The 52,852-nt window shown below is 45.2% G+C and carries 39 protein-coding genes; 8 read left to right on the top strand and 31 right to left on the bottom strand.

Annotated elements, in window-relative coordinates:
- Positions 1-176: 176 nt before the first annotated feature.
- The 8 genes from V7Q33_RS14640 to V7Q33_RS14605 form a co-directional block, all read right to left on the bottom strand.
- Entirely contained in the window at positions 177-623 is a 447-nt protein-coding gene (locus tag V7Q33_RS14640) for a DUF2147 domain-containing protein (protein WP_331977343.1), read from the bottom strand.
- 58 nt (positions 624-681) lie between these two features.
- Entirely contained in the window at positions 682-1,320 is a 639-nt protein-coding gene (locus tag V7Q33_RS14635; protein WP_333820304.1) for an outer membrane beta-barrel protein, read from the bottom strand.
- A 13-nt stretch (positions 1,321-1,333) separates the two neighbouring features.
- Positions 1,334-1,546, bottom strand: coding sequence for a hypothetical protein (locus V7Q33_RS14630; RefSeq protein WP_331977347.1), 213 nt, complete (start codon positions 1,544-1,546; stop codon positions 1,334-1,336).
- A gap of 39 nt (positions 1,547-1,585) precedes the next feature.
- A complete protein-coding gene (locus V7Q33_RS14625; protein ID WP_333820303.1) occupies positions 1,586-2,935 on the bottom strand; it encodes a TolC family protein in 1,350 nt (449 codons plus the stop codon).
- Positions 2,936-2,941: 6 nt separating this feature from the next.
- Positions 2,942-6,043: an efflux RND transporter permease subunit gene (locus tag V7Q33_RS14620; protein WP_331977351.1), complete on the bottom strand. Its 3,102-nt coding sequence runs from the start codon at positions 6,041-6,043 to the stop codon at positions 2,942-2,944.
- Between the two features lie 7 nt (positions 6,044-6,050).
- The gene (locus tag V7Q33_RS14615) at positions 6,051-7,079 is read right to left on the bottom strand and encodes an efflux RND transporter periplasmic adaptor subunit (protein ID WP_333820302.1); all 1,029 of its coding nucleotides are present in this window, start codon (positions 7,077-7,079) and stop codon (positions 6,051-6,053) included.
- A 55-nt stretch (positions 7,080-7,134) separates the two neighbouring features.
- On the bottom strand, positions 7,135-7,557 hold the full coding sequence (locus tag V7Q33_RS14610; RefSeq protein ID WP_333820301.1) for a hypothetical protein: 423 nt from the start codon (positions 7,555-7,557) through the stop codon (positions 7,135-7,137).
- A 212-nt stretch (positions 7,558-7,769) separates the two neighbouring features.
- Positions 7,770-8,330 (bottom strand): Crp/Fnr family transcriptional regulator, encoded by a 561-nt coding sequence (locus V7Q33_RS14605; RefSeq protein WP_333820300.1) that lies wholly within the window; start codon positions 8,328-8,330, stop codon positions 7,770-7,772.
- Between the two features lie 331 nt (positions 8,331-8,661).
- Between V7Q33_RS14605 and V7Q33_RS14600 the strand changes: the two genes are divergently transcribed.
- On the top strand, positions 8,662-9,180 hold the full coding sequence (locus tag V7Q33_RS14600; RefSeq protein ID WP_331977358.1) for an HAD family hydrolase: 519 nt from the start codon (positions 8,662-8,664) through the stop codon (positions 9,178-9,180).
- 51 nt (positions 9,181-9,231) lie between these two features.
- Here the strand turns inward: V7Q33_RS14600 and V7Q33_RS14595 are convergent, their stop codons facing one another.
- Complete coding sequence (locus tag V7Q33_RS14595) at positions 9,232-10,767, bottom strand: PAS domain-containing protein (RefSeq protein WP_333820299.1); 1,536 nt, start codon at positions 10,765-10,767, stop codon at positions 9,232-9,234.
- Between the two features lie 124 nt (positions 10,768-10,891).
- Between V7Q33_RS14595 and hemN the strand changes: the two genes are divergently transcribed.
- Entirely contained in the window at positions 10,892-12,268 is a 1,377-nt protein-coding gene (gene hemN / locus V7Q33_RS14590; protein WP_333820298.1) for an oxygen-independent coproporphyrinogen III oxidase, read from the top strand.
- An 83-nt stretch (positions 12,269-12,351) separates the two neighbouring features.
- Here hemN and V7Q33_RS14585 read toward each other — a convergent pair whose 3' ends face one another.
- The 10 genes from V7Q33_RS14585 to V7Q33_RS14540 all read right to left on the bottom strand — a co-directional run bounded on the left by V7Q33_RS14585 (position 12,352) and on the right by V7Q33_RS14540 (position 34,991).
- On the bottom strand, positions 12,352-14,790 hold the full coding sequence (locus V7Q33_RS14585) for a serine hydrolase (protein WP_333820297.1): 2,439 nt from the start codon (positions 14,788-14,790) through the stop codon (positions 12,352-12,354).
- A gap of 285 nt (positions 14,791-15,075) precedes the next feature.
- Entirely contained in the window at positions 15,076-23,007 is a 7,932-nt protein-coding gene (locus V7Q33_RS14580; protein ID WP_333820296.1) for an Ig-like domain-containing protein, read from the bottom strand.
- A 329-nt stretch (positions 23,008-23,336) separates the two neighbouring features.
- Positions 23,337-25,769, bottom strand: a complete 2,433-nt coding sequence (locus V7Q33_RS14575) for an ABC transporter permease (RefSeq protein ID WP_333820295.1) — start codon at positions 25,767-25,769, stop codon at positions 23,337-23,339.
- 217 nt (positions 25,770-25,986) lie between these two features.
- Positions 25,987-27,678, bottom strand: coding sequence for a sodium:solute symporter (locus tag V7Q33_RS14570; RefSeq protein ID WP_333820294.1), 1,692 nt, complete (start codon positions 27,676-27,678; stop codon positions 25,987-25,989).
- Entirely contained in the window at positions 27,675-27,797 is a 123-nt protein-coding gene (locus V7Q33_RS14565; RefSeq protein ID WP_331977372.1) for a hypothetical protein, read from the bottom strand. Before V7Q33_RS14565 ends, V7Q33_RS14570 begins: the two co-directional genes overlap by 4 nt.
- A gap of 41 nt (positions 27,798-27,838) precedes the next feature.
- Positions 27,839-30,367, bottom strand: coding sequence for a PIG-L family deacetylase (locus V7Q33_RS14560; protein ID WP_333820293.1), 2,529 nt, complete (start codon positions 30,365-30,367; stop codon positions 27,839-27,841).
- Positions 30,368-30,477: 110 nt separating this feature from the next.
- Entirely contained in the window at positions 30,478-30,939 is a 462-nt protein-coding gene (locus V7Q33_RS14555) for a hypothetical protein (RefSeq protein ID WP_333820292.1), read from the bottom strand.
- Positions 30,940-31,056: 117 nt separating this feature from the next.
- A complete protein-coding gene (gene thyA, locus V7Q33_RS14550; protein ID WP_333820291.1) occupies positions 31,057-31,851 on the bottom strand; it encodes a thymidylate synthase in 795 nt (264 codons plus the stop codon).
- Positions 31,852-31,946: 95 nt separating this feature from the next.
- Positions 31,947-33,989, bottom strand: coding sequence for a carboxy terminal-processing peptidase (locus tag V7Q33_RS14545; protein WP_331977380.1), 2,043 nt, complete (start codon positions 33,987-33,989; stop codon positions 31,947-31,949).
- A 108-nt stretch (positions 33,990-34,097) separates the two neighbouring features.
- Positions 34,098-34,991 (bottom strand): hypothetical protein, encoded by an 894-nt coding sequence (locus V7Q33_RS14540; protein ID WP_331977382.1) that lies wholly within the window; start codon positions 34,989-34,991, stop codon positions 34,098-34,100.
- A 412-nt stretch (positions 34,992-35,403) separates the two neighbouring features.
- Between V7Q33_RS14540 and V7Q33_RS14535 the strand changes: the two genes are divergently transcribed.
- Both V7Q33_RS14535 and V7Q33_RS14530 read left to right on the top strand, forming a co-directional pair.
- Positions 35,404-35,652 (top strand): hypothetical protein, encoded by a 249-nt coding sequence (locus V7Q33_RS14535; RefSeq protein ID WP_331977384.1) that lies wholly within the window; start codon positions 35,404-35,406, stop codon positions 35,650-35,652.
- 16 nt (positions 35,653-35,668) lie between these two features.
- Positions 35,669-35,896 (top strand): hypothetical protein, encoded by a 228-nt coding sequence (locus V7Q33_RS14530; RefSeq protein ID WP_331977386.1) that lies wholly within the window; start codon positions 35,669-35,671, stop codon positions 35,894-35,896.
- A gap of 2 nt (positions 35,897-35,898) precedes the next feature.
- Here V7Q33_RS14530 and V7Q33_RS14525 read toward each other — a convergent pair whose 3' ends face one another.
- Positions 35,899-36,372: a nucleoside triphosphate pyrophosphohydrolase family protein gene (locus V7Q33_RS14525; protein ID WP_331977388.1), complete on the bottom strand. Its 474-nt coding sequence runs from the start codon at positions 36,370-36,372 to the stop codon at positions 35,899-35,901.
- Positions 36,373-36,596: 224 nt separating this feature from the next.
- Here V7Q33_RS14525 and V7Q33_RS14520 point away from each other — a divergent pair, with 224 nt between their 5' ends.
- The 4 genes from V7Q33_RS14520 to tyrS all read left to right on the top strand — a co-directional run bounded on the left by V7Q33_RS14520 (position 36,597) and on the right by tyrS (position 40,692).
- Positions 36,597-36,953, top strand: coding sequence for a hypothetical protein (locus tag V7Q33_RS14520; RefSeq protein ID WP_333820290.1), 357 nt, complete (start codon positions 36,597-36,599; stop codon positions 36,951-36,953).
- Positions 36,954-37,096: 143 nt separating this feature from the next.
- Positions 37,097-38,656, top strand: coding sequence for a SulP family inorganic anion transporter (locus V7Q33_RS14515; RefSeq protein WP_333820289.1), 1,560 nt, complete (start codon positions 37,097-37,099; stop codon positions 38,654-38,656).
- 6 nt (positions 38,657-38,662) lie between these two features.
- Positions 38,663-39,295 carry a carbonic anhydrase gene (locus tag V7Q33_RS14510; protein ID WP_331977394.1) on the top strand — a complete coding sequence of 211 codons (633 nt, stop codon included), beginning with the start codon at positions 38,663-38,665 and terminating at the stop codon, positions 39,293-39,295.
- Between the two features lie 113 nt (positions 39,296-39,408).
- The gene (gene tyrS, locus V7Q33_RS14505) at positions 39,409-40,692 is read left to right on the top strand and encodes a tyrosine--tRNA ligase (RefSeq protein ID WP_333820288.1); all 1,284 of its coding nucleotides are present in this window, start codon (positions 39,409-39,411) and stop codon (positions 40,690-40,692) included.
- A 90-nt stretch (positions 40,693-40,782) separates the two neighbouring features.
- Here tyrS and V7Q33_RS14500 read toward each other — a convergent pair whose 3' ends face one another.
- The 11 genes from V7Q33_RS14500 to V7Q33_RS14450 form a co-directional block, all read right to left on the bottom strand.
- Positions 40,783-41,406: a porin family protein gene (locus tag V7Q33_RS14500; RefSeq protein ID WP_331977398.1), complete on the bottom strand. Its 624-nt coding sequence runs from the start codon at positions 41,404-41,406 to the stop codon at positions 40,783-40,785.
- Between the two features lie 211 nt (positions 41,407-41,617).
- Positions 41,618-42,223, bottom strand: a complete 606-nt coding sequence (locus V7Q33_RS14495; RefSeq protein WP_333820287.1) for a porin family protein — start codon at positions 42,221-42,223, stop codon at positions 41,618-41,620.
- 65 nt (positions 42,224-42,288) lie between these two features.
- Positions 42,289-44,289 (bottom strand): urocanate hydratase, encoded by a 2,001-nt coding sequence (locus V7Q33_RS14490; RefSeq protein WP_333820305.1) that lies wholly within the window; start codon positions 44,287-44,289, stop codon positions 42,289-42,291.
- Positions 44,279-45,049: a patatin-like phospholipase family protein gene (locus tag V7Q33_RS14485; protein ID WP_333820286.1), complete on the bottom strand. Its 771-nt coding sequence runs from the start codon at positions 45,047-45,049 to the stop codon at positions 44,279-44,281. Before V7Q33_RS14485 ends, V7Q33_RS14490 begins: the two co-directional genes overlap by 11 nt.
- A 3-nt stretch (positions 45,050-45,052) precedes the next feature.
- Entirely contained in the window at positions 45,053-45,883 is an 831-nt protein-coding gene (locus V7Q33_RS14480; RefSeq protein WP_333820285.1) for an MBL fold metallo-hydrolase, read from the bottom strand.
- A gap of 122 nt (positions 45,884-46,005) precedes the next feature.
- A complete protein-coding gene (locus V7Q33_RS14475) occupies positions 46,006-46,953 on the bottom strand; it encodes an acetyl-CoA carboxylase carboxyltransferase subunit alpha (RefSeq protein ID WP_331977406.1) in 948 nt (315 codons plus the stop codon).
- A gap of 347 nt (positions 46,954-47,300) precedes the next feature.
- On the bottom strand, positions 47,301-47,531 hold the full coding sequence (locus V7Q33_RS14470; RefSeq protein WP_331977408.1) for a hypothetical protein: 231 nt from the start codon (positions 47,529-47,531) through the stop codon (positions 47,301-47,303).
- 41 nt (positions 47,532-47,572) lie between these two features.
- Positions 47,573-47,935, bottom strand: coding sequence for a response regulator (locus V7Q33_RS14465; protein ID WP_331977410.1), 363 nt, complete (start codon positions 47,933-47,935; stop codon positions 47,573-47,575).
- An 85-nt stretch (positions 47,936-48,020) separates the two neighbouring features.
- Positions 48,021-49,436: a sensor histidine kinase gene (locus V7Q33_RS14460; RefSeq protein WP_333820284.1), complete on the bottom strand. Its 1,416-nt coding sequence runs from the start codon at positions 49,434-49,436 to the stop codon at positions 48,021-48,023.
- Between the two features lie 200 nt (positions 49,437-49,636).
- Positions 49,637-50,575, bottom strand: a complete 939-nt coding sequence (locus V7Q33_RS14455) for a PorP/SprF family type IX secretion system membrane protein (RefSeq protein WP_331977414.1) — start codon at positions 50,573-50,575, stop codon at positions 49,637-49,639.
- Between the two features lie 6 nt (positions 50,576-50,581).
- Positions 50,582-52,852 (bottom strand): gliding motility-associated C-terminal domain-containing protein (locus tag V7Q33_RS14450; protein ID WP_333820283.1); only part of this gene is annotated, 2,271 nt, incomplete at its 5' end.

The raw sequence follows: 52,852 nt of genomic DNA, 5'->3' as shown, positions 1-52,852 counted from the left end.
AGTAAATAAGAGTTTGATGCAGCATTTAAAGGAAGATAACCGACACCTCTCGATACGATACAAAGCTTATCTGCATTCGGTAAAAATGCAAGCAGACCCCAGAAAAAATACACCGCGGAATTGTTTCCGTACTGTATTTTCTTCTGCGGGCTGCGCGTAGGGTATTCTGGGTATTATTATTTCACCCTTGTCCAGGTTTCAGTGCTTCCAAACATCCCGATATACCCGGTCATCTCCAGCGTATTTTTGTCTGCCAGTGCAATCTTTGCTTTATAGCTTTTGCCGCTTTCAGGATCATATATACTTCCATCCTTCCACTGTCCATCGCTAAAGCTCAGATCTCTGATGATTTGCAGGCCAAGCACAGGCATACTTCGTTTGGCAGCGTCTTTATTTTCGGTATCCAGCAACGGCTTCCCGGTTTTCTTGTCGTTGGGGTTCAGGAGCCAGATGATTTTTCCCTGGTATTTATCGCTGGTCTTATATATTTCAACCCTGGCGTCCTGGTCTTCCGTAAGCCAGACTCCAACGATTTGATCCGCGCGCGACTGCGCTAAAACTGAAATCATGGTGGTGAATAAAATGACAGCGGTTAAAATCCATTTACGTTTTTGCATTTTCATAATTTTATGATTCAATAGATATAGTTAAGAAAGATTGATTGTTGATTTGTTTGTCAGATCACTGCAATGGCGTTTTGAATCCTATTTGCAGGCTAACACCACTCAGCGATCCATTATATACCTGCGTGGTAACGGGAAAGCTGAGGTATTGCGATTCCATATACAGGATGAACATCCTGCTAATTTTATAGGTTATACCGATGCCGCTCCGAAAAGCAAGTGCCGACTGGGAATCCGTTGTCAATACAACATCTTTTGATGTTTCGCTGTCCTGGAGAAACGGCACATCGGTAATGGCTATACCTAACCCTCCGTATACATAGGGCGAGAATCTTTTTATGTGCCAGCGGTATCCTGATTCGATACCAATCATGGTAGAAGGTATCTTGCCGTTAATATATAGATTAGCACCATCACGGGCGGTATACCGCGTGTGAAAGGCAATATTATACTGATCGAAGAATAAGCGGCCAAAGAGATGTTTTTTATAGTCGATTTGAAACTGGAAGCTGCTGGCAAAACCGGTTTCACCCAGTGCGCTATGGGTTGCCGTAGGAATATAAACGCCAATACCTCCATTAAAGTAATACAACAATTTCCGGGACTTCTCTCCGACCCCGGCCTGTGCCTGAGCCTGTGAAGCGCAGGTGAACAACAGGCCGATCACGCTTAGCATGATGCTTATTCTCATATTCATATTCATGTTCATATTACTTTAATGTTTCGCAGGTATATCCGGACTTCATCAGCAGGTGCGTCAGTTCTTTGGTAATATCACGCAAGGCCTGCACGCGCAGAACTTTGTCTTCATCACCTGTATCCACTGACCAGTTGTTTATACCCACCAGTTGTGTAAGACCATCGGCAATCCGGGTTACATCCTTCTCGCTGATGAGTGTTGTTTTAAAAATAAGAATGATCATAAATTCCAGTAAGTGAACTATATATTCGTGTAATGTGAATCACCGTGCAACCAGGTTCTCGAGTTCGGCAGTAGCCAGTAAACACGACAGCTGTGCGGCATACAGGTCTGACACTGACCGGGCCAGGTTCGCTTTTATCTCGAGTATATCTGTCTTTACATTCATACCGGCCATCTGTTTGCCCTGCTGTATCTTCAGCTCTTCCTGGCGGTACTTCCATGCTTTTTTCGCTACTTCTACCAACGCCCGGGTTTGAACAAGTTTGCGATAAGCCTTGTCGATGCTGGTATACAGTTGCTGTTGCTGATACGCCACGGCATGTTCGGCTTGTTTCAACTGTGCTTCGCGCTGCCGTGTAACCTGGCGATTTGAGAACAGATCGGTCAGATTCCATTTCAGATTGATACCTATATAAGGGCTTGATGTAGGAAGTATAGGATTCCCTTTCTGATAATAATAACCGGCAATCAGCCCTATATCCGGCAGGCTACTTTGCCTGGCAGCTTTAATCGCCAGCTGCGCTTTTTCACGATTCAGGCGTGTGATCTGAAGTTCGGTATTCGCCTCTGCGTTGCTTCTATAAAAATCCAGGGTTGTGGCAGCGTATGTATCGGTACCGGTTGTATCCGGTGCCTGTAATGTATTCAGCGCGTGTTCATCTATATTGGCAACGGAAGCAAGCTCGCGTCTGTAATCCTGCACGGTAATATCAAGCCTGAGTATATTCTGCTCTTCTTCTGCTACTGCTGCCCGCAAGCCAGCCAGGTTGGCTGTAACAATCTTTCCTGCCGCAGAGGCACTTTCTGCATCTGCTAATTTGGCTTGGGCGGCTTCCATTCGGTTGGAAGCTTCTTCAAGCTGCTTTTCGCTGATCAGAATACCATAGTATAACTTTTGAACCGCGAGTGTTAGCTGTTGCCGGAGTTTTACCTGCTCTTTTTCTGATAAGGCTATATCGATCCGGTCAATATCCAGCCCGGTCTTTATTTTCGCCTGCTGAAGAATAGGCTGGTATAGCGATACATCGGCAGTATAATTCTGATGCTGGCCCAATTGCAGATGCGTACTTTGCTGCGGCAGCAACTGATCACCGGCAGCTGTTGGCAGCGTGCCGATGAAACCTGCCGGTACATTTAACTCCCCCAGTGAAAAATTATACTGATAATTACCACCGAGCACTACTGCAGGATAGCGTTTGATTTCATCTTCTTTTAATTTATGTGTTTTCTCCTGCACCTGCCAGTGCTGTATCGCCAGCAGATGACTGCGCGTTACGGTTGAATCAATGAGTTGCTGTAGCGTATATACTTTATTCTGGGCTTTCAGATTGAAAAAACCAAGCATAAGAATAACGGATAGCAGCATGCTATTTTTAAAATCGGGCTTCATAGACAATTATTGAGCGTTGTGAAGAATTTTTTTATCCGTTTCGCGAATCATCGCGATGTATAGAATGGGTACGGTGAGCAGCGCCATAATCATGCTCCACACTACACCGAAGGCCAGCACACTTGCCAGAGGCGCCCACATGCCTGAGCCGGAAATAATCATGGGTAACACACCGATGGCAGCCGCCATGGCAGTTAGAAATATAGGGCGCAATCTTCGCCTGGCCGATTCAATAGCGGCCGTTCGAATGTCCATGCCGTGTTGAAGCAATACATTCGTGTAGTCCACCAGTATAATTGCATTGCGGACAACAATTCCGGAAAGTGCAATGAGGCCTATAAAGGCAGTGAAGCTGAAATTATTACCGGTTACTACCAATCCGAGCACGGCACCAAATAAGCTAAGGGGTATGGTAAGCATCACGATAATCGTCTCTTTCATGTTTCTGAATTGAAACAGGAGAATGAAGAATATCAATACCAGGCTGATCACGAGGGCAGTAACCATTTCCATAAATACTTCATCTTTATTCGCTTCTTCTCCCCCATACTCAATCCGGTAGCCTTCCGGTAATTTCAACTGATCGATGGCTGGCTTGATTGCTTCGAGAAGCTCGGCTGGTAAAACATCGGGTTGGGTTTCGCTTTGTACCGTAAGGGTACGGATGCCATTTCTGTGCATAATCTTACCCGATTGCCATTGCGGTGTAAGCAAAGCGATTTGCCGAAGCGGCAACTCTGCACCCGTAGCCGGCGAGGTGAGGTATATATTTTGCAGATCGGTAGTACTCTTCCGCTTGTTCGCATCAAGTCTGAAAACAATATCTACCGGGGTACTGCCTTCGTATAAGGTTGATATCGGGGCTCCGCTAAAACCGGTATATACCGATTGGGCAACACTGGTGGTGGTAAAGCCTAATCGTCTGGCTTCATCTTTCAATTCAAGATTTATACCGTAATAGTCTTCTGAATAGTCATCGCGCACGAATAAACTTCCGGGAGCCTTTTTCAATATATCCCGTACGGAGTTTCGGATTGTTTTTAACGTGGCTATATCTTCGCCTATAATCCTGACCTCGACCGGGGCGTTCATGGATGATCCCTGCTGCATCAGCTTTACGAAGAATGTACCTCCCGCCACAAGGCCTTTTACTTTGTTCGTTAGCTCTTCGGCCAGCGCTTCTGAGGTTGCCTCCGTGGTTGTATTGACTAATATGAGTGCATAATTACTCGCAGGAAACTCGGGCGTAAAATTGTAATAAAAGCGTGGTGCTGAAGTTCCTGTAAAGGTTGCATACGACAATACGCGCTTATCGCCCTGTATAAGATGCTCTGCTTTTAAAATGGTTTCATTTGTTTTTTCAAGCTTCGTTCCTACAGGCATCCACAATTCAATAATAAACTGGTTGCGTTCTGCCGGCGGAAAGAACAATTCCCGAACACCAAACTTGAACAATATACCAACCAGAAGCAGCGAAGAGAAACTGCCGATGATTGTTATTTTAGGACGCTTTACACACCAGTCGAGCGCGCGATTGTATCCGTCCTGCATATAGGTCAATACAGATTTCTTTACCTTCTGCTCAGCCAAGTGTTCCGGTTGTACACCCGGATCATGCGCATGCAATCCCTTTTTTATGAATGTATAGCAGAGCAGCGGTGTCAGAAACAGTGCTACGAAATACGATGCTACCAGCGCGATGGCTACGGTAACGGGAAGGGTTGCTATAAATTCGCCGGTAGAACCGCTAATGAGAATCATCGGCATGAATGATGCAATGATTGTTATCGTTGCAACTAATACGGGTATAAGCAGATCATGCGCACTTCGCCAGGCTGCAGTCCAGCGGTCAACATTTTCATCCAGCAGCTCTACATAATTATCGGCAATTACAATAGCATCGTCTACCACCATGCCCAGTACCAGTATAAGTGCAGCCAGAGAAACCTGGTGTAACTCAATGCCGAGGGCATTCATAATGGCAAAGGTGAGTGCTACCGTCATGGGTATTGCCATGGCAGCGACCGAAGCTATACGAAAAGGCAACAACAATATGACAACGACAATTACGGAGGCTATCGCCAGAAAAAATTCTTTAATGAAGTGCGATATATTATGATCGACCAGAGTAGGCTGCGAAATCAGTGTGGTGAGTTTTACCGAGGATGGAATCAGGCGTCTGGCTTCTTCTATCTTTTTTTCTACGGCTTTTCCAAAATCGACTATATTATTTCCTTCATGCATTTGAATGCAGAGCATGATGGCCTTATTGCCATTTATCGTGATCATTTCGTCAGGCTCTGCGTAATCTCTTTTCAAGTTCGCTACATCCCCCAGGCGCACCGTGGCACCCGAAGAAGATATGCCGACCACCTGGTTTGACAGATCATTCTCCGTGGAGAAATATCCTTCGGTATAGAGCGATGTTTTATTGCTGGGTGTTTTTACTTCCCCGGTGGCGCTGATATTATTTTGAGATTTCAGCAGCTCTACTACCTGTTTCAAGGTTACTCCGTATTGAGACAATTTCTCTGACGTGGATGACGCTATAATCTGTTCACGCTGATCGCCGATGCGTTTTACTTTTGATGCAGCCGGCAGTGTACGAATAAGATCTTCCACTTTTTGTGCATACGTCTTCAGTTGCTCATAGCTTGCTTCTTTGCTGTCAAGCGCAATCACCATGGCTTCGGTATCACCAAAGTCAGAGTCAACGATCGGGCCTTTTACCCCTGCCGGAAGATCGAGTTCGCGGGCAATTAATAGCTGATGCCTGAGTTTGCTCCAGAATATATCCGGTTGCTTTACATCGGCTGTGAGTTCAACCGTGATAACCGTCATTCCATCTTTGGTGGATGAAATTGTTTTGGTCTTATCTACTTCTTCATACTGAAAAAGATATTGCTCCAGCTTTCGTGTTACCTGGTCTTCCACCTGCGATGCGTTTGCTCCCGGAAAGTATGCCACTACCAATCCCTGACGGATTGTAATTTTAGGATCTTCCCGGCGCGGCATGTTGAGCAGTGAATTTATGCCAATGGCAAATAACATCAACAATACCGCCAGCGTTACCTGTTTATACTTCAGTGCTGCTTCTATAAAATTCATATTCGTTTTACTTTATAATGGTTACAGAAGCTCCATCGGATAATTTTGACTGGCCGGCAACAACGATTACCTCTCCGGCGGATAATCCCGACAAAATTTGAATCTTATTGTCAACCATTCTACCCAGGCTGACTTTGTGCTTAAACGCTTTCTGTTGCGCCTTGTCAATTACGTAGATATAGCTATGTCTGTCGAGATCCTGTATAATTGACTCTGCCGGAACCAGTATATCGGTTTCTTTACTGTTGCCTTTCATCCGTACTTCGGCAATCATGCCGGGGCGTATCAGAAGATCCTTGTTTTCTACTTCTACTTTTACAGCAAACGCCCGTGAAACAGCATCCGCCATTCCCCCGACACTTGTTACTTTACCGGTAAAGGTTTTATCCAATGCCCCTATATATACATCGGCCGGGGTACCGATCGCTACTTCGTGTAATTCTCCTTCCGGAATAAAGGCTGTCACCACAATTTTTTGTATGTCGGCCACTACAAACAGCGGCATGCCGGCAGCTATTACTTCTCCTGTTTCCGTTGCTTTACTCAGCAGCACACCACTCAGGGGTGCATACAGATGTGCGTCTGCCACATTCTTCGCCTGCAACCGGTATTGCAGCTGCGCCTGTTTTAAAGCCAGGCCTGCTTTTGTGTAATCGCTTTCGCTCACGCTTCCGTTTTTGTGCATGATGCTTAACCGGTCAAACTCATCCTTTGCCAGATTTACCTGCACTTCAGACAGTTCTTTACCTATGGTATAATTGGTGAGTTCAAGCCTTGACAGCAACTGTCCTTTTGTTACAGGCTCACCTTCTTTCGAGGATATATACTCCACTTTGCCCGGCACCATAAAGGCGAGTTTCACAGTGGTTTTACCCTCTATATTTCCGCTAAGCGAAATTTCACCGGAGACTGTTTGTGCTGCTAACGTCTGCACTTCTACGGCTATCGCGTTATTGGCATCGGCCTGTGGTTCTTCTTTGTTGCCGGCACAGGCGGCCATGAATAGCAGAACAGAATAGAAATAGTTATACTTCATATAATTATAATTGAATTTTAAGCTTATGGATTTTAAATGCGGGCGGTGTAAGTCGCTATTGACACGTGAAAAACTGTTCTTGTATATCGATGTGCTGAACGCCCAGAAAACTCAGTATATCTTTACACTTTGCGGTAAATTCAGGATTACCGGAAATCATGAAACTCATGAGCGGTATTGTATTGGCATTAATCACGGTTTCTATGGTAGTCTTAACCGCTTCCATGGTGACTGTGGCTGATCCGTCCGCATCCGACAAAAAAGACTCGTAGATGACGCAGAGCCTTGCCGGAAAATGCCATTCGAGTAACGAGAGTTCTCTTCGAAAGGGAAACTGATTACTGCCGGAGCAATAAAGTATAGTAATAACGGTGAGTCGTTCTTCAGCAAGTTTTTCCTTCAATTGAGGAAACGCGGAAGCCATGCCGGGCTCATCTGCAATGAGCACCCAGTGAGTATCTATTGTTGAATGTTTCATCCTCTGTTATTTTTTAACAAAGGAATAGACTTCATGCAACAGCTCTTTTAAGATATATTAAAAAGCGAAGCGGTATAATAAAAAAATATAGATAAGTATGCTATGGTGTGCCCGGGAGCGTATACTACACGAGGCGCGAAACCTACAAAGAACAGAAAGACAATGGGATCTTTTTTTAATATATCTTAAAAATGATACGGAATCTGAAATTTTCACCGTTTTGCCCGAATAACACTCAGCGTCTGTTGCGTTATGCCCAGGTAGGAAGCTATCTGACCAAGCGGGGCACGCAACAATATTCTCGGATACATTTCTACCATAGTATTGTAACGCTGCTCGGCAGTTTGAAACTGCAACGATTCAAGTTTTATAACAAATACATTGAGCACATCGATGGATGCATAAAAAAACATCTGTTGCAGTGCCGGCATCTTCAGCAGCATAGGCGCCAGCTCCTCGTAACGTATCGCCCTGATAACGGAATCTTCCAGCGCTTGCCATCCGTAGGGTTCTGACTTATTATAGAATATACTGTTCAACGGTGCCGTGAAGCTACCCTCGTCAAAGAAAAACTGTGTAATATCCTTACCGTCTTTATAGTAATATGTCCGGATAAGTCCTTTCTCAATAAAACACACTTTTGATGAGAAACTATCAGGTTTAATGATAAGATCTCCTTTGGAATACGACTCGGTTTTAAACGCCTGATCGATCGCTATACACTCCTCCGGAGTAAGTGTAACTTTTGAGGTGATATAGTTTAAAAGCTCCATTGATTTCTTTTCTGCTACAAATTAAGCCGGATGCCCTTTATTTTCTATCATTTAATCAAAAAACTTATAGTGGAGAACATCCCGATTTATGACTAAACCACAGGTCTGTTGAAGGCGCATCGGTAACTATACAACCACCAACGCTTAACACGTGCATATATACAACAGCAATCCGCATGGATCGCCCTTTTAAAGGTATTATATAAGTCAGGCATTGCACCCGAAGTATGCGAAATGAATTCTGCAAATTCAAAGTATTCTTTATCTGGCCTGACAAAGATCGACAGCTTTTAAATATCCGTTGGCAAGATATTTTATCACTGCTCAGGCTATGGGAATTATATTTGATTTGGATGAAACGCTCGTTGATACGACTGCAGCTATACATGCATTGAAAAATGAAGATTGGGAGGCTGCCGAAAAACAGATTCCAAAATTTTCTCTCTATCCAGGCATACTGGAATTACTGGCCTATTTGAAAGTTTCCGCTATAAAGATGGCGGTAGTGTCCACAAGCCCACATCAGTACTGTGAAAAGATATTGACACACTTTCACATATCTTGTGGTTGTATTATTGGTAACGATGATTGCGCCCGCAAACCAAGTCCCGAGCCTATGGTCCAGGCACTTGAACGGTTGGCGCTTGATAAAAATAAAGTTATTGCACTGGGCGATAAAGCCAAAGATATTATATCGGCAAAGCGTTGTGGTATTGCCACAGTGGGTTGTTTGTGGGGAGCGCAGGCAGGAGAAATAGAAAAGCTGGCAGAGGCAAAGCCGGATTTTACAGTCAGCAATCCACTACAGATCATTCCTATACTGCGTGACTTCTTTCACCTGAAATTATAATTAACAGCAATAGTAAGAGCAGGCACACGCTGCAGGCAGAAGCCACCGGACTTATAGCTCCAGCCCCGCGGTTGTTTCCAATATTCCCAATCGCTCCATTTGCTCTTCATATAGCTTTACGGCCAGTGCTTCGTCTTTGATATGATAGCGGGCTCCTATATATTTTACGATGGTGCCGTTTTCCATTACGGGTACAATGGTTGCATCCACCCAATAGGCACTACCGTCTTTTTTCCGGTTCTTGATTATTCCCCGGAACGTTCTTCCCTGCCGGATGGTATGCCACATGAGTTTAAAAATCTCTTTTGGCATATCGGGATGTCTTACAATGCTATGCGGTTTACCCAGTAACTCAGTCGGTTTGTATTGCGATACCTCGCAGAATTTTTCATTTACAAAAGTTATTGTGCCATGGCTATCTGACTCTGATAAGATGGTTGTTATTCCCAATACCTGTTCGCGAATCTGGAGTTCATGTTTTACGCTGATATTTTCTTCCAGCTGCACCGTGATTTGCTCCTGCATGGCTTTAAGCTCTTCCATATTCTGCCGCATCTCTTCTTCCTGCGATTGCAATTGTTCTGTCTGATGTTGTGATTCTGCCAGCAACTGTCTTACGTTCTGATTAACTCGCGTTGTCTGTATCACTGCGGCAAACGCTTCTGCGCATTTCTCCAGAAATTTTACCTGGTATTGTTCAAGTTTGGTAAATGAAGCTACTTCTGCTACACCTACTACCGCTTCTTTATATTTTAAAGGAACAATAGCTATACAGGTTGGATTGGCCGTTCCCAGCCCGGAGGTGATGTGTATATAGTCAGGAGGAACATCGAACAACAACATCGTTTCCTGCTCCAGGAAACATTGGCCCACCAATCCTTGCCCAATGGCGATGGAACGCGACAGATATTTCGTTTTGTTGTATGCATAACATGCTTTCAGATCGAGTACCTCATCGCTGTTTTCCTGCAGCAGGAACAATGATCCCTGGTTGCAATGAAGATACTTTACTACAAAGCCCATAACTTCACGGGCCAGCGCATCGGTATCATTTACCTTTCGCAGCAGATCGCCCAACACAGCAAGCCCCTGGTTTTCCCACGCCCGCTTCTCTTCCGCTATCTTGTTGGCATAAAGTTTATCGCGGAAATGTTCGAGGTGTCGGGCTACCGTGCGATTCTCAAAGGCTTCCGATACAGACACATTATAGCGCTCATATTCCAGGTCTTCAATAAAGTGTTCGAGCAACGTAAACTGATCTTTCTCACGTTGCAGTCGTTCTTCGATGTGCTGCTCCCGCTCACTGATCATTTTACCCATGCTATAAAACAGAACGGATAGGAAGAACGGGGCAGTAAGAATAATGCAGTGCACCGGGTTTTCATAATAGAGATCGTGTATTGTTGCTAAACCGATGCGTTTATCCCGCACAAAAATATCCACAACAATAGCGAGGCCGATAAGGCCTATACCGGCAAAGAGTCCAACATATGCCATAGTATACCGGAACTGGTTGGAGTTGACTGCAAAAAATCCTGACTTGCGCCTGAACGTATTCTGATTGGGATTCATACTACTATATTTCATTCCGAAGTAAGCGGTGTTTAACGACAAACTTAGAAGCAGGCACACCTTTCAGGGCTGATAAAAATCAGTTATACATCTGATCTTGCTCCTGATTTTCCGGAAGGCAAAAAGTGTAATTCGGGGCATGATTAATTCTTTATCTCCGGCCCAACTCCTCAGGAAGTACGATATTCCCACACCACGGTATACCAGTTATCCTACCGTTCCGTATTGGGATACGGCTTCGTTTTCACAGGAACAATGGATACAAGCCGTACGAAAGTCGTTTGATGCCACGAACCACACAGAGGGCATCAGTATATATATACACCTGCCTTTCTGCGAAAGTCTTTGTACTTATTGCGCGTGCAATACACGCATCACCAAAAATCACGCGGTAGAGATTCCCTATATACAGGCGATTTTGAAAGAATGGGAACACTATAAATTGATCATGGGCGGTAAACCTGTGATTCGTGAACTTCACCTGGGCGGTGGAACCCCTACATTCTTCCGCGCTGAAAATTTGCGATGGCTGATCTCTTACCTCCTGGAAGGCACTGCCATACATGATGACTTCGCGTTCAGTTTTGAAGGGCACCCTAACAACACCACCGCAGAACATCTTCAGACTTTATTTGATCTGGGCTTTACGCGTGTGAGTTTTGGTGTGCAGGATCTCGATCCTAAAGTACAGCAAACCATTCATCGCATACAGCCTTTTGAAAATCTGCTGTGTGCTACGGAAAAAGCCCGTGCTATAGGATACGAGTCGGTGAGCTTCGATCTTGTCTATGGACTTCCCTTTCAAACGCCCTTCACGGTTTCTGATACCATTGAAAGGATATTGACGCTGCGTCCCGACCGGATTGCATTTTATAGCTATGCACATGTACCCTGGCTGAAACCGGGACAACGCGGTTACAGTGAAGCCGATCTGCCATCACCGGCATTGAAGAGACATTTGTATGAGATTGGCAGGCACTTACTTCGCAAGGCCGATTATGCAGATATAGGCATGGATCACTTTGCCTTGCGTCATGATGCTCTGTTCAAAGCACAGGTATCGGGGACCCTGCATCGTAATTTTATGGGCTATACTACATCTCATACTGATTTGCTGATTGGTCTGGGTGCATCAGCGATCAGCGATGCACGTGGTGGTTATGCTCAGAATATCAAAACAGTAGAAGAATACCTCGGTGCAATTAAAACTACCGGCACAGCCCTCTGTAAAGGTCACATCCACACAGAAGAAGATCAGCTTATGCGCCAATGTATACAACAGATCAGTTGCCAGGGTCAATTAAGCCATACGCTATGGATGCAGGCTATCACCCCTCCTATCCTGGAAGCGTTACTCTCTATGGAAAACGAAGGTATACTATATTTGTATGAAGAGGGTGGCCTGCGTGTTACTACGGCCGGTCAGCCGTTTATTCGAAATATCTGCCAGGTATTCGATCAACGTATGAGGCAAGAAAAGAAAGATCAGTCGGCTATATTCAGCAAAGCGATCTGACGCAATGCATTCACAAAAAACAAAGAGCCTTGTCAACTGATAAGGCTCTTTTATTTCAAGGCTGTTATTACTATATATTTTACTTACTCCACGCGCAGGGCATCTTTCTTCTGACCGCCTATATCAACAATCATCTTGCTGATCTTGCCGGTGGCCTCGCGCACAAAGGTTACACGTGCATTCATCTCCTTGAGTACAAATTCCTTTTCGGATACCGGGAATATCTGAAGCTTCTGTTGATCGGTTGCCTGTGCATACAGCTTTCCTTCTTCATTGGTAACGGATATAAAAATATTGTCACCATAATTATACCGGCCTACATAATCGTTGAAGATCGCCTGATCCAGCGATATAACCGGCTCTTCGGACAGTTTCTTTGCATCTATGGTGAAGGTACCCTGTGTGAAGTGGCCGTGTATTACTTCGCCTTTATCATTCTTCACAAACCTGATACGGGCTTCCACTACTTTCCAAAAATATTCTCCCGGCGCTGACGGGTATATGGGGAAACGCGGCTGACCGGTGAGCTGGGCATAGAGATTGCCGGCATCGGCTGTGATGGTCATTACTGCGCCACTGCCAAAATCATAGCGGCCGATATATACCGTTACATCCTCCTTTACACCGGGCTGTACTGAATACGATGTTTGCTTATCCATTTTCTGCCACAGGAAACATTCTGCTACGGTATTCGGATTCATCACGGCATCGGCAGGCACTACGTTGGTGAGCATCACTACGGTGAGGTTTTCCTCGGTATAGCGTGCAAGCTGCGAAAGGAAACCGTGCAACCCACCGCTGTGCTGGATTACATGCTCACCACGGTAGTCACCGATTCCCCAGCCGTATCCGTATTCACCCGGAGGAGTTTTTCCATCGTTTAAAACAACCGATGTGAAGGCCGCTTTCAGGCTCTTTTCTTCCAATACCTTGCCATTAAATACTGCTTCGTTCCATTTGTACAAATCTTCCACGGTAGAGTAAAGCGCACCGGCTCCGCCTGCCCAGGCCATGTTCCAGTTCAATGCCGGTGTATACGAGGCGTTGCCATTCTTATCGTAGCCAAGCGCTTCCTTATCCAGCTTTACCCAGGTGGTGTGCACACCTGTGTTGGTCATCTGCAGCGGACCAAAGAATGTTTCTTTCAGGTATTGTGCATAGGTCTTGCCCGATACTTTTTCAATAATATAGCCGAGCAGAAAATACCCGGAGTTATTATAGCGCCATTGTTCTCCCGGATTAAAATCATACGGATCATTTTTGAAGTAGTTGATCAGTTCTTCGGTTGTAACCGGAGACACCACCCTTTTCAGAAAATCATCTTTACCGGTATAGCTGTGTATACCGGAAGTATGCGTAAGCAGGTGATGCAGCGTTACTTCATCGCCACGCGGAAAGTCATGTATATATTTGGATAGTTTATCTGTAACTTTCAATTTACCATCTTCCTGCAGCTTCAGAATAGCACAGGCGGTAAATTGCTTGGTAATCGAACCTATTCTGAATTTGGTATCCGGGGTTACGGGTTTCCTGCCTTTTACGTCGGCATACCCAAAAGCCTTTTTGTAAAGTATATTTCCATCTTTTGCCACCAACACAGCAACGCCCGGTATATCTTTTCCAAGCAGAGGGATATATAGTCCATCCACGAGTTGCTCACCTGCAGGAACCGGAGTATCGGAGGCTCCTTTTTGTAATAGCACATTTGCCACCTCTTCACGGCCATTGATCCGGGCCGCCATCAGCGCTGTAAGCCCTGACGAGTTCTTCCCGTTGATATTCGTTTTTGCTTTTAACAAAATATTGATCTCATCCAGGTCTCCACTACCGGCAGCCTTTATAAGCCGCTCTGTGAGCGCTTTCCCATCGAGGAATCTCGCAGCCAATCCCCAGCCGACTTCTACATCCTGCACTTTGATCAGCAACTGGTTACTGCCTTTTGCCAGATTTACTTCAATGAAATCCTCATCGGGCGTTACGCCACGGGCTGTCCAGTTGTTATGAATCAGTTTACCATTCAGCCATACCTTCACAGCATCATCGCTGCCTACCCCGAGAAAGGCAGTAAATGCAGAATCCGTTTTTATTTCAGCCAGTGCATAGGCATAGGCATAATCTGCCTTGTTGAATATTTTGTCGAAGTCCACTATATCTTCACCGGAAGTATAAGTTTTCCACGCTACCGGTTTGCCTTTATATACAACGGGAGGCATAGGCTTGCCAGCCAGCGGTACAACCTGTGTGACGAGGTCATCGTCAAAAAATTTCTGTTGTGCCGTCCGGTCAGGATGGCTGGTTGTATCGTTGCGCAGCAGGAATGGTCCGGCCAGTAACCATGTTCTGATATACTGCCCGGCCTGTATACCGGCATAGGAAGCGCTGCCATACGCAGCATTCGGATCGGGTTTGGTTTTTACGGGAGGTTGTTTCTTTTTCTGTGCATACGTTGCAGTCATCGCTACACAAAGCAGCATACAGGCAACTGCGTGTACCGGTTGAAATGAAAGGATACGTTTTTTCATTGATGTGGATTTGGGATTAGTCTCGTAAATATAGTTAATAGTTACCGGTTAACCGTTACACGTTAAATCGTTATCAGGAAGAGTATATTAGCGGTTACCCTAAAATGATCTGTGCTATTCTGTGCGTTCCGTTGGTACAAAATGCATTTATTTCCCACAGAACGCACAGAATTACACAGATAACTAATAACTGTAACAATTAACAGGATAATAATACACAAACGAAAAAGCCCGCGGACGAAACCGCGGGCTTTAAACCATTAGACTTAACCACTATCAAATACACTATTCCTTCACAAACTTGCGGATTTCGCGTTTGCCATTGGAAAGCTGAATTTGCACTACATATACTCCGGGAGCCAAGCCTAATTTTGCTGTACTCACTTTATAGTTCCGGAATACACTAGCATCGGCCTGGTGATTGAACAGCGCTATACCTTGTGTACTTTGTATAGTAAGTGCTGCGTTGCCTTCGGCCTTGCCTTTCAATTGTATGGTAAGCTCGTCTTTTACCGGTACAGGGTGTACTGACAAGTTTGGTTCACCGGTTTCTTCGTCACTGTAGCCGGGAGGTGCCAGGCGTGCGCCGGCTGTACCGTTCACTATGCGGAAGGTAACGGTGACGGGTATACCGGCTGCGCCTGTACCATTGAAGTATGCATACGGTGTGGCGGTAACAGTATATATACCCGGTGCAGCAGGCCATGGCGTATCGCTGCCATTGGCTCCGTTACCATGCAACGCATACGGCACATTGTTATCGGTGCGGTATACATTTCCATTGAGGGTAAAGACAACGCTCTTCACGGCAGGGCCGAATGTGTTCGCCCGGATGTTGATCGAATTATAGTATTGCTGACTGATATCCACGACAGCACTGTCTGTAAGATCTCTCAGCTTTATGCCATTGCTTCGCACTACATCGAGGTCGGTTACGGCTGTCGAGTTTATCAGCGTAATAATAGCCTGCTGGCTGCGACCTTGTGTGCCGGTACCATTGAGGCGTGTATAGGCATTTGCACGCAGTGTATGATTGCCGCTCGCCATCTGGTAGAGGAAGTATGGATTGAAGTTGTATGGAGGTGTATTCAGAAGATTGGCTGCTTTACCATCCTGTATGAAGCGTACACTGCCTACTGCTGCCGGATTGGTATTTGCACGGATTGTAATGTTATACGGATCCTGTAACGCGCCTATATCTATCCGGACAGAATCAGTAAAGGTAGACAGCACTTGTCCTGTTTTTATATTTACCAGGCTAAAGCTCGCTACACCATACGGCAGAACAGAAAGATGGAAATAAGCTGTATCGGTTGCTCCTGTTGAATCGATAGCCACAACCGGCAAATCATACTCACCGGCATTGCCGAGCAGCGGGCTGATGCGATAGGTAGCGGTGCCGTTGGCGGAGCTTACCGGTGTAATGAACGACAAGTCCTCGTACAGTTCAACCGTAACCGGATCGCCATCTCCATCCGTTGCTGTGAAGGTTACATCCAAATTGCCAAGCTCAACCACTACGGCAGTATCGATAGGTGCCAGTACGGGCGGATGATTGGTAATTACCTTCAGCGCTACAGGTACAGATACCACGGCATGTGCCGGATCGTTGCTTGCTATATGAAGTGTATCGGCATACCATCCGGCTTCGAGATCGGCAGCATTAAACGTTACCGTGATGGTGGCTGATTCTCCCGGTTGTACATATCCTGACTTAGGATTGTAGGAAAGCCATGGTGCCTGTGCAGGACCATCAAATATAGCGAAGTTGTCCATGTCGAATGTAGAGCCTGCCGCTTCCATCAGCGAGAACAATACTACCTGTTCTATATCGCCGGCAAAGCCCTGTCCGGTAAAGATTGGTGTGCCGTCTATATAGATCGTGAAGACCGAGGTAGCACGTTCCACATCAATGCGCAATTCAAAGTAGCCGGAAGGCAATGTACCGGGTATAGGTGTATAGGCTACATTGCCTGCTGAATCCTGTGTCAATGCACTTAACGTTCCATCCTGCGCTATCTGGAAGCGTGTATTTACCAACTGCGCCGTAGGCGACTGTGGAATTACCTGCCAGGTAACACCGCTGCCTCCTATATTTAGCCTGAGGCTGGTGGAAGACACAGGGTCACTTCCAATAGCAACTACCGGTGAGAACGCAAGTGATTGCCCGAGTCCATCTGCTAATCCACGCAAGTGTTGCGATCCCTCAAATGGATTTACAGATTCAATGGTCCAGTTACTCCACTGGCCTTCCCATCCTTCCTGTCCGTCAATATCACCCGGTGCAAATTCTTCGAAGTCTGTTGCATACAGTGAAGTGGATGCATGTTTAACAGCACCGGCAGCCACCAGCGCTTGTGCACTTCTTATATTAACAGATTCTGCAGATGCAGTTGTACGGGTATGAAGCAATGCTTTATATTCTTTAGCAACATTTAATACAGGCGCTGCTTCAGGCACAGGTGTGTTTCCGAAAGCATACTTCAATACACTCTGACCATGGTTTGATATGGTGAGTGTCTGCGTTGCTGTTCCTCCTGCCGGAAGCTCCTGGTATAATGAATCCGGTTCTACACTGATAACGGCAGGCTCACGCACTGACAATGACGCTACAACGCCTACTACCGGATCGATCACAGCATTGCTGTTCACCAATATACCGGCTACATAATATCCGGCTTCAAGATCAGAGGCATCGAATGTAGCTTCTATCAGTGCACTTCCCTGCACCGGTATAGTTCCGGTGGATGGATTCACAGTAAGCCATGCACGTGCATCACCAAGTATTACAACATCATCGATCTGTGCATACCAGTCATAGTCATCGGTATTCGGATCATAGTAGTGCCAACGCAGTCTGAACGAAGAAGCGCTGTTGAGGTAAGCCCCTAACGGTACGGTAACAAATTCACCGGAGGGTTCTCGCAGCGTGCCATGATCTTCGTTCCAGCTTAATACCGTAATCCATGAACCGCCATCAACTTGTATATCGAGGTCGAGGAAATCCAGGTTTGCATAGTTCTGGTAATTGGCATTATACTGCACCGCTATATTTTTATAGCCTGCGGTACTGATGCTGGGTGTGATCAGCTCTGTATCAAAGTCTGCAGCGCCAAAGGCATCGCTGCTCGCGGTAGCAGCTTCCCCTGTGCCGGCATAGTTTGATTCACCATAGTCGGCAGCAAATGCCCAGGCAACACCGTTACCCGCATTGTCTACAACACTCCAGCCGGATGGCGGGAAGCTGGCCTCTTCAAAGTTTTCTTCCAGCAATGGCACACCGGTGAGCACCTGTATAGAAGCCTGCTTTACAACGGTACGGCTGGCGGTATTGTCTTTTTCTACCTTGGTAACAATACGTTTATCACTGGCGGAATTGGCAAATTTACTTACCGGCTTCGCAGGAAGTTTGGTAACATCGGTAGCGGCTCCAATTACCTGCAAGTTATACGTGAGCGGTTGCCCGCCTGTATTCTCAATGGTAAACGTTCTTACCGTATCCTCTTTGTAATCAACAGTAGCCTGCAATACAGTAGGGCTTACATATATATTCGGATCGCCTATTACAGCCAGTGTTGCCGGCACGTTGAGCTTAGTTCCGTCTATATCGAAAAGTATATTCGCGCCATAGGTTCCAAATTCAAGATCCGATGCGTTAAAGGTCACGGCGATCTCTACAGAAGATCCAGCCGGTAAATTTCCAAAAGACGGAGCTACAGAAATAAATTGCGGCGTATCGCCTTTTATACCATCGATGATCTGTATATCATCCAGGTCTAATGTAGGGCCGGCCTGTTCCATTCCGGAAAGTATTACTACTTCTTCAATGTTACCGGTAAAACCCTGGCCGGTATATACTTTTGCATCGTTGATGAATACATCGAAGTATGATGAATCGCGGTCAACCTGTATCGTAAGATCGAAATAACCGGAAGGCGTTGTGCCGAACGCATCAAACACCGCTCCTCCGGAGCCATTGCTGATCAACGCACTCACAACACCGTCTGCTCCAAATTGTATACGTGTATTTACAAGACCCGCTGTGGGTGACTCCGGTACAATCTGCCAGGTAACACCGGTGCCCTGAATGTTCAGCTTCATGGTAGTGGTAGATTTCGCTTCTGTACCGAATGGAACGGTTGGCGTTACTGCGCCTGAAGTTCCGAATCCATCGGCAAGGCCACGGAAATGTTGTGCACCACTGAATGGATTGACTGTTGTGATGGTCCAGTTACCAAACTGTCCGAACCAACCATCCTGTCCTGTTACATCGCCCAACGCGAATCCTTCAAAGTCGGTAGCATATTCTGTAATGGCAGAAGCTTGCGCAATCCGTCCGTTGGCAGCCGCACGATAGTTCAATGCTTTTATACTGCTGAATGAATCTTCACTGCGTCCACTCGCGTTTTGCTTTTTCTTCGCGGCAGAATCTGTTGCTGCCACGCGTGCAGGTGAAGCAGACTTCACGATGCGCGTGCTGGTAACAATACCACTGGTAACACTCACCGTATAATTATGATCTTCAGGACCATTGTTCGATAATACGAGTGTACGGGTAGCCGTTTGATCTTTCTCTAACGCTTCGTAGAGAGAATCCGGTGCCACGGTAAATTCAGGTCCCAATACCGTAAGCGTTGCGGGAACCGCTACTACCGGGTGATTGGGAACATTATTCGATATATCGATTGATGCATAATATATACCGGCATCCAATCCGGAGGCATCGAATGTTACCGCGAGATCAAGTTGCGCTCCGGGTGCTACTGTACCTTGTTTGGGATCAACCGTAACAAAGGAACTGCCGGAAAGATAATGCACGGCATTCTCATATATAGCCGGCAAATCGCCTGACCATTGGAGCGGCCCGCCATTGCCCAGGCTTGGCAGCATGTTAAGCGCTACTACGTTGGCATTGGCAGCCAACAGCAGCTCATCATTGTTCCAGGCCACTACGGCTGTAGCTCCTGGCGCAAGGCCTACATTTTGAACGAAGCCATTGTAATCAAGCGAGGCCACACCTTCCAGAAGCGGGTGACCAGGTGACAATATACTACCGAGTGATACCGATATATTTTCATCGCTGGTAGAAGGTGTGAACGGACCATACTGCTCATTGATAAAACGTCCTTCGAGTTTCCAGGCATCGTATGAATAGGCAAACTGGTTCACGATTACTTTACCGCCGGCATCTACATAATCAGCCAGCAGATCACCAATTACAGCAGGCTCTACTCCTGCCGATGCGAGCCATTGTGTGTTATTGGTGGTGAACACTACATCGTATCCTTCCAGGTCCGCCAGTGTTATCGAAGGTAAATTTGCTTTTGGGTATACATCGGCTTCTATATCATCGTAAGCATCCAGAATTGTTTCGATGTCACTAACATCATTGTCAGGTGTAACGATCAGCACGTTGGCTACAGTAGCCAGCTGGCCTGGTGTTTTCAGTTTTACCTGGTTGGGGAACGTTGTAAATATAGAAGTATTCTTCTCGCCCGCTTTGCCTACAGTTGTACCAGACGATGGTACGGTGACAGTCTTCGCCGTGGTAACGGAGGTTGCACTATCAGGTGTAGATACAGCCACTGAAAACTCGAGTGTACTGCCACCCGTATTTTTTATACTGAGTGTTTGTGTTGTGGTTCTATCGGTATTGAGTGTAGCACTCAGCGATGTTGGGGTTACTTCTATATTCGGTGCCACCACGCCTTCACCACGCAGGTATACAAACAGGGATACGTGGGCCGAATCGTTGGAAACAATCGTTAAGGTTCCGAATGATGCGCCCAGCGATGTAGCGGTATACGTTACCTGTACTGTTGTATCCTGAAACGCGTTCAGTGTAATTGCTCCGGCAAAGCTGGTTGTAAAATCCGTATTATCGGAAGTAATGGATGAAATGGTGAGTGGTTCAGAGCCTTCATTGCGAAGGGTTATACTCTTTATTTTCGAACCGGTTTCAAACACCTGACCAAAGTCGAGTGAGTCGGGTGAAACCGAAGCTATAGGAGCACCATTGTTGATTACCTCCAACACGGCCGGCACCAGCAATGTATCCGTAGCAGGATCGTTGCTCATGATTACAAGGCTTTGATGATATGATCCTGCTAATAAATCACTGGCGTCAAACGTTACGGCTATATCTTGTGAACCACCTGCAGGAACCGTGCCGGTAACGGGTGATACGGACAGGAATGAACCGGGCCCATCGGTAACAATGGTATAATTTAGATCACCTTGTCCGCTATTGGAGATGGTTAATATCTGCGTTGCTGTATCGGCTGTTTGCAAGCTGGCATTCAACGCTGCTGGCGATACACTAATGACAGGCGGGAAATTGGTAGTCTGCTCTACTACATTGGATATAGCAGCGTAATTGCCGAAGAAGTCAGCCGATTTGATGGCAAAGTAATACGTTGTTCCTCCCGTTAAACCCTGAACGGTATATACTTCAGCACCACCGGCTGGTTTAGGAACCGGAGGATTTGCAGCAGCCGTTGCCGATGCAAAGTTCTCCTCTGTAATGGGTGCTGTTGAGTACCGGATATCGTATGCTGATGCCGATCCATTTCCCGGATCAGCCGGCGATGTCCAGTTCAGTGTAACCGAAGTGATGGTTACATTAGAAACATGAAGATCGGTAATAGCAGCGGGCGCATCGCCATCATCTTCTTGCAAGGCTGCGAATGCATTCAGGCGACCCGTTCCAAGTAATCCTGCAAAGTCAGGATCAGCCGCATCGATATCATCTACCAGTTGTGTTAGTCTGCCGCGTAACATTTCCGGAGTAAAGCCCGGGCCACCGAATTTCGATACAATCAACGCCGCTACACCCGATACATGCGGACATGCCATGGATGTACCTTGAAAGAATGCATACTGACCACCACTGATGGTACTCAATACACCTTTTGGATCATTGTTAACGAATGTTTCACCACCGGGCGCGGCTATATCTACCCAATTGCCATAGTTAGAGTACCATGCTTTCTTATCCTGATTATTAACGCCTGCAACGGCCAGGGTAGGCGCATAATAACCGGGATAATATTGTGCATCGCTATTGCTGTTACCGGCAGCGAAAATTACAATGCCACCGCGCATCGGTCCAACCTGGTTACCATCGGCATCTTTACCGGCTTCTGCTATAAAGTAATCAATAGCATCCAATACAGCCTGCTCAAATACACCGGCACTGGTATAGCCCCAACTGTTCTGTGAGATAACAGCACCATTGTCGGCTCCATATATATAGGTCTCGGCAAAACCACCATTGGCATTTGCACCGAAAGCAGCACATGACATAATCCGTACACCATCGCCTGAGCCGGAACCACCGGCTATACCTGCAACGCCTATACCATTGTTTGTTACAGCAGCAATCGTACCGCTGGTGTGTGTACCATGATCATCCGGTGCTATCGTACCCGTGTTATCACCAAAGCCGTAGCCGTTTATATCATCTACATAGCCGTTGTTATCATCATCCACGTTGTTACCGGGTACCTCATCCACGTTTACCCACATGTTCGCCGCCAGATCGGGGTGATTTACCTGTGCTCCTCCATCCGTTACGGCTACAATTACATTCGAGCTTCCGGTAGTTAAGCCCCACGCCTGAAACAGGCTGATATCGGAGCCAGGTGTACCACCGGCCTGACCGGTATTATTATAGTGCCACTGGCTGTTCAACATCGGATCGTTGGAAGGTCCGGGCAATACAGGTTGAGATGCCTTGAGCTTCTCTATATCTACCCGCACCGGACCAAAGTCTTTCCGCTCCGAACCAATGATCGCTTTCTTATATACCGGCTCAGCACCGACAATATGTTCGATTGATCGGAAAGTAGCGATCGCCGATAACACGGACGAGGCTTTATCCATTTCAATCTCATACCACAGGTGTAAACCGTATCTCCGGTGCTTTGCTTCAAATTTACCTCCATCGCGAAAGAGACGCTTTATGCCGCTCACCTTGTGCTTTACGGCAGCAAGGTCAATGGAAGATATACCCGTAAGTAAAACATTGTCTGCACGCTTTGACATGCGCGCGCTTTCAAATTGCTGCGCCAGTGCTTCGGATACCTTTATCCGAAATACACCGGGTTCAAGTTCAGCACGTTGCTGAGCCAACACCTGGTTAGACAGAGCTGCCAACCACATAGCGATCATGCATACACAAGCCGACCGCTGAAGAAACAAGTACACATGCTTCATCAGTATAGGTTATTTAGAGTTTTACACAAAAGACAAAGCGGTACCACCAGGTATTCAGAATCCCTGCAAACAATTCATCTCACATAAACGATAATAAACCCGGTGGGTCGTGACTCGATTTATTCTAACCGACTAAAGATTTTTGGTGGATTATAGCAACGATCGAATCACCTATTGAAAGTAGAAAAGTACTTCTATATACCCAACACAACGATATTATTTTTTTAAGTTTTTTTAAAGACGGTTTAATAAGTATATAGATCGATATACGTTACAACGCTCCCGTGTAGCGCGCTCTACACCTATACCGATCTATATCTCATAAAAAATTATTCCATGCGCAGCGAGTGTACCGGGTTTGCCAACGATGCTTTCAAGGCTTGGTAGCTGATGGTTGTCATAACAATAATAAGCACAAGTATAAAGCTGATGATGTATGTGATCACATCTATACCGGTATGATAGGTAAAGTTAGTAAGCCATTGATTCAGCAGATAGTAAGATATAGGAACAGATATTGCAAAACCGAGTAACAGCAGCCATGTAAAATCAGCATAAATTAATTTGAGTATACCAAGGACGCTTGCACCGAGTACTTTGCGAACACCTATTTCCTTGAATTTGCGTTGCACCACGAACAACACCAGTCCATATACTCCGAGGCACGAGATCAACACAGCGATCAGTGTAAAAGACTGAATGATTTTTCCGAAATTCTGAAAGTCCTGGTACTGTTGATCCAGCTGCTGGTCGAGGAAATTAAACTCGAATGTTTTCTCCGGAAACAGCGCATTCCACTGCGTACGCAGATTATCAATTGTACTTTGTACGTGTGCATTTTCAAATTTTATACTGAGCGTATTGAACTGATCAGGATTTACTTCCATTACCATAGCCGCGATGGGTGTAGTAAGCGAAGAGAAATAAAAATCTTCTATAACGCCTACAATTTTTCCTTTCTTCCCTTCGCGAATGAGTGTTTTGCCGAGAGCATTCTCCGGTGTATTCCAGTGAAATTCTTTCACGGCTGTTTCGTTGATGATGAAGCCCGTTTCTTCATCCGTACCCTGCTCGCGTTTGAACGGTCGCCCGGCCAGCACTTTCATGCCATACGTATCGATAAATGTATAGTCGATTGCCATGTTGGCAATGAAGAGATTATCCTGTTGCGTAAACCCTTCCGGTATTGTGCCGCGATAGATAGCACCAAGCCCCGGTGCATTGGAAGATAAAGATGTACCCTTCACACCAGTCTGTGCTTCTACTGCATCGCAGAATGTTTGCAGTTTTCCGGCGAGGGTAGAGTCGGTATCAGCAAATATACCATTGAGGTTCTGACTGAACAGCGGCACCGTAATAATGTGTTCGCGTTGAAATCCGAGTGGCAGATTACTCAGGTAGCGAAGCTGTTTCACAATCATAATAGAACCAATCAACAGCGTGCATGCAATCGCCAGTTGAAATACAACCAGTGTTCTGCGTAACAACTGATTTCCATAACCGGTCTTCTCTCCTTTCAGTGCATTGATGGATTCGAATTGCGTAATAAAATAAGCAGGATATCCTCCAGCCAATAACGTGATCATCATGAGTAAGCCAAGCGAAATCAGGAGCAGCGGCCGGTCTGCGACCTGGTTAAACGCCAGTTGCTTCCCGGTAAATTGATTCAGCAGCGGAAGAGCGAAGTAGAACGCAGCAAACGAAAGTGCAAAGGCAATGAAGCAAAACAGGAAGCTTTCTGCCAGAAATTGTATGATTAGCTGATGCTTCATCGAACCCAGTACTTTACGAATACCAATCTCCTTGATACGTGTAAAAGATTGCGCGGTAGATAAATTTATATAGTTGATGCAGGCAATGATGAGTGTTAAGATACCAACACCGGAAAATATATAGATTGTTGTCATCGAGCTGGTAGAGGATGGCTCTGCTAACAACGTAGAGCGTAGGTGTATATCCGTTATCGGCATCAGTTCGAAGATCTGCCCTACCAGGAAATTAGGCTTTGCATATTTTTTCAGGAATGCCTCCATGTTCCGGTTCACATTGAGCGGATCCGCACCCGGCTTGAGCAAAACATACGTATAGGAATGGCTGATAATAAAATTGATGGAGAGGTTATCCCGCATAGCCTGTGCTACAGCATCGCTCTCCAGGTGAAACATACTTTCGTATGGCACCAGCATATTGAAACGGAGGTGCGAGTTCTCCGGAAAATCCTTTACTACACCAATAACTTTAAACGGATGTTTTCCACCAAAAATCAGCGACTCTCCTATCGGATCTGTATCACCGAAATATTTAGTCGCCATGGCTTCGTTGATCAGCACGGTATAAGGTTCTGTAAGGGCTTTCGCAGGATTACCCTTTACAAAATCGATGGTAAACATCTGCATAAGCGCTGAGTCGGCAAAGTATATATTTGATTCCTCGAACGACTCTTTGCTATTTTCCCGGGATATACTCACGTTTCGTCCGTATACACGGGCAGCTTCTTCTACCTCCGGGAAGAAATCCTTCATGACCGGGGCTATGGGTGGTGGCGAGGAAGCAAGTTTCAACCCATTCGGTGCTGTATAGGAAAGGCGGTATAAACGGTCTGCCTTCGCATGAAAAGAATCAAAGCTCAACTCTGACCGGATATACGAAATGATCAGTAACGACAACGCCATTCCACACGTAAGGCCAATGAAGTTGATGATCGAGTAAGTCGTATGCTTGCGAATGTTACGCAAAGCCGTAGTAAAAAAATTACGAAGCATAGGTTAAGGGATTATACAGCAAAGTATAACGGAAACCACGAGGAAATGTGGTGATTTTGTGAAGAGCTGTTGTTGTGCAGGTTTAGCGGCAAGCGGTTTCAATACGCTTCACGTAAGATGCGGGAGAAAAAGGAGGTGGTGTCAGATGTTTCCAGCTGACAATCTATGCTCTAACGTTGACGAGCCAGCTGCGATCACCTGACTGTACACATATTTATTACTGATTGTTCAAATCTAAAATCAACTGCAATATCAATCCGGTCACAATCACTACAGCACAACCAATGATATTATACAACAGAAAGGCTATATCAGTGAAAAAATAAAAATATAGCACTACGCCCTGTGCAAGCAGTGCTGCAACGAAGACGGCAGTGGCTTTTACGCGCTTTGCGTAGAATGCTGTGAGAAATATACCGAGTATCGTTCCATAGAAGAGCGATCCTACAATATTCACAAACTGAATCAAATTTTCTGCAAAGGTAGCGAGCATGGCAAACACCATCCCTAGCAATGCCCACAGTACAGTGAACCAACGCGATGCTTTCAGATAATGCGAAGCATCGGCCGTGCTGTTGATCGAGCGCTTGTATATATCCATGGTGGTGGTGGAAGCCAGTGCATTAAGTTCTCCCGCCATAGACGACATGGCTGCAGAAAACATTACCGCCAGTAATAAACCAATGATGCCATTCGGCAGGTTATTCAATACGAAGTTGAGAAATATATAGTCGCGGTCTTGTGTTTTAGCACCGGGTATGGCTTTGGCAATGGTGGATTTTACAGAATCACGCACGGCGGTTTCCTGTTTATAAAGTTCGCGAACTTTTGTACCCGTAGTCTCCACCTCGGTTTTATTATCGGTATGCATGGCATTTACCAGTTGATCTACAGCGATTCGCTTCTCTGCATGGAGCTGTGCATACTGTTGTTCCAATACCTTTAACTGCTGTCCTTGCTCTGTTTGCAAGGCGCGCGCTTTCAATACCGTGTTGTGAAATACCGGAGGTTGGTAAAAAAGATAAAACACAAACACCATCACACCAATGAACAGGATCATGAATTGCATGGGGATTTTTAACAGACCATTGAAGATCAACCCCAGCCTGCTTTCTGCCACGGATGCACCCCCGAGGTAACGTGCCACCTGCGATTGATCGGTTCCGAAATACGAGAGGAACAAAAATGTTCCGGCAATCAGCCCTGACCAGATGTTATACCGATCGTTGGGATTGAACTCGAGATTTACCAGGTTCATTTTCCCGAGGGTGCCTGCCAGATTAATAGTATCACCAAATGATACATGGGCAGGCAACATCGCGTAAGCAAGTATACCCGCGAGAATCATTCCACTCATAATCACCGTCATCTGCTGACGCTGTGTAAGGCTCACAGCCTTTGTTCCTCCAGACACAACATAGATAATTACCAGCGAGCCAATCAGTATAGTAGTAACAGACACCGGCCATCCTAATATGGTTGACAACACCAGTGCCGGCGCAAACAACGTAATGCCTACTGACAGTCCTCTCAGAATAAGAAAAAGTATAGCTGCCAGTAACCGTGTTTTCAGGTCAAAGCGTGTCTCCAGGTATTCGTATGCAGTATATACCTTCAGCTTGTAATATATCGGCACTATCGTAACGGAGATAATAACCATGGCAATGGGCAACCCAAAGTAAAATTGAAGAAAACGCATGCCGTCTTCTATAGCCTGGCCGGGTGTGGAGAGAAAAGTGATGGCACTGGCCTGTGTTGCCATAATGGATACCCCGATCATCCACCACTTCATGGTGTTATCACCTTTCAGGTATCCTTCTATATTACGTGTTCCCGCGGTGCGCCAGGTTCCATACAACACAATGAATGCGATGGTACCAAAGAGTATAACCCAATCCAGATAGTTCATGCAAATGTGCGGGTTATCCAGTAGTAGAGTATAATTTGCACGATCATGGCACCGATCACAAGCCAGTACCAGTGCTGCCAGGTTTTAAAAACCGGCGGCTTATCAGGGGTAAAATTCATAAGGTATATATCGAGTTTGGTGGAAAAGATATATAGCGGTATCAGGTATGTTTATTCTTACGTTTTTTGTTGGCCTGCTCAGGAGCAGGTTCAGCTGCGCGCTGTCCGCGAAGCGAAACCAGGTTTACAAAAAGTTTATAGGCACCGGCCACACCTTCTGGCAATTCGCGGAAGAATGAAAGCGAAGTATATACGTAGTAACCATTTCCATACTTCGCTACCAGCAGGCTTCCGTCTTTCGGTGATTCGTTCTTATCATTCATCGACAAGATTGCTTCAAATGCAGCGTCCCATTTATTGGGGAAATATAAACCTCGCTCCTGTACCCAGCCGGCAAAATCCTGGTCAGTAATTTTGTTCGGTATATTTACTACCGGATGATCCGGTTTCAATATCCGTACAGCAGCGTCTTCTTCGGTAACACGATCACGTGACAATTCCAGATTATACGGTGCGAAATTTTTCAGTCCCGGTTCGTTTGTATTATACTGCATTACCAGGGTGCCGCCATTCTTCACATATTCCAATAAGACCGGCATGATAAACCCGATGCGTGCATTGGTATTGAGCGCCCTCACTCCTACTACTACGGCATCTACACGTTTCAGGTTTACGGCGTTAACATCTTCATTCTTCATTTCCACCACGGTATAGCCCATATAGCGCAACGCCGATGGTATTTCGTCACCCGCTCCGCGGATATAGCCGATCACGCTGCCTTCTTTCTTCAGGTTCAGGCGCACTACTTTCGCTTCCGCTTTCGGCAATAGTGTTTGAGTAGGGATATGATCGTAACTGATGGTCTGTATACTTCTGTCGAACGAGCCCGCGCCATCCAGCGATACCACGGCTTTCAGCACACCGGTTTCTTCATGCGATGACGGATATACCTGGAATGTCTTCACCTGTTCTTCACCACGTTCGCGAAGCTCTACAGCAATCGAAGCAGGCTCCGTTCTCCAGCCCACAGGCAACTCCAGCTGCAACGTGCCGGTTACCCGTGCATCGCTTGCTGACTTCACGGTTACAGTAACTTCCTGCGGTGAGGCATCATGGAAGATCACCACGCTGCTGCTGAGGTTTACAAATACGGGCGGCACAATTTCAAACGGCCTTGTCAATTCTCCTTTTGCAGGATCTGTCCATTTATAGCGAAGGGGGCGCGTTACGTGAAGTTGTTCACCGGCGATAGTGATGGCAAATATCATCGATACAGCAGGATCATTCTCCGGCTTGCCGATCAGGTTTTTATCAGTTACGGTAAAAAGGCCAACACTATGCTTTTCATTCAGCCAATAAGGAGAAGAATACGGTTCACCCTGCTGCACCAAACGTTTATAGCGAAGTTGTACAGGTATATTATCGGTAAGCACAATGGATGTAGCAGAATCAACGGCTATATCTTTTGCTTCCATACGGTTAACGGTAACGGGGATACCGGAGCGATTCACCAACTCTATGGAAGCCACTACTTGCTGTCCGGGAGCAACATAGTATTTATCGGCTGTTACGTCTATGTATAGTCCCAGGCAATCGATGAGGAGTTGCTCCACTTCCTGCAGTTTGCGCGTTCTCCATATACCGGGCTCTAACGCAGCAATTGCCTTTCGTATTTGTAATAGTATAGTTACGCTTGCAGCAGGATTCTCTTCATTAAAATCCTGGATGGCTCTTGTTATCAGCGGCTGAATTTTCTCTCCGCCTTTCACACGACTCCACGTAGTGTTGATGCCTTCAAATATATTTTTCTCAGCCTTCGCGCCTTTCACATATTCAAGAAACTCAGGTTGATCTCCGCGTGTACCCGCGGTGCCAAATCCCTGGCTCTTGTGTTGACTGCGACTGAGTCCTGCTATTTCAGTATACGACTGTCCCAGCAACGGACTATATCCACCTACGTGCAGGGTAACCACACCGGGTGTCGATTCATTTATACTGGTATTCCACCAGCGGCCTGTGTTGGTATATAATCTCCGGGGTTGCCATACTGCCAGGTCTTTCAGTTGCTCCGGGTATATATCTTTTGAAGCCGCCAGATCAAACGCCTCCTGTGCGAGGATAGCCGATGCCGTATGGTGCCCGTGGCCGGCACGTTCGTCCGGAGGGAAGCGTGTGATGATTACATCGGGCTGATATTGCCGGAATATCTTTACTACATCCGAAAGCACTTCGTCTTTATTCCAGATATGAAAAGTTTCATCGGCTGATTTTGAAAAGCCGAAGTCGTTGGCACGCGTAAAAAATTGTTGTCCGCCATCAATGCGTCTGGCAGCAAGCAACTCCTGTGTACGGATAAGACCGAGCTGATCGCGAATCTCCGGACCGATCAGGTTCTGACCGCCATCCCCACGCGTTAGTGAAAGATAGCCTGTGGTGGCCAGGTAATCATTGGAGAGATAGGTAATGATGCGTGTATTCTCATCGTCCGGGTGTGCTGCCATATATAGCACAGACGTTAAAACATTCAGCTTCTTCAGTTTGAGCTTGATGCGTGCTGCATCCGGCTGTGTGTTTCCCTGAGAAAAGGCAATGGACGGAAGTATCAGAAAGCAAAGGACAAGTCTTCTCATTTTCAACTGTATCGTTTGTGCGAATTAACATCAAAAAAATGAAAACAAACATGTCCTTACAGGAGAGGATAGACTGGATGCAGAGAGGCGGCTAAAGGATTCGGTAAACGTTAAACACGACCGCGTTTCTCGCCGTTAACGAGGAATGTGCCGTCTTCCTGAAAGTAAATTACAATACGACTGACGGGCTTCTTATCCTTGCTCAGGAAGTAAACGGTATATTCATGTTCTGTAACTCTGCCTTTAATATCATCGGTATAGCCCATGTCCAGGTTGATAACGTCACCCGCTACAACCTTACGGGAAATAACAACCTGGTCTTTATTATTCTGAATCCTGACACGCACTTCATCCGGGGTCAGCTTTACGATGTGGAGATCAAGATGCAGATATGGCAACGGGCCTGAAGAATTATTCCCTCCCCCATTATCGGAAGTATATACTTGTGAGTGATCGCTGGCCCGTACTTTAAATTTGAAATCAAGGTTAATATCAAACTCTTCCTTTGGTTTGAAAGGAATATCGTCTGTTGCCAGCGAAGCGATAAACAGGAGGGTATAGAATAATTTCATAAGAAACGATCCTATACCAAGATACGATAAATAGCAGCAAGTTGCTAGCAATTAGATTAATCGTTACAGGTTAATCGTTATTCGTATTAACTGTTAACGTGTAACCGATAACGGCTTCTAGACAGCAATAGGTGCTTTGATGGATGGATGCGCCTGGTAGTTGAGTATTTCGAAGTCTTCGAACTGATATTCGAATATAGAAGCCGGTTTTCTTTTGATGTTCAACGTTGGTAATGCATACGGCTTGCGTGATAACTGCAAACGCGCCTGCTCAATATGATTGGTATATAGATGCACATCGCCACCGGTCCATACAAAATCACCAGGTTCGAGATCGCATTGTTGTGCAAACATATACGTCATCAATGCGTAGGAAGCAATGTTGAATGGAACACCCAGAAAGAAATCAGCGCTGCGCTGGTATAACTGACAGGAAAGTTTTCCCTCGGCTACATAAAACTGAAACAGCGCGTGGCATGGAGGCAAGGCCATCTTGTCTACCTCAGCCGGGTTCCATGCGGTAACAATATGTCTGCGGGAATCCGGTTTCTGTTTGATCTGGTTAATCACCTGGGTGATCTGGTCAATTTGTATTCCATCCGGTGCCGGCCAGCTTCTCCACTGATGACCATATACCGGCCCCAGTTCACCGTTTTCATCAGCCCATTCATCCCAGATTGTAACACCATTGTCGTTCAGGTACTTGATGTTCGTATCGCCGTTCAGAAACCACAGTAATTCATAAATGATCGAACGAAGGTGCAGTTTCTTGGTTGTTACCAATGGAAATCCCTGCGAGAGATCGAATCGCATTTGCCTGCCGAAGACTGACAAGGTTCCGGTTCCGGTGCGATCGGTTTTGCTGGCCCCGTTTTCGAGGATGTCTTTCATCAGGTCGAGATACTGCTTCATAGGTTCGTGGGAAATCGGTATGCAAGTAATGCACATGAAGTTACAATCTCAACTTTCGTGAGAGAATAACTTCATGTAGTCTGTAATACAAATGATTAGCCGATTTTGGAAGTGATCAGATCGCCCAGCACGAACAATCCTTCGCGCAGGTATTCGTCTTCCAGTTCGTTCAGATCAGACGTAGGCAATTCTTTATTGGGTAAGCGCGTGTTGAGATTGGTATGCGCTGCTTTTTTCTTCTCAGCTTCAGCCATTTCTTTTTTGCGCACGGTTTCATTCAGCGATACGCGCGTCTCTTTGTAGCTCTGACGAATATCTTCCGTATCATTTACAAATTGCGCCAGTGTCTTGTCTGATTTGAGACGTTCCTGGTATGACTTGTTCAGGTTGGCAATAACGCGATCGTTGATCACCGGTGTTTTCTGGAACAATGTGCCGCGAATTTCATCCCAAGGCAATGCACTTGGATTGGCGCTTTCACCGAATTGCTGCGGATCAAGTGCTGTAGGGAGTTTCACATCCGGAATTACACCTTTGTTTTGTGTACTGCTTCCCGTAACCCGATAAAATTTCTGGAACGTGAGCTTGAGCTCTCCTACTTCATTATCAGGATCGTTGATAAAGCGTTTCAGGTCAATAACCGTCTGCACCGTTCCTTTACCAAAGGTTGATTCTCCTACCACCACACCGCGGTGATAATCTTGTATAGCGCCCGCAAAAATCTCTGATGCCGATGCACTGAAACGATTGGTAAGAACTACCAATGGACCGTTGTAGGTGATCGATGGATTATCATCGGCCTGCACATCAATACGATTGAGTGAATTTTTCACTTGCACTACGGGGCCGTCCTTAATGAAAAGGCCTGTAAGCTCAATGGCTTCTGTAAGCGATCCGCCACCGTTATTACGAAGGTCGAGCGCTATACCATCTACTTTTTCATCCTGTAATTCTTTGATCAGACGTCTTACATCGCGCGATGTGCTGGTATAGTTAGGATCGCCTTTCTGGTAGGCTTCAAAATCCATATAGAAGCTCGGCAATGTAATTACACCGAGGGTCATGCTCTTGCCATCTTTCTCGTAGTGAATCACATTCTTCTTGGCTTTCTGATCTTCGAGTTTGATCTTGTCACGTACCAGCTGAATGGTTTTGGAGGGACCGTTCACGCCGGTTTCGGCAGGCAGAATCTGCAGGCGTACCGTTGTACCTTTCGGGCCTTTGATGAGCTTTACCACATCATCGATGCGCCAGCCGATCACATCTACAAAATCTCCCTTCTCTCCTTGTGCCACACCAATGATACGATCGTTCATGTGCACAAGACCGCTCTTGTCGGCAGGGCCGCCTATAATTACTTCGGCAACTTTTGTATAGTCGTTCTCGGTTTGAAGTCTGGCTCCTATTCCTTCCAGCGACAAGCTCATATTCTGCTTGAATATATCCGCTGCCTTGGGCGACAAGTAATTGGTATGCGGATCGTATGACTCGGTGATGCTGTTCATGTAGAGACTGAACACATCATCGCTGTTAAATTGCAGGATCGATTTGCGAAAGCGTTCATACCGCTCAGTCAGCGTCTTCTCAATTTCAGGCTGTCCTTTACCGGCCAGCTTCAGGCTCAGTGCCTGACTCTTGATAATTTTTCTCCAGACATCGTTTAACTCCTGGTCATTTTTACACCAAGGTTCTTTATCGCGATCGGTTTCATAATATTCATCCGTAGTGTAATCAAATTGTTGATGGATCAGGTTGTTCATAACATAATCCATACGTGCTGTAAAACGACCGCGAAATACTGCATATATATCGAATGCTGCATTTACATTCTCCGCACGCGTTAAGTCGTCAATGCTCCATCTATACTTTTCAAAACTTGCCAGATCGGCACTCGTAAAATAGGTCTTGTTGTTATCCAGGTTCTTGATATAGCTATCCAGTATAGCAGAAGAAAGCGAATCATTTAATGTAAGCTTTCTATAGTGGTTATTGTCTAATATATAGGTTACTACTTTGGCTTCTTTACCGAACACCGGCTTGGGTTTCAACCGTGTAGTATCCACCGGATTGCCTGCGAGGAGAATGCCCGGTACCAACAGCACCGCACTTATTATCCCCGAAAAAATTCTATTCTTCATCCCTGTATTCATCATCCCTTAAAATATTTAATCCTGTGTATTGTTGCGGCAAATCACGTGCCTTAAAGCCCTTAACGTAAAAAAATTGAATTCAGATCATTTTCACTCCTAATTGCTCTTTTCAGAGTCGTATTCATCGAGGAATTTCTGAGCCTGTTCAAGATTCTGAAATTCAAAAAACTTTTTTCCGGTGGCGCTTGAATGTATTTCAACACGCACCATATCAACGTTTTTGTTGCGTTTAAAGCTATGCATACCCTGGCTGCGATAATCATCAGCTTCTTTTGTGGAAATGTTATACGCCGTTGCACGTACCGATTTACAATACGAGCATTGAAAATTTTTGATCAGTTCGCCCGGTGCATCTTTACTGGGGTGGCGCGTAATTTCTTCTTTTACAACGCGCATCGTATAAAAACCGCAGCTGTTGCATTTTAGTGCCTGCAGGTGGCCGGGATATTTGTCGATCTTCACTTCACCGGATTTTTCATCAATCCATACATCATAATCGATCGAAAAAACATTTTCTTCTGCCTGCATACCTTCTTCAAGATGCACGTCTTCTTCCTCTTCGCTTAAGAGGCGCATTTTATTACCGGCTTTGCTTACGCGCGGCATATAGCGCCACTTCTTAAGCTTACGGTTTAACACGGTTGGATAGTAATAATCAAGAATAAGTGCAGCAACATACGCCACTAACGTACCACCGGCGATGGACATAAACAACCGCACAAAGAACCAAACCTCTACGGTGCGCAGCTTACCCGCGCTGTATAAGTTAATGAGCAACAGGGAAGCTATAGCAAAGCAGATAAATACTTTCTTATAGTTTTTAATTTCCTTTTCATTGATGAAATCATATTTAGCCTTGTAATCTTTGATGGCGGAAAGTCTGAGCTTGTGTAACAGGTAAATAAAGATTCCGGCAGCGGTCATGCCAATGGCACCAACGATCATACTCAGGTTCCATATATCGAGAAAGGGACTTTGTGTTGTTTGCATTCAGATTACGGTTAGTACTTTTAAATATAAGGATTAAAACGATTTAGGAAATAAACATATTACGCATGTTCATAAAATCATTCTTTAAAGTTTTGGCCGGAATAAACAAATGGATTATGCTCGTTACAGTCGCAAAGACTTGAACCGGCTGAGTAAATTTGATCAGGTTTTGATTGGCTATCGTTACTGGGTAACCAAAAATTCGCTGGATTAAGACGCTGCAATTACTTCAACATAATCTCTTATTTACCTTTTAATCAGGTAATTATAATACTATTACTTCACTGGCAATGTAAGACCGATGATTTTAAGCAGGCTTTTTTATGCCTAAAATTATTGTGTAATTATGCACACATAAATGCATTTATTTTGATGTAATTTGATTAATATTGTGTAGAAATGCACAATGTTTATGACTGATTACGAGCGCAAAAAGATTGAGATGGAGTTGAAGATATTCACAACCCGGAATTTCGAGAAGCCCTCAGCTTGCAGAAACCTGGAACAGATCAGGTTCTACGTACGGGAATTGTGTATGAAGATTGATGCCTTGGAGGCACACAGCAATTATGTGCCGCAATGGGCGTATTCGCTTCTGGCACAATACAATGCACAGCAGAATGCGATTATAGAACTGGAATTCAGAAACAGCTATAGCTGATGACGGCAGCCAAGGTATGCGCTACATCCCCTCTCCTATTCCACTGCAGTTTAGCTTTATCTATACTGCTACCGCCAATGCCTCCGGAAGGATGCAATATCACCGTGTGAAACCGGGGCAAAGCAAGCTTCGCATCAGCAGAACGGAGTTTATAAAAGCCTACAACGAAGCCCAAATCCTGGCAATTAATCCCTTACAACTGCACGGCCAGGATTCGGTATTTCAATTTGAGTTTTACATATAGCACTAGGCTTTATTCAGCACAGCCTCCAGATCGGCAGGGCTATACGCAATGGACTTGATCGTCTTATTATCCGATTTTCGGTATACCAGCCATTTACCATCTTCCTGCGTGTAGTAACATTCGGTACCGTCTTTCTTCAGATAATGGTCAACAGTGGCCTTCGCTTCTTCTTCAGTCTTGCAGGCCTTGCTCATGTTCGAGCGCTGCACTTCTTCAAAAAGTGCTTTAAACTTTTCGCCCAATCCAAATTCCAGAATCGCACCCGAAAGTACATATTGAATGTCGCACAACGCATCGGCAACACTTACGATATCCTTTTCAAGAATAGCAACTTCGAGTTCCTTTAGTTCCTCAGCAATTAACGCCACACGAAGTTTACAACGATCTTCGCCCGGTATAGCCGGTGCTGGCAGTATGGGATGTTTGAATGTAGTGTGAAATTCAGCGACTAGATTGAGTGCATCAGGTTGTTTCATAGTGTACAGGTATAAAATACTTACTAGTTAAATGGCATCCGCCTTAAAATTATAAATGTATTAGATTCTGTCAGATGTTATACTAACGCTATCTAATGTTGTGTCTGATCACAGACTTTCGCACGCAAATAAGGGAAAAAGAAAATTATCATTTTTTAATCCTGCGCTAATTTCACCATTCGGTGAAACCTATTCTGATAAAAAAGCGTATTTTTGTGAGCTATATGAAGAAATTCATTACCCTATTGGCGAAGAGGCTGATGACGCTGTTCACAGTGATCATCTTCTTCAACATGAACCTCTTTCTGGCGGAAGTGGAAGCACTTCGCCTGTTGGAGGACCGCGATATGGTAGAAAATATAGCAAAGCTTGTAGCAGGCTCTGCCAATGAAGAAGAGAAAGATATAGCAGGTTCTTCCGAAGAGGAAGCTTCACTGTTCTCCGAAATAGAAATTCCTTTCATACATCAATATTCTGATATATTCGAGAGTATTACACTGGATAGAAATTATTACCTCCATGCTGCGGATCGTTTACTGACACGCAGCTCAGAAATTGTCATCCCACCTCCCGAGGTCTGACATCTCTACATCTCCTTTTACTTTTTTAATACCGAAGAACGAAAGTGTTTCACGCCATCATGCGATTGCGTGAGTACGCCTGCCATTGTTCGCTGAAAGCGTAACGCGGTATATGTTTTTATCATCCTATTATTTCTATACACATGCAAAATGTTTCAAACCCTTTTGGGAATTTTAAATATGATATACCAGCCAGTGTAGTTGTATTCCTGGTGGCACTGCCGCTATGCCTCGGTATTGCCCTTGCTTCCGGAGCACCACTCCTTTCCGGTATTATCGCTGGTATTGTTGGAGGCATCGTTATCGGCTCACTGAGTGGTTCCAATTTAAGTGTGAGCGGCCCTGCCGCCGGTCTTACCGCCATCGTTATTCAGGCTATACACGATCTCGGTGCTTACCAGACATTTTTACTGGCCGTTGTTATTGCCGGTATACTTCAATTTATACTCGGGCTGTTGCGTGCCGGATCCATTGGCCATTTCTTTCCGTCAAGTGTAATCAAAGGCATGCTCTCCGCTATCGGGTTGATCCTTATCCTGAAACAGATTCCGCATGCTCTGGGGTATGATAAGGACTATGAAGGTGATGAAGCTTTTTTTCAACCGGATGGCGAGAATACATTCAGCGAGATTCTTTCAGCGGTCAATTATCTTTCTCCGGGAGCCATTGTAGTTTGTTTGGTAACAATTGGTATTCTGATTCTGTGGGATAACCCGGTATTGAAAAAGCACAAGATATTTCAATATATACCGGGGCCGCTGGTAGCTGTACTTACAGGGATTATTTTAAATATAATCTTTCAATCGTCCGGAACCATCTTCGCAATACAACCTGAGCACATGGTAACGCTGCCGATATCAAAAAACTTTGATGATTTTTTATCGCTCTTCTCCGCCCCCGACTTTAGTCAGATCGGAAATCCGAAGATATATATTACGGCCATTACCCTGGCACTGGTGGCAAGTCTGGAGAGTCTGCTGAGTATAGAGGCTTGCGACAAGTTAGACGAGTTCAAGCGCATTACACCACTTAACCGGGAGCTTCGTGCGCAAGGTATCGGTAATTTTGTTTCCGGTCTTATCGGCGGGTTGCCCATTACCGCAGTGATTGTACGTTCATCCGCCAACATCAACTCCGGGGCGCGCACCAAGTTGTCAACTATATTGCACGGCCTCATGTTGTTAACAGCCGTGGTGTTTATACCGACTGTGCTGAACATGATTCCTTTGGCTGCACTGGCTGGTATATTATTGATGACGGGATATAAACTTACCAAACCTTCGCTTTATCGCGAGATGTTTCGTAAGGGCTGGGAGCAATTTATACCCTTCATCGTTACGATCATTGCCATTCTCATTACCAATCTGCTGGTAGGTATATTTATCGGTATCGTTGTGGGTGTGTTCTTCGTGCTGAAAAGTAATTTTTACGAAGCCATTTCTATTGTAAAGCATGGTGACAATTACCTGCTTCGCTTAAATTATAGTGTTTCGTTCTTAAATAAATCTATCCTACGACAAACCTTCGAGCGTATTCCCGAAGGCTCGAACCTTATTATCGATGGCGGAGGTTCGCAGTTCATTGATGCTGACATCATTGAAACGATCCAGGATTTTATTCTGAATGCTCCAAGCCGGAACATCCAGGTAGAATTAAAAAAGAGCTTTTCATCCGCCAGTGAATTTTTCAGAAAGTCAAACTAATATCTCATGGAATCATACAAAAAATTAATTCTTCAGAACAAAGCCTGGGCGCAAGAGCGCATAAAACATGATCAGGAATATTTTAAACGGCATCAGTTTGTACAGACACCGGAGTTTCTCTGGATAGGCTGCTCCGATAGTCGTGTACCGGCCAACGAAGTAACCGGCACCGAGCCGGGAGAAATCTTCGTACATCGTAATATTGCCAACCTGGTGGTGCACACCGACCTGAACCTGCTTAGTGTATTGCAATATGCCGTACAGGTGTTGAAGGTAAAGAACATCATTGTATGCGGCCACTATGGATGTGGCGGTGTGCGTGCCGCGATGACGAATAATGAATACGGGCTGCTGAATAAGTGGCTTCGTAATATCAAGGATACGTATCGATTTCATCGCGAAGAGCTGGAGAAGATCGAGAACTTGGATGAGCGAGCAGATCGCCTTACCGAGTTGAATGTAATTGAGCAGTGTAACAACCTGGCCAAGACCTCCATTGTGCAGCGTGCCTGGAAAGAAGAACATCGCCCGAATATTCTGGGATGGGTGTATCACATCGAAAACGGTCTGCTGGACGAGGTTTGCAAACTTGATTATACCACCAAGCTCGATCCGATCTATCAATACATCATTGAGTAGTAAGCGCTTGGGCGCCTAATATTTTGACGTTCAGGGCACTTGTTCAGCCGAACATTGTGCCCTGAACTTTGAAACCCCGAGCCGGCTTGCCATATTTGCGCCACTGTAGAAAAATGAAAAAGAATTTTGTAGAAGAACTGCGTTGGCGCGGCATGGTACACGATGTAATGCCGGGCACAGAAGAACAACTGAATAAAGAAGTTACAGCCGGATACATAGGGTTTGATCCTACGGCAGATTCCCTGCACATTGGTCACCTGGTGCAGATTATGACGCTGGTGCATTTTCAGCGTTGCGGTCATAAACCTGTAGCGCTTGTAGGCGGTGCCACCGGCATGGTGGGTGATCCTTCCGGCAAATCTGCCGAACGTAATCTTCTCTCTGAAGATGTACTGCGGCACAACGTAACCTGTGTACACCAGCAGTTAGAGAAGTTCCTGGATTTTAGCGGATTGAACGGTGCCGAGATGGTGAACAACTACGATTGGTTCAAAGAGTTTCGTTTCCTCGATTTTATTCGTGACGTAGGCAAACACATTACTGTAAATTATATGATGGCGAAAGATTCTGTACAGAAGCGTCTGGAAACCGGATTGTCGTTTACTGAATTTACATACCAGCTTGTGCAGGGCTACGACTTTTATTGGCTATATGAAAACAGGCACTGCAAACTGCAGATGGGTGGTTCTGATCAGTGGGGAAATATAGTTACCGGCACAGAGCTGATCCGAAGAAAATCGGATGGAGATGCCTTTGCCTTGACAACCAAGTTGATTACAAAAGCAGACGGCACCAAGTTCGGTAAAACCGAAGGAGGCAACGTATGGCTTGACCCTAAAAAGACATCACCCTATAAGTTCTACCAATATTGGTTGAATGTATCGGATGAAGATGCAACCAACTTCATTCGCATCTTTACGCTGAAAACAAAAGAGGAAATTGATGCGCTCATCGCTGAGCACACTGCTACACCGCACCTGCGCAAACTTCAGCAGGCATTAGCCCAAGACATCACGATTACCGTTCACTCAGCAGAAGAATATGAGAAAGCTGTGAAAGCTTCAAATATACTCTTTGGTAACTCTACAACCGAAGATCTGCAAGGGTTAGATGAAGATACGCTGCTGGCATTATTTGACGGTGTACCGCAGACTACGATCAGCCGTAGTTTGCTTGATGAATGTGCCAGTGTAACCGATCTGCTTTCTGTTACCACGGGCAATCTTGTATTTCCTTCAAAAGGCGAAGCGCGTAAAATGATACAGGCCGGCGGTGTGAGTATAAATAAAATAAAGCTTGCTGATCCAAATCAAAAAGCTTCGTTCGAACTGTTGCAGGGTAAATACTTACTGGCACAGAAAGGGAAAAAGAATTATTACCTCATAAAGGTAGACTGATCGCTGGTTCACTTGCTTACTTGCAAGAAATCATAAAAATAAAGCTGCCCATTTCTGAGCAGCTTTATTAATTATAAGCTGACAATAAAATTATTTACCAAGCTTGATCAGTTTATAGCCAATAGAGAATTGCCATACCTGATTCTTGATCGTTGATGTTGACGCACCTGAGTTAATGTCTGACAATCCTAAATTGTATCGACCATCAATGGTCAATCCAAAAGGAAGATCCCATCCAAGACCAAGCGCCAGGCTTACATCTGATTTCTTTATATCATTCTTGATGCTCTGTTCGGTAACTTTTCCGGTTGTTGAATCGTAGTCTTCCGCTTTCGCTGAAGTAAGGAATCCAAACTGAGGACCGGCATGAATATTAATGCCTGCAATAGTATATAGTTTCACCAGAATTGGCACATTCACGTAGCTGAAATTTGCCTTCAAATCAGGGCTGCCGCTATATTTGAATGTTGAGCCTTGTTGAGAGAACAACACTTCTGGCTGTATACCAATCTTTGAAAACTTAATTAATGCGAACGCACCTGCATGAAAACCAGTTCTGTTCTTATAGTTGGTGCCAACACTTTCGCTTGTATTGAGATTGGCGAAATTAGGCCCCGCCTTAATACCGATAGCAAGCTGTGCCTGCGCAAATGCTCCTACACTGATAAGCGTGAGCACTGCAATCATTAAAAACTTTGGTCGATTGTTTTTCATTGTTTCTGAATTTTGTTTAGAACTTGTCTATACTACAATAAAAATTATACCATAGTATATCTCATAACAGGAGCAAAGATAATGCCTGTGCACTAAAAAACCTCTGGCTGCTGGCAGAGGTTTTTAGGCGTTATTCGTTACACGTTAAGCGTTATTAGTACACCCCACTTGCACATGCATACGATTAGCTGATAACGGTTAACGATTAACATTAGTTACTTCCAAGAAAGAAACGCACAGCCAGTGTCGGGTTCAGTGAATTTACCCCAAACGTAAAGGTGCTTCTCTTGTCGTTTTTTGCGTCTTTGTTCGGATCGTAAGAGGTATACTCAATACCCTGCAATTGCAGGTCCATAGCCCAGTGCTCGTTGAAGAAATATGAGAAGCCGGGAGAGATGTAGAAATTGAATGTACCGGACTTCGTTTCATTAGCTCCATCGGGTTCTGTTTTCGTAGTACCAAACTGAAAGCCAGCCTGTCCGAAGAAAGCAAATTTATCGTTGTTGGTAAATTTATAGTAACGAACAAAAGGCCCTGCCAGGAAAGTTTTCACTTTATCATCACCGCCAAAGCCATCATCTGTTTTAGAGGATGACAAAGAAAGATCGAGACCAACAGAAAGATTATCGATAACAAAATACCCTACGCTTGGAGAAAATTCAACCTGAGAGTATTTACGATCTTCTCCTGAAGTCTCCTGACGTTGTGATGTATAGCCTATACCACCTCCGAACATGAGACTACCCTGCGATGTTTGTGCATACACGGTTGACATAAATGCACCGAAGGACAAAAGAACTGTGATTAACTTTTTCATAAGACGTTTGATTGTTAGTTGCGCAAATGTTAAACAAACAATCAAACGGAGAAAATATACAGCGGTTAAGGTACAAGGTTATCTAATAAACTGCCATTAACTTCGTTAGGTAGCGTTATCTGAAGGTTGGCTTGATTTTTTACTGCTCGTTGTATGGTAGCTATAGCATGATCATTACGTGCCCATGCTCTTCGTGCTATACCATTGGTAACATCGAAATATAGCATGTTCTTCAATTTACGATCGGCCTCTGCACTGCCATCCAGTAATAAACCGAAGCCTCCGTTGATTACTTCACCCCAACCTACACCACCACCGTTGTGAATAGAAACCCAGGTCGCGCCACGGAATGAATCACCAATGACATTATGTACGGCCATATCGGCTGTAAACCGGGAGCCATCGTATATATTGGAAGTTTCCCGATAAGGACTGTCTGTTCCGGATACATCATGGTGGTCGCGCCCCAATACTACCGGGCCGATCTTTCCCGAACGGATAGCTTCGTTGAACGCCTGGGCTATACGCATTCTGCCTTCGGCATCGGCATAGAGTATACGTGCTTTCGAGCCCACCACCAGTTTATTCTGACGAGCCTGAACAATCCACTGTACATTGTCGCGAAGTTGAGGGTGAATGTCATGCGGTGCATTTTTCAATATATCTTCCAATACATCTTTCGCAAGCTGGTCAGTATATTCCAGATCGCTGTCATTGCCGGAAGTGCACACCCAACGGAACGGACCAAAGCCATAATCAAAGCATAAAGGCCCCATGATGTCTTGTACATACGAAGGGTATCGAAAGTTTATTCCATCCTTTGCCCACACATCTGCACCTGCACGTGACGCCTCAAGTAGAAATGCATTACCATAGTCGAAGAAGTAAGTGCCGCGTGCCGTATGTTTATTGATCGCTGTTGCATGCCGCTGCAGCGATGCCTGTACGTTTGTTTTAAACGAAGCAGGATCAGCCGACATCATCCGGTTGGCTTCTTCCAGTGTAAGTCCCACCGGATAATAGCCTCCAGCCCACGGGTTATGCAATGATGTTTGATCTGATCCCAGGTCGATATAAACATCTTCTGCATCGAACTTTTCCCAAACATTCACTACATTTCCCTGGTATGCCAGCGAAACGACTTCCTTCTTGGCCTTTGCTTCGCGTACACGCCTTACTAATACATCAAGATCGGTTACTACTTCATCTACCCAGCCTTGCTCGTGCCTCTTCTGTGTAGCCTTCAGATTTACTTCCGCCACCACCGTTATACATCCTGCTATATTTCCGGCTTTGGGTTGTGCGCCACTCATGCCGCCAAGCCCTGATGTTACAAACACTTTCCCGGCGAGCCCCTCTCCTGCTTTGCTGATCATGCGACCGGCATTGAGGATGGTGATGGTAGTGCCATGCACAATTCCTTGCGGACCGATATACATATACGAGCCTGCCGTCATCTGGCCGTATTGGGTAACGCCTAAGGCATTGTACCGTTCCCAATCGTCTTGTTGGGAGTAGTTGGGAATCATCATACCATTGGTGACTACACATCGCGGTGCTTCCGGAGAAGATGGAAATATACCCATGGGATGCCCGGAGTACATGTGCAGGGTTTGTTCATCCGTAACTTCTGCGAGGTACTTCATGGTGAGCAGATACTGCGCCCAGTTCTGAAATACGGCACCGTTGCCGCCATACGTAATCAGCTCATGCGGATGCTGCGCTACAGCAGGATCGAGGTTGTTCTGAATCATAAGCATGATTGCTCCCGCCTGCTGCGACTTGTAAGGATATTCCTGTAAAGGTCTTGCATACATGGCATAGTCCGGACGGAATCTATACATGTATATTCTGCCGAACCTGATCAATTCCTCGTAAAACTCAGGAGCCAGTACTGCATGATGTTTTGGATGAAAATAACGCAGTGCATTCCGTACCGCCAATTTCTTTTCTTCTGCACTGAGTATATCTTTTCGCTTCGGTGCATGGTTTACCGAATCGTCATATACTTTAGCTTCCGGCAATTCATCCGGTATACCTTGCAGTATTTGTTCTTTAAAACTCAGTGCCATGTACGCGAAAATCTTCCGGTTTAAAATGTGTCTTGGTAAATTTGTAGCCGATATCAAACAGGTCTTTTGCCTTGTTCAGATCGAAGCCGCTTACTTTGCCTACATCAGGCGGCTCAATCAGAACATCGCACAGGCCTTTGCTCATAATTGTATTACCATTGATCGCGATGAGCAAGCTGCGCTCGATCACATTGCGAAAATTCTTTACATCTGCATCTTCCGCTATATAATTGCAGTGAGAGCCAATCAGAAAATCGCACTTATCGCGGATGGACGCTGCGGGCAGGTTATCAACGATTCCACCATCTACAAATGTACAATCCTGAAAATGTATGGGGTTAAAAACGGCAGGCACACAACAGGATGCCAGTATGGTAGGTATAAGTTCTCCCTTAGTAAAATAAACTCCCTTTCCCTTTCGGATATCAGTCGCGGCAATCGTCATCGGTAACTTGAGCGACTCGTATGTATTCTCCGGTATATAGCGCAGCAATACTTCGCGTAATCCTTCCAGGCTAAAGAGCCCCGTCCACGCCCAGGCGGGGCGCATCGACCTGAACAAGCTTGTAGAGAGTACAATCTCCAATATTTTTTCCGGTTTATAGCCATAGGCATACAGTGAGCCTATAATAGAACCCGCACTGGTGCCTGCCACGCAACTTGCCTGCACACCAAATTCTTCAAGAGCCTTGAGTACGCCTATGTGCGATATACCTCGTGCTCCACCGCCGGAGAGTACAATACCAATCTTCATAATTTATAATATTTCTGCCAAAGGAAATGTTCGATCGAGTCTTACACCTTTTTCAGTATGCTTTACGGTGCAGCATTCGTTGAGCGGATCGTGCTCCAGAAAAAGTATATATCCGTTATCGGCAGCTTCGTTCAGAAATTTCTCTTTTTCTTCCAGCGTCAAGAGAGGCCGGGTGTCGTATCCCATCACATAGGGTAAGGGTATATGACCTACAGATGGCAAAAGATCAGCCATATAACATAGGGTATAATTCTTATAGCGGATCCTGGGTATCATCATTTTATCCGTATGCCCGGAAACATAGTATATATCTCCGGCAGGAGAAGATGATCCTTCTACAAAATGCAGTTGACCGCTTTGCTCCATCGGCAAAATATTTTCTTTGATGAAGGAAGCTTTCTCACGGGGATTAGGCCTGGTGGCCCATTGCCAATGATCTGCATTAGACCAATACCTGGCGTTCCTGAAAGTCATTTCCAGTTTTGAATTTTCATACCGAACGCCACCACCACAATGATCAAAGTGCAGGTGCGTGAGAAACATATCGGTGATATCTGGTTCTGCAAACCCTTTTTTATTCAATGACCTGATGAGGTTATCATCTCCATGCAGGTAATAATGACTGAAAAATTTAGCATCCTGTTTATTACCGATGCCGTTGTCGATGAGCGTGAGCTTGTTACCATCTTCTATGAGCAGGCAACGCATAGCCCACGTACATAAATTATTCTCGTCAGCAGGATTGGTCTTCTGCCAGATGGACTTGGGCACTACGCCAAACATAGCGCCTCCATCGAGCTTGAAGAGGCCGGTATTGATTACATGTAAATTCATCTCGTCTATCGCTATACAAGGGATGGGTATAACCGTGTAAGCCGGTGCTTAAGGTATCGGGATTTTTATAAAAAAGAAAGGCCGCCTTATGGCAGCCTTCACAAAATGTATTCAGGTTCAGGTTACTCTTTTACTACACCCATTGAACAGAACTTGTCGATGCGCTGATCGATACGTGTTTCGGGTGAAAGCGCCTGTAATTCTTTTGTTGTTTCAAGTATAACGCGCTTAATCTCTTTGGCCATCCACTTTACATCGGTGTGTGCACCGCCAAGAGGCTCTTTAATGATGCCATCCACGAGCTTCAATGCATGCATATCTTTAGCAGTAAGCTTCAACAATTCTGCTGCTTGTTCCTTGAAATCCCATGAACGCCAGAGAATGGTAGAGCAGTTTTCCGGAGAAATTACTGAATACCAGGAGTTCTCTAACATCAGCACGCGATCGCCGATCGCTATACCCAATGCTCCACCGGATGCACCTTCACCAATCACGATACATATCACCGGTACTTTCAGCCCGAACATCTCCTTCAGGTTTCGCGCGATCGCTTCACCCTGTCCGCGTTCTTCAGCTTCAAGCCCTGGAAATGCTCCGGGTGTATCAATAAAAGTTACAATGGGCTTGTTGAACTTCTCTGCAATTCGCATCAGGCGCAGGGCTTTACGATAACCTTCCGGGTTCGCCATACCGAAATTACGCAACTGGCGCTGCTTGGTATTGCGGCCTTTCTGCTGACCGATCAGCATAAACGTTTGGCCGTCAATGGTACCCAAACCACCCACCATCGCTTTATCATCCGACACAGTACGATCACCGTGCAACTCGATAAAATCAGTTGTGATTTCGTAAATGTAGTCAAGCGTATACGGTCTGTCCGGATGGCGGGAAAGCTGTACGCGTTGCCATCCTGTTAGATTCTCGAAAGTTTCTTTCTTGAGATCCAGAATTTTCTTTTCAAGCGCCTTCACGGCTGCCTGTACTTCCTTATCGCTGTCGCTGGCTAAACCTTTCATGTCTTCCAGTTTTGATTCCAACTCCGCAATAGGCTTTTCAAAATCCAATAGCATATAGTCGATTTTGTGGGCACAAAGTTAGAAGTATTGTGAAATATCGGTAATTAATCGGTGAGAAATGCAGGAAAAGAAAAACTTCTGCAAAATTTCAGAATATTACATTTTTAACGTATCCTCCAGCCCTCTATTACACTGTGTGGATGCCCGTTGTCCGTATGCATTGTCAAGGTATAATTCCGATGTGGTTGCTGCTATAGTTCCGACAGGATTAATGGCAACGGTATACCTGCTGTATAGCCGCTGCGTTGTCAACCTTTGCTATTCAAAAAAAATCCCACAGAAATCACAGAATTTCACAGAAGAAATCTGGAGTTTATATCTGTGATTTCTGTGAGAGCTTTTTACTCTTCAATGATAAACGTATGCGGACTGGTTTCGCTATAGAAGCGTTGAGTGTAATTTCGCCAGCGTGTTGTGAAGGCTTCACGAATGTCTTTTACATCGGTAACCTCAAGTTTGGAGATGTTGGTGCCCAGCATTTTTTGAACCTCGAGAAATTCCTGCCATTCTTCGGGCGAATAGAAAGTAACTTTTACATATCCTTCGCCGATGGGGCGGATTACCATTTTCATTTGTGGGTACGAAGTTTAAGATTTACGATAAAGGGATTTGACTAGCGAAGAAGTTTCCTGATCTTCTTGATGAGTTTATCCGTATCAACCGGCTTGGTAATGAACTCATTTACACCCAGCTTAAGAGCCAGGGCGATCACTTCTTCTTCCCCATCTGACGACAACATAATAATTGGTGTGTTTTTCTTTTGCTCTTCGCGAACGGTTTTTAAAACATCATCACCGTTGTGATACGGCATGTGGATGTCTGTTATAATAAGATCAAATGGAGTATTCTCGTGCAGATACTGCAAAGCCTTGCGGCCATCATTTGCCAGTACGGTTTCCATTTTTTCGTTTCGCAAAGCGATTTGAATGATTTGGAGAACCGCCTCATCGTCATCGCATACTAAGATCTTAGCCATTATTAGTCGGACTGAATTATGAAGCAGCAAGATAAAAGTATTCTGCGAAAACCAATGAAGCGATGTGTAACGAACCGTGACCGGTTCAACTCCAGATGGTATCGCACTGGTTTGGAAGCGAGATCATAAATGAAGTGCCTTTGCCTTCGTGCGACTCAATTTCGATCGTGCCTTTCAATGTTTGAATGGTGTCTTTTACCAGGTACAGGCCCAATCCAGTTCCCTCCGACTGCGAGGTAGCACGGTAAAACATGGAGAATATTTTAGAGAGATATGTTTTGTTGATGCCTATACCGTTATCCTTAATGTGAATGAGAGCTTGTTCACGTGTTATGTCAACAGTAACGTGTACAAACGGATCGGGCTTAGAGTTATCCATATATTTGATGGCATTGGAAAGAAGATTATTCAATACCGTTGATACGCGATAGCTGTCTGAATAAAAAAGACAAGCCTGGGTAACGTCAAGCTGTTTCCGAAGTCTGTCAAATCCTTTCATGAACTTCATTTGCTCGAGTGTATCTTCCAATAATTTTCTGAAATCAATTTTCTCCAATGCGGTCTCATGCCTGGCGTTTTTGGCAAGTTTCAGCACATCGTTAATGGAGGTGTCCAGTTTTCGGATGCTGCTCTCCATCATCTGAAAGTAGTGCGCAAGATTTTTACTCAATGATATACCCTCTTGCCTGGCAAGATCCAGCAGTCCAAGTACAGAGTTCAACGGTGAGCGCAGGTTGTGTGCTACGCCATAGATCATATTCTCTAACTCCTTGTTGGTTCTGGTAAGTTCTTCAACTTTCGAGAGCAATTCTTCCCGCGTTGCTAATGAGTTATTGCCATGCCGTATGGCTTTCTGAATAGCCAGCGGTAATCGATGCAGATCAGATTTCAAAACATAGTCGTTCACTCCCTGTCGTATAAAGTTACCTGCCTGCACCTCCGACACGCCACCACTCACCACAATAAACGGAATTACAGGATTCACCTTTCTCGCCATCGACAATGCTTCCAATGAATTGAATTGAGGCGTTGCATGATCGGAAAGAATGATATCTGCTTTATACTGGGTGAGTGCTTCGGCAAATTCTTCCTGCGTGTCTACCGGTTTGATCTGAAAATCAAGCCCGGCTTTTTTAAGCGTCATCGACATGAGCTCGATGTCTTCAGGCACATCTTCAATCAACAGAATCTTTAGCTGCGTCTCTCCAGCAGCCTCATCGTATTCAAGGCCTTCACCGGACTCTCCCAGTTTGTTTCGTGCATCTTCAATTGCCAATGATATGGTACTGTAATATTTTATATTGCCCTGATCATCCATGACTGGAGTCTGCCAGATGCGCTTGTCTTCTTCATCGCGAGCAGTAAGTGTAACCGAATAGGGATTTAATAATACCTGCTGATACTCTTCGGGAGATACGTATAGAATCGTGTTCGAACGGTCAATGATGGAAATCTCTAGTTTTAGCATTCCCACTTGTAGCGCCTTGTGAAAGACTTCCATAAAATTCCGGTTTCAAATTAACATGGGAGGTAAAAACACATGCCTAGAAAAAAGTACTTCAAGGGCAGATGATGAACATAGGTCAATTATTAAATTCCCCAATTATGGGGAATGAGGAAGATATGATAACCACTAACGGGTAACTAATAACGTGTGACTGATAAAATAATCATCACCAAAAGCCGAAAGCTACAATCCCATCAGTGGGTAAAGAAATACGGACACTCAACATCTTTGTGCACTTTACGAATGCGCGTGCGGTAGTTGATCATGAACTCATGGGTTCCTTTGGAGTAGCCACCTATGGCAGAAGTAGTCCAGTCGTAAGAGTAAACAAATTGAAATTTCTCGCTTAGCTTAAAACTAAGGAAAGTGATGATGGCATCGCCGGTACGATATGAATTTCCGATACTGATTATATCCTGGAAGATGACATTCACATTGAAATCTGCGCTGAGGGGTGTACCATCCTGTACACGCAGTAGAAACGAAGGACTGATCTTTACTTTCTCCATGCGATCAACCGTAAAGTACGTTCCTGCATGCAGGTAATACACGCGCGGAATCGCAAGCTGTTCAAACGAACCTTTAAAAAAATCGGCATGCTTCAATATCGTGGGCACAGAAAAGCCGGCAAACATTTTTTTGTTATAGTAAAATATACCACCACCAAAGTTAGGCCGGAGTTCATTGAAAAAACCGTTGAAGATCGGATCACCATCCACCTTCATATTCAATTGTGTGAAATCTGCTTTAAAATTATTAAAACCTCCCTGCACACCCAGCGACAACACACCACCTTTGAGGCCTTTGATTCTATAGGCATAACTGCCATATAGACCCGTGTTACGGTAACTCCCAATCTTGTCGTTTGTTACCAGCAGGCCCAGCCCTACCTTTTCGTTCCTGAACGATGAGTGCACACCCAGCGTAGATGTTACGGGAGCGCCATCAAAGTTAATCCACTGATTACGATAGCTCAGAGAAGCACTCAGCTGCACGTGGCTTCCCGCATACGCCGGGTTAATCAGGAGTCCATTAAAAATATACTGTGAGTATACTATATTATGCTGGGCGTGCAGTTGCCACGGAACCAACATTACCCCAGCCAACACGATATAGACAATAAGTTTTTTCATATATATTTAGTTCAGCAGTTCGAGATATCCTGTTTTTGCTTCCGAGCCATCACCTTTTTCAATAATATAGAAGTATGTACCGTCTGGCAGATGGTTGCCGAGTACACTTATACCTTTGTTGGAAACTCCGTTGAAGATTGCGTCCTGGTTGTTATAACCATGTTGCTCATATACCAGTGTTCCTGCACGGTTATAGATGCGAACGCGGTTGTTCGGATAACTTTCGATACATCCAATTTCGAAGAAGTCGTTCATGCCATCGCGGTTGTTCGAAACAGCATTATATATATTGATCTCTGGTTTGATCTCGAAAGGCAATGTCTTGTCGCAGTGCAATGAAGTGTATGCTGTTACCTGGAAGAATCCGGCAGGCAAGCCTTCCAGCATCGGACCATTCAACGTTACGCCATTAATATCCCACTCGATCGTCTGTATATCACTACTGTTCTGCGGGATCAATTTCACTGTACCATTCTCTTCACTACAGGTTGATGGCGTTGTTGCCAGAATGAAATCAGGATATACAAAAATCTTGTTCACGGTTCCGGGTACGGGAGCAGAAGAACATCCCGATATGCGTTCAACAGCCGTTACCACGTATTGTCCTGCATCCAGGAAAGCGTATACTTCGCCCACACCGTCAGGATTTTTCTTCACACTTGTCCCATCATACCAGTTGAAAGTATAGTCGGTTATATTACCATTGACGGAAGCCGATAGTGCACCATTCAATTCCACGCAATCGGTTCGGTTCGCTACCAGAACCACTTGTGGCAGCGGTACAGGTATGGGAGCATTTTGTATAGTAATGCTGTTATTGCCGGTACATCCTGTAAGCTGATCCGTTGCCTGCACAAAATATGTCATAGCACCCAGGTTGGTTGCCTGAGGTCCGGTGAAATAAGGCGTTCCGCTAATTGCCTTTTCATACCAGTCAAATATATACCCGATGATCTTCCCCCCTACATCTGCCTGTGCGGCACCATTGCGTTTGGATGGATCACAATACGTAAGCGGTGCAATGGCTGTAATATTTACTACCGGATATATTCGGCCATCCGTAACGGTGGCTGTATCGGGCAATGCACTACAGAAGCTCAGCGTAGGATGCTTCGCGATAGCCGTATAGGTACCCAACGGTGCTGTTAATACTTCACTACCAGTAAAATCGGGTGTAGTGCCTACTACGGTTCCTTTATACCATTCATAATTATATTGATTACCATCGCCTTTTGATACAGTCGCGAACAGACTTCCATCAGCAGTTACGCAGCTTGCCAACGGTACGGCAGACGCCAAGGTCTGCACCGTAATTGTATCAGTCTTGAACTTGTAAGTAGCATCTGCAAAACAGTTTGTAGCAAGATTTGTTACGCGCACTGTATATATACTGGTTGCTGTATACGGTATACCATTCAGCTGAGAATCTGAATCGACAGGTGCTCCTGATGCGGTGGGACCAGAATACCACAGAAACTTGTAGTTGCTAAGGTTAGGACTATTATCCGCGATTACGCTCAATGATCCGGTTACTTCAGGAAGCTCACATACAGTTGGGTTGCTAAAGGCATCCAGAGTGATTACCGGAGGTGCAGTGTGATCTTCAACCACGCCAACGGTTAATGTAGAAGTACAGCCGAGTGTGTTGGTAGCCTGCACATAGTATGTACCCGCTAACAGATTGGGAGATACCGGATTGGATGACATTGGTGTGATTGCATTGGCTGAAGCATCAAACCACTGGAATGAGAAGTTGGCAAGATCAGCCGGATTGGTCATATCAAATGTAGTTGTTACGCCCGCCAGTACCTGCGTTACTTTATTCACTACAATCGAACCATCGATCGTTGGAGGACATTGTGTTTGAGGCGATACTGTAATCAAGTTGTTCAATACTGGTATCTCCCGATTCAGATGAATGGTCTTGATCGTTGCACATCCGTTGTTCGGAGTGATAACATCCGATACACGAACAGTATAGTCACCATCCTGCAAATTGCTCATCACTGGACCCGATCCGACGAAGTTGGCAGGAGCTGTATTATTTATACCCGTGAACCAATCAAACTGATAGCCTGCTGTTACACCGGTGGTTGTTCCTTCCGTTACAGAAGCAGAGAGCTTACCAGTATAATTAGTGTTGCATGCAATATTCGGAGCCACTTGGGCCACAGCCACATTGGGATTGACATGAGCATCATTGATTATAAATGGTGTAAGGGAGGATTTACAATTGGAAGTTGTATTCACAGCTTCTACAAAATAATTACCGGCTCC

The organism is Ohtaekwangia sp. (assembly GCF_036786105.1).
In the GTDB taxonomy this organism is placed as follows: domain Bacteria; phylum Bacteroidota; class Bacteroidia; order Cytophagales; family Cyclobacteriaceae; genus Ohtaekwangia.
Note: the sequence above shows the minus strand (reverse complement) of the source record. Positions and strands in the feature narration are given on the sequence as shown.

Bases quoted from the DNA above. Each gene is read 5' to 3' on its own strand.
- V7Q33_RS14520 (WP_333820290.1), top strand. From the start codon at position 36,597: ATGAAGAAATTCATTACCCTATTGGCGAAGAGGCTGATGACGCTGTTC.
- V7Q33_RS14480 (WP_333820285.1), bottom strand. From the start codon at position 45,883: ATGAATTTACATGTAATCAATACCGGCCTCTTCAAGCTCGATGGAGGC.
- V7Q33_RS14575 (WP_333820295.1), bottom strand. From the start codon at position 25,769: ATGCTTCGTAATTTTTTTACTACGGCTTTGCGTAACATTCGCAAGCAT.
- V7Q33_RS14605 (WP_333820300.1), bottom strand. From the start codon at position 8,330: ATGGAGCTTTTAAACTATATCACCTCAAAAGTTACACTTACTCCGGAG.
- hemN (WP_333820298.1), top strand. From the start codon at position 10,892: ATGATTAATTCTTTATCTCCGGCCCAACTCCTCAGGAAGTACGATATT.
- V7Q33_RS14495 (WP_333820287.1), bottom strand. From the start codon at position 42,223: ATGAAAAAGTTAATCACAGTTCTTTTGTCCTTCGGTGCATTTATGTCA.
- V7Q33_RS14515 (WP_333820289.1), top strand. From the start codon at position 37,097: ATGCAAAATGTTTCAAACCCTTTTGGGAATTTTAAATATGATATACCA.
- V7Q33_RS14585 (WP_333820297.1), bottom strand. From the start codon at position 14,790: ATGAAAAAACGTATCCTTTCATTTCAACCGGTACACGCAGTTGCCTGT.
- V7Q33_RS14465 (WP_331977410.1), bottom strand. From the start codon at position 47,935: ATGGCTAAGATCTTAGTATGCGATGACGATGAGGCGGTTCTCCAAATC.
- V7Q33_RS14560 (WP_333820293.1), bottom strand. From the start codon at position 30,367: ATGAGAAGACTTGTCCTTTGCTTTCTGATACTTCCGTCCATTGCCTTT.
- V7Q33_RS14510 (WP_331977394.1), top strand. From the start codon at position 38,663: ATGGAATCATACAAAAAATTAATTCTTCAGAACAAAGCCTGGGCGCAA.
- V7Q33_RS14615 (WP_333820302.1), bottom strand. From the start codon at position 7,079: ATGAAGTATAACTATTTCTATTCTGTTCTGCTATTCATGGCCGCCTGT.
- thyA (WP_333820291.1), bottom strand. From the start codon at position 31,851: ATGAAGCAGTATCTCGACCTGATGAAAGACATCCTCGAAAACGGGGCC.
- V7Q33_RS14485 (WP_333820286.1), bottom strand. From the start codon at position 45,049: ATGAAGATTGGTATTGTACTCTCCGGCGGTGGAGCACGAGGTATATCG.
- V7Q33_RS14500 (WP_331977398.1), bottom strand. From the start codon at position 41,406: ATGAAAAACAATCGACCAAAGTTTTTAATGATTGCAGTGCTCACGCTT.
- V7Q33_RS14530 (WP_331977386.1), top strand. From the start codon at position 35,669: ATGCGCTACATCCCCTCTCCTATTCCACTGCAGTTTAGCTTTATCTAT.
- V7Q33_RS14460 (WP_333820284.1), bottom strand. From the start codon at position 49,436: ATGGAAGTCTTTCACAAGGCGCTACAAGTGGGAATGCTAAAACTAGAG.
- V7Q33_RS14555 (WP_333820292.1), bottom strand. From the start codon at position 30,939: ATGAAATTATTCTATACCCTCCTGTTTATCGCTTCGCTGGCAACAGAC.
- V7Q33_RS14640 (WP_331977343.1), bottom strand. From the start codon at position 623: ATGAAAATGCAAAAACGTAAATGGATTTTAACCGCTGTCATTTTATTC.
- V7Q33_RS14535 (WP_331977384.1), top strand. From the start codon at position 35,404: ATGACTGATTACGAGCGCAAAAAGATTGAGATGGAGTTGAAGATATTC.
- tyrS (WP_333820288.1), top strand. From the start codon at position 39,409: ATGAAAAAGAATTTTGTAGAAGAACTGCGTTGGCGCGGCATGGTACAC.
- V7Q33_RS14610 (WP_333820301.1), bottom strand. From the start codon at position 7,557: ATGAAACATTCAACAATAGATACTCACTGGGTGCTCATTGCAGATGAG.
- V7Q33_RS14635 (WP_333820304.1), bottom strand. From the start codon at position 1,320: ATGAATATGAGAATAAGCATCATGCTAAGCGTGATCGGCCTGTTGTTC.
- V7Q33_RS14600 (WP_331977358.1), top strand. From the start codon at position 8,662: ATGGGAATTATATTTGATTTGGATGAAACGCTCGTTGATACGACTGCA.
- V7Q33_RS14620 (WP_331977351.1), bottom strand. From the start codon at position 6,043: ATGAATTTTATAGAAGCAGCACTGAAGTATAAACAGGTAACGCTGGCG.
- V7Q33_RS14470 (WP_331977408.1), bottom strand. From the start codon at position 47,531: ATGAAAATGGTAATCCGCCCCATCGGCGAAGGATATGTAAAAGTTACT.
- V7Q33_RS14580 (WP_333820296.1), bottom strand. From the start codon at position 23,007: ATGAAGCATGTGTACTTGTTTCTTCAGCGGTCGGCTTGTGTATGCATG.
- V7Q33_RS14630 (WP_331977347.1), bottom strand. From the start codon at position 1,546: ATGATCATTCTTATTTTTAAAACAACACTCATCAGCGAGAAGGATGTA.
- V7Q33_RS14475 (WP_331977406.1), bottom strand. From the start codon at position 46,953: ATGCTATTGGATTTTGAAAAGCCTATTGCGGAGTTGGAATCAAAACTG.
- V7Q33_RS14545 (WP_331977380.1), bottom strand. From the start codon at position 33,989: ATGAAGAATAGAATTTTTTCGGGGATAATAAGTGCGGTGCTGTTGGTA.
- V7Q33_RS14455 (WP_331977414.1), bottom strand. From the start codon at position 50,575: ATGAAAAAACTTATTGTCTATATCGTGTTGGCTGGGGTAATGTTGGTT.
- V7Q33_RS14570 (WP_333820294.1), bottom strand. From the start codon at position 27,678: ATGAACTATCTGGATTGGGTTATACTCTTTGGTACCATCGCATTCATT.
- V7Q33_RS14565 (WP_331977372.1), bottom strand. From the start codon at position 27,797: ATGAATTTTACCCCTGATAAGCCGCCGGTTTTTAAAACCTGGCAGCAC.
- V7Q33_RS14625 (WP_333820303.1), bottom strand. From the start codon at position 2,935: ATGAAGCCCGATTTTAAAAATAGCATGCTGCTATCCGTTATTCTTATG.
- V7Q33_RS14540 (WP_331977382.1), bottom strand. From the start codon at position 34,991: ATGCAAACAACACAAAGTCCCTTTCTCGATATATGGAACCTGAGTATG.
- V7Q33_RS14525 (WP_331977388.1), bottom strand. From the start codon at position 36,372: ATGAAACAACCTGATGCACTCAATCTAGTCGCTGAATTTCACACTACA.
- V7Q33_RS14595 (WP_333820299.1), bottom strand. From the start codon at position 10,767: ATGAAATATAGTAGTATGAATCCCAATCAGAATACGTTCAGGCGCAAG.